Below are 54,282 nucleotides of genomic sequence, written 5' to 3' on the forward strand. Positions count from 1 at the left end.
CTCAACCTGACACTGGCACGGGCCTATGCCGCGCCGCGCGTCGCGCTGATCGGGGATGCCGCGCATGGGGTGCACCCGATCGCGGGCCAGGGGCTGAACCTCGGGCTACGTGATGTGGGGGCGCTTGCGCAGGTGCTGGTAGAGGCGATGCGGCGCGGCGAAGACATCGGCGCGCTCGACATCCTCGAACGCTATCAAAGCTGGCGGCGGTTCGATTCAACCTCGCTCGCGCTGGGAATGGATGCGGTGAACAAGCTGTTCTCGAACGACAATCCGGTGCTGCGCGCGGGGCGCGACCTTGGCATGGGGCTTGTCAATGCGATCCCGGGCCTGCGCCAGAATTTCATGCGTCAGGCGGCGGGCTTGTCGGGCGATGTGCCCCGGCTCTTGCAGGGGCGCGCGCTTTAATCGTCGAGCTTGCGCGCCTCGTCGACCAGCAGGATCGGGATGCCGCCGCGGATCGGGAAGGCGAGCTTGGCGGGCTTGGACACCAGCTCCTCGCGCTCGGCATCGTAGTGCAGCGTCGCATGGCTCAGCGGGCAGACCAGCGCCTCGAGCATGCGGCGATCGAACAGCGGCTTGGCGGGCTGGGTCTCGGCTTCGGTCATTGCATCTTCTCCTCTGATCCGCCGCAGAGGGCGTATTCCATCAAGGTCACCAATGTCTCGCGCCGCGTCGCAAGGCAAGGCGCCTCAAGCAGCGCCTGCTTGTCCTCGGCATCCAGCGGCAAGAGCATCGCCAGAGAATTCAGCAACAGCTCGTCATCGGCATCCTTGAGCATATCCCAGTCGGTCTCAAGGCCCTGCGCGGTGAAATAGCGGCAGAGAAGGTCAAAGAACCCCTTACGGTCAAAGCCCGGGTCTTGTTCGGCGGCGCCCATGTCGCGGGCGAAATCGGTCCAGGACACCTCGGCGCGGATATAGGGCGTGAAGCCTTCGACCTCGTGCAGAAAACGGAACCGCGACACGCCCGACAGCGTGATCATGTAGCGCCCGTCCTCAGTCTCGGAAAACCCGGTCAGGCGCCCCGCGCAACCGATCATGCTCAGCGTCTTGCAGCCGTCGCGGCCACGGCAGGGCTGGATCATGCCGATCAGCCGGTGCCGCGTCTTCATGCAGTCTTCGAGCATCTGCAGATAGCGCGGCTCGAAGATATGCAGCGGCAACCGCCCGCGCGGCAGGAGCAATGCCCCCGGCAACGGGAACAGCGGAATGATCGGAGGAAGGTCGCTGGCTTTGATCATGCGAGATCAGCTAGTGCGGGATCGCACTTAGGCAAATATCATCGACGAAAGACGGCGGCGGCCCTTTTGCGCGATCGGATCGTTGGGCTTGAGCGCCTCGAAGATCGTGAACAGCTGCGCCTTGGCGGCGCCGTCGTTCCACTCGCGGTCGCGGCGGAACAGTTCAAGCAATTGCTCGACCGCCTCTTCGACGCGGCCCTCGGCATGGAGCGCCTTGGCCAGATCGAAGCGCGCCTGATGATTGGCCGGGTCGGCCTCGACCTCGGCGGTCAGCTCGGCCACCGGGCCAGCTTCGGCGGCCTGACGCAAAAGATGCAGCTGCGCGCGGGCGGCCTCGATCGCGGCCGAGCCCTTGATCGCGGCGGGCGCGCCCTCGATCAGTGCCTCGGCCTCGTCCAGCTGGCCCAGCGCGATGCGCGCGCGGATCAAACCGCCCAGCGCTTCGGGCATCTCGGGCGCCTCTTCGAGGATCGCGGCAAAGGTTTCGGCGGCATCCTCGGCCGCGCCCTCGGCCAGCATTTCCTCGGCGGCGGTCACGGCATCCGCCAGACCGCCATCACCCGCCATCGCGGCGAGTTTCTCGACGAATTTCTTCAGCTCCGAGCCCGGCAGCGCGCCCTGAAACCCGTCAACGGGTTGCCCTTGCCAGAAGGCATAAACCGTCGGGATCGACTGCACCTGCATCTGCCCGGCCAGCATCTGGTTTTCATCGACATTGACCTTGGCCATCACGACCTTGCCCTTGGCGTCGTTCACCGCCGCCTCGAGCGCGGGGCCGAGCTGACGGCAAGGGCCGCACCAGGGCGCCCAGAAATCGACAATCACGGGAACTTCTTGCGATTTCTCGATTACCTCGACCATGAAATCGGCTTCGGTCACATCCTTGACGAAAGCGGCGGGGGCGGCGGGTTTCTCGGTTCCGAACATCTTGGTCTTCCTCTCGGGAATTGGCTTGGGCCCTATATGGCGGCGCGGCGGGCGCGCGCCAAGGGGCGGATCGTCTCAGAGATCGAATGTCGCGAAAACGGGCGCGTGATCCGAGGGCTGCTCCCAGCCGCGCGCGTCGCGCAACACGCGCGAGCCATGGGCGGCATTGGCGATGTCGGGCGTGGCCCAGACATGATCGAGCCGGCGCCCCTTATCGGCCGCATCCCAATCCTTGGCGCGGTAGCTCCACCACGAATAGAGAAGCCCCTCGGGGATATCCTTGCGCGTCACGTCGACCCAGTCGCCCCCCTCCATCACCTGCGCGAGGTGGTCCACCTCGATCGGCGTATGCGACACGATTTTCAGCAGTTGCTTGTGGTTCCAGACGTCATCTTCGCGCGGGGCGATGTTGAGGTCACCGACCAGGATCGACTTTTCCGGCGGCGCGGCGCGGAAATCGTCGCGCATATGGGTCAGGAAATCGAGCTTCTGGCCGAATTTCTCGTTCTGCTCGCGGTCGGGAATATCACCACCCGCGGGCACATAGAAATTGTGGATGGTCACGCCGTTCTCGAGCTGCCCGGCGATGTGGCGCGCGTGGCCCATCTGCGCCCAATCCTCGGCGCGCGCCTCTTGCATCGGCAGTTTCGAAAAGATCGCGACGCCGTTGTAGCCCTTCTGGCCACGCGCCACCATCCAGCGGTAGCCCAGCGCCTCGAAGGCCTCGCGCGGGATTTTCTCGACCGGGCTCTTGCATTCCTGCAGGCACAGGATGTCGGGCGCCTCTTCGCGCATCAGCTTTTCCACCAGCCCGGCGCGCAGGCGGACCGAGTTGATGTTCCAGGTGGCCAGCGTGAAGCTCATGTCCCTCTCCTTCTCGAAAGCGGGCGCGATACTCGCCGCTCAGGCGCGCAGGTGCAACCCGATTGCTGCGCGATCCGGGTGGCGGCGCAAAATACGAAGGGGGCGCGCGGCCCCCTCCGGTCGTTTCGCTGCGCAGCGAAGTTTACTCGGCCCAGCCCGAGATCGACTTGACGTCGCAGAATTCCTCAATGCCCCAATGGCCGCCTTCACGTGCCCGGCCCGAGGCACCGACGCCGCCGAAGGGCGCACCCGCGCCGCGGCTCTCACCGTTCATCTCGATCATCCCCGCACGCAGCTCGCGCGCCAGACGGTTGCGGCGCGCGCCATCGCCCGATTGCACGTAATTGGTCAGCCCGTAGGGCGTGTCATTGGCCAGTGCGACGGCCTCTTCCTCGCTGTCGAAGGGCATGATCGAGAGCACCGGGCCAAAGATTTCCTCGCGGATCACCGTCATGTCGGGGGTGCAATCGGCAAAGACCGTGGGGCGCACGTAATAGCCGCGATTGAGCCCCTCGGGGCGGCCAAGCCCGCCGGCCAGAAGCCGTGCGCCTTCCTTGATGCCCGTCTCGATCAAGCCCTGGATCTTTTCATACTGCGCCTTGTTCACGACCGGCCCGATATGCTTGCCCGGCTCGCGCGGATTGCCGACCTTGGTCTTTTCGGCCACCTCCTGCGCAATCTGCACGGCCCGGTCGTAATAGCTGCGCTCGACCAGCATCCGCGTCGGCGCGTTGCAGCTTTGCCCCGAGTTCTGGAAGCAATGCTGCACCCCGCGTTTGACCGCGTTTTCATCGGCATCGGCAAAGATCAGGTTCGCGCCCTTGCCGCCCAACTCAAGGCAGACGCGCTTCAGCGTCTCGGCGGCCGCGACCGAGATCGCCTTGCCCGCGCGGGTCGAGCCGGTGAACGAGATCATCTCGATATCGGGATGGGTCGAAAGCTGCGTGCCCACGCCAAGCCCGTCGCCATTCACGAGGTTGAACACCCCTGCCGGCACGCCCGCATCATGGATGAACTCGGCAAACAAGAGCGACGACAGCGGCGCCTCTTCCGAGGGTTTCAGCACCATCGTGCAGCCCGCGATCAGCGCCGGGATGACCTTGAGCGTGACCTGGTTCATCGGCCAGTTCCAGGGCGTGATCAGCCCGACAACGCCGACGGGCTCCAGCGCGATCATCGCGCCCTTCGTGCCGTCGCCCAACGGACGCACCCAGTCGATCTCTTTCGCGGCCTTGATGAAATTCGCGATGTGCCAGCTGCCCGCGCCAACCTGATTGTTGCGCGCAAGGTCGATCGGCGCGCCCATTTCAAGGCTCATCGCCTCGGCCATCTCCTCGGCGCGCGCCTGATAGATTTCAAGGATCTTTTCGACATAGGCGAGACGCTGGGCCGGCGGCGTCGCCTTCCAGCCGGGCAGCGCGCGCTTCGCGGCGGCCACAGCAGCATTGGTATCCGCCGCATCGCCGAGGCTGATCACCGCGCAGGCATCTTCAGTCGAGGGGTCGATCACGAGGCAGTCGCGCGGCACCGCCGGCGCCATCCACTTGCCGTCAATATAGAAGTCGCGTTTCTCGATCATGTCAGGCCCCCCAGGCTATTCCGGCGCGCAGCCTGACATTGCCGCGGTCGGTTCGCAAGCCGCTTCGCGAAGCTGTGACATGTTCGCCCAAACGTCTGGAAGACCCGGAAAAGACACCCTATATCGGTGTCGAAACCCGCCAAAGGAGGACCTGATGGGCCTGCGCATTAACGACATCGCCCCGAATTTCACCGCCGCCTCGACCGAAGGCGAGATCAATTTCCACGACTGGATCGGCGACGGCTACGCGATCCTGTTTTCGCACCCGAAAGACTTCACGCCCGTCTGCACCACCGAGTTCGGCGCCGTGGCGCAGCTGGCCGATGAATGGGCCGCGCGCAACACCAAGGTGATCGGCGTTTCGGTCGACTCGGTCGAAGAGCACGTGAAATGGAAAGCCGACATTTCCAGCTTCGCCGGCGCGCCCGCGAATTTCCCGATCATCGACGACACCTCGCTGACCGTCTCGAAGCTCTATGACATGCTGCCGGCCGACGCCTACATGCCCGATGGCCGCACCGCTGCCGACTCGGCCTCGGTTCGCACCGTGTTCATCGTCGGCCCCGACAAGAAAGTCCGCCTGACCATGTCCTACCCGATGTCGGTCGGCCGCAACTTCGCCGAGATCCTGCGCGCGCTTGACGCCGTGCGCGCGACCGATGGCGTTCCGATCGCCACCCCTGCGAACTGGGTGCCCGGCCAGGACGTGATCGTGGCGCTTTCGCTCTCGACCGAAGACGCGAAGGCCAAGTTCGGCGACGTCGACGTGAAGCTGCCCTACCTGCGCACGATCAAGGCGCCGAACTGATCCTTTTGCAGGATTGATCGCGGCCCGTCCCTGAAAAGGGGCGGGCTTTTTCGTCCCGGTCTGGACAAATCGCGCTAAAGTTGCATTCTGCCCGTCGCGTGGACCATGAAGATCGAAGCAGAATGAAACCGCAGAACCTTCTTGTGGTCGGGGCTGGCCTGTCGGGCGCGGTGATCGCGCATGAACTGGCCGTGGCCGGGCATCAGGTGACGGTTGCGGATGCGCGTAACCATATCGGCGGCAATTGCCATACCGAACGGTGCGCCGAGACCGGCGTGATGGTGCATGTCTACGGGCCGCATATCTTTCACACCGACGACGAAGAGATCTGGGCCTATGCGAACCGCTTCACCCGGTTCCGGCCCTATCGCCACCGGGTGCAGACGACGACGCAGGGCCGCGTCTATTCGATGCCGATCAACCTGCACACGATCAACCAGTTCTTCGGCGCCGCGATGCGCCCCGACGAGGCCCGCGCCTTTGTCGCGACGCGCGCCGATCGCAGCATCAGCGAGCCGCAAAGTTTCGAGGAGCAGGCGCTGCATCTGATCGGCCCCGAGATCTATGAGGCGTTTTTCAAGGGCTACACGCAAAAGCAATGGGGCTGCCATCCGCGCGAGCTGCCCGCTTCGGTGCTGCGCCGCTTGCCGCTGCGCTATAGTTACGACGATCTGTATTTCGCGCAGCGCTTTCAGGGCATGCCCGAAGAGGGCTATTCCGCGATGGTCGCGGCAATGCTCGATCATCCGCGGATCACGCTGCAACTTGGGTGCAAGATCACCCGCACCGAGGCGAAGGGCTTTGACCACGTGTTCAACTCGGGGCCGATCGACGGCTGGTTCGACCATGCGCTGGGGCGGCTCGGCTATCGAACGCTCGATTTCCGCCGCTTTACCCATCAGGGCGATTATCAGGGCTGCGCGGTGATGAATTACGGCGATGCCGAGGTGCCCTGGACCCGGATCACCGAGCACAAGCATTTCGCGCCCTGGGAGGAGCACGCGGGCTCGGTGCTCTATGAAGAGCGCGCGCGCGATTGCGGGCCCGAGGACATCCCCTATTACCCGATCCGGCTGGTGAACGAGAAACGTATGCTGGCCGATTATGTCGAGCTGGCCGAGGCCGAGCGCGGCGTGACCTTTGTCGGGCGGCTGGGCACCTATCGCTATCTCGACATGGATGTGTCGATCCGCGAGGCGCTCGACACGGCCCGCCTGTTCCAGATTTGCGGCTCCGGGCGGATGCCCGCCTTCGCGCAACATCCGCTGGGCTGAATGAAAAGCGCCCGAGGTTTCCCCCGGGCGCCAATCCTGTCGAAGCGGTCGGATTACTCCTCGGCGTCGTCTTTCTTCTTCTCGGGCGCGATTTCTTCGCCAGTCTCCTGGTCGACCATCTTCATGCCCAGACGCACCTTGCCGCGATCGTCGAAGCCGAGCAGCTTCACTTTCACTTCCTGGCCTTCCTTGAGCAGGTCGCTCGGGTGGTTCAGGCGCTTGTTGGCGATCTGGCTGACGTGCACGAGGCCGTCACGCTTGCCGAAGAAGTTCACGAAGGCGCCGAAATCGACGAGCTTCACGACCTTTCCGGTGTAGATCTTGCCTTCTTCGGGCTCAGCCACGATCGAATAGATCATGTCGTAGGCCTTCTTGATGGCGTCACCGTTCGGCGAGGCGATCTTGATGATGCCGTCGTCGTTGATGTCGACCTTGGCACCCGAAACCTCGACGATCTCGCGGATGACCTTACCGCCCGAGCCGATCACTTCGCGGATCTTGTCGGTCGGGATCTGCATGGTCTCGATGCGCGGCGCGTGGACGCTGAATTCCGCAGCGCCCGAGAGCGCCTTGTTCATCTCACCGAGGATGTGCAGACGGCCGGCCTTGGCCTGAGCCAGGGCTTTCTCCATGATTTCCGGGGTGATCCCGGCAACCTTGATGTCCATCTGCAGCGAGGTGATGCCCGCTTCGGTACCGGCCACCTTGAAGTCCATGTCGCCGAGGTGATCCTCGTCGCCAAGGATGTCGGTCAGCACGGCGTAGGAGCCGTCATCTTCCAGCACGAGGCCCATCGCGACGCCAGCCACCGCCGACTTCAGCGGTACGCCCGCATCCATCATCGCCAGCGAACCGCCGCAGACCGACGCCATCGAGGACGAGCCGTTCGACTCGGTGATCTCCGACACCACGCGGATCGTGTAGGGGAAGTCGGTCGGCGCCGGCAGCACCGCTTGCAGCGCGCGCCAGGCCAACTTGCCGTGACCGATTTCACGACGGCCCGGGCTGCCCACGCGGCCCACTTCACCGACCGAGTAGGGCGGGAAGTTGTAGTGCAGCAGGAAGTTCGAGCGGAAGTTGCCATGCAGCGCGTCGATGATCTGTTCGTCATCGCCGGTGCCCAGCGTGGTCACCACGAGGCCCTGCGTTTCACCGCGGGTGAACAGCGCCGAACCATGGGTGCGCGGCAGCAGGCCGGTTTCGGCCACGATCGGGCGAACCTGATCCAGCGCGCGACCGTCGATCCGCTTGCCTTCCTTCACGACCGAGCCACGCAGCACGGAGGATTCCAGCTTCTTGATCGCCGAACCGAGGTTGGCGTCCGCCAGTTGCTCTTCGGTCAGACCAGCCTTGATCTCTTCCTTGGCGGCGGCAACGGCGGCCACGCGCTCTTGCTTGTTGGTGATCGCGTAGGCGGCACGCATCTTGTCTTCGCCCGCCGCTTTCACCACGGCATACAGCTCGCTGTAATCGGGCGCGGTGAAGTTGAAGGGCTCTTTCGCGGCGGCTTCGGCCAGGTCGATGATCAGGTCGATCACCGGCTGGATCTGCTCATGCGCGAAGGTCACGGCGCCCAGCATCTCGGCCTCGGTCAGCTCGTAGGCTTCCGATTCCACCATCATCACGGCGTCCTTGGTGCCGGCGACGACGAGGTCCAGACGCTGCTCGGGGTTGTTGCGCAGGTTCTGCATGTCGTCGACGGTCGGGTTCAGCACGTAGTCGCCATCGACGAAGCCGACGCGGCAGCCCGCGATCGGGCCCATGAAGGGCACACCCGAGATGGTCAGCGCGGCCGAAGCGGCGATCATCGCGACGATATCGGGGTCGTTGACGAGGTCGTGGCTGAGCACGGTGCACATCACGAGCACTTCATGCTTGAAGCCGCTGACGAAGAGCGGGCGGATCGGACGGTCGATCAGACGCGCGGTCAGCGTCTCTTTCTCGGTCGGGCGCGCCTCGCGCTTGAAGAAGCCGCCCGGCACTTTACCGGCAGCGTAGTATTTTTCCTGGTAGTGAACCGTGAGCGGGAAGAAGTCCTGGCCCGGCTTCGGTTCCTTGGCGAAGGTCACGTTGGCCATGACCGAGGTCTCGCCCAGAGTGGCGATGACCGAGCCGTCAGCCTGACGGGCAACCTTGCCGGTTTCCAGCGTGAGCTCTTCTTCGCCCCACTGGATGGATTTTTTAACGATATTGAACATCTAGCGTATCCTATATGGGAGCGCTCCCGGCCCTCCGGGTCTCCCGTTTGATTGGCGGCCCCATTGCCGCCGCCCCCTATCCTTTGCATGTGCCCGGGGGCCTGGGCGTCACGTCGCAGATGGGGGGCGCAATACAGGAAAACAAGGCTGTTGGGAAGAACGGAGTTCCGCGGGGGCTTGTGCCCTCCCTTTTTTCCGCCGCACACTTGGAACGGCGCCGCCCGACCTGCGCCGAAGTATTATAAGAGGCAAATTAATGACCAAGCGCATTGCCGTGCTGATCGATGGGGAAAACCTGTCCGCTGATTTATCGGAAGCGATCCTACGGAGGGCAAAGGCCCTCGGGGACCCGTTCCTGCGCCGTGTCTACGGCAATGTCGCGTTGATGCCGGGGTGGTCGAAACAGGCGGAGTTCACGCTCGTCCATTCCGGTAGCGGCAAGAACTCGGCCGATGTTCTTCTGGCGATCGACGCGATGGAGCTTGCGGGCGGGCGACTCGTCGAGGGATTTGTGCTGGCGAGTTCAGACGGGGATTTCACCCACATCGCGACCCGGCTTCGTGAAAAGGGCTTGGATGTATTGGGGATGGGGGCCGCCAAGACCCCGCCCGCCTTTCGCCATGCATGTTCGGCGTTTTACGTGATGGAGTCCAAGGCCGCGCCGCCTCCGCCAAAACCCGCCCCCAAGCCCACCAGCACCGCTCCCGCGACCAAGGGGCCGGAAGAGCTTGACCTCCATATCCGTGCGCAGATTGCCGCTAACAGCAGACAGGGGCGCGGGATGAAAATCGTCGATCTGTCATTGGCGATGCGGACAAAGCACAATGTCACGATCAGCGCGCTGCCGGAGAAGCGCTGGCGGACTTATCTGGCGGCCCGCCCCGCGCTCTATGACCTTGATCCGAAAGGCCCCGATGCCTTTGTGCGCTTTCACCCCGCGGGTTTTGGCGCCTCCGCCAAGAATGGCGCGGCTCAGTAACGCAAAACGCCCGCCTCTTGCGAGGCGGGCGTTTCGTAATCCGAAGACCGGATCTTAGCGGCGGATGCCAAGGCGCTCGATGAGCGACTGGTAGCGCGCTTCGTCCTTGCCCTTCACGTAGTCGAGCAGCTTGCGGCGCTGCGCGACGAGCATCAGCAGACCACGACGCGAGTGGTTGTCTTTCTTGTGCTCTTTGAAGTGCTCGGTGAGGTTCGAGATGCGCTTGGTCAGGATCGCGACCTGAACTTCGGGCGAACCGGTGTCGCCTTCTTTGGTGGCGAATTCCTTGATCAGCGCGTTCTTGTCTTCAACGGTAATCGACATCGGGGTCTCCTGTAACAAAGGGTGGGGGCACAAGCCGGGATGTCGTCCAGCAGGGTCCATAAGCTCCGCCGGAAGGCGGATGCGCGCGTATAGGCGGATTCGGCTTAAAAGAAAAGACCAAATGGCCGGGGTGCAAAACCTAGGTCTGCGCGAAATCCGCCGCACTGATCAGCTGCACATCGGCCGCCGTCAGCTCGCCCGCGCCCCAGACCTCTGCGATGCGCGCGCCGTTCAGAACGATCCAGGCCGCATCGGGCGTGTCCTCTGACGGCTCGATCGTCAGTTCGGGCGCAGCGTCCCCCTCGGCATCGTAGATCACCGTCAAATGATCCTCGCCCGCAGTGTAATCAATGATCGTCGCCGGGTTGCCCGAGTCGATCCAGTCGCCGACAGCGAAGTCATCCGCCCCTTCGCCGCCATGTGCATAGTCGCCCGCGCCAAGCACCAGCAGATCATCGCCATCATTTCCGTTGAGAAGGTCCATCTCGGACTCGTCCACCTGACCGGACGGGTCAACACCGAACAACGTGTCATTGCCCGTTCCGCCAATCAGCTCATCCTTGCCAGCGCCACCGATCAGCAGGTCGTCGCCGTCATTCCCTTCCAGCGTATCGGCGCCCGCGCCACCATCCAACGCATCGTCATCGGCGCCGCCAATCAGGCTGTCTTCATCCGCGCCACCCAGAAGCGTGTCATTCCCGAAGCCCCCGATGAGCGTGTCCTGCCCCTCGTCGCCGAGCAGCACATCGGCGCCATCCTCGCCCTCCAGCCGGTCTTCGGCCAAGCCGCCGATCAGAATGTCGGCGCCCGTGTCGCCGGTCAGCGTATCCTCGCCCGCGCCGCCGACCAGCGTGTCATCCCCCTCGTAGCCATTGATCTGGTCATTCCCCGCCCCGCCCTCGATCAAGTCGCCAGCGGCATCGCCCCAGAGGATGTCGTCCTGCTCCGAGGCCTCGGGCGAGGGCCCGATCGACGGGGTCGGCACCCCCAAGGAGACCTCGGCAGGATCCGTGACAAGATCGAGCAACGACGCAGCACCCTCGGGCGCCGGCGTCTCCATATCGTCACCGGATTGGTCCGGCCCCTCTTCAAAATCCGTGTCGGACGCGTCGTCGATCAGGAAGCTCGAAGCCACACCCGCGGCCAGCAACCCCAGAATTCCCGTCAGCATCAACATGGCTCTGCCTCGATCGTTTCTTGCCCCGATCTAACGCAAGAACATTAGCCAATGGGAAATTTTCCCGCTGCTAAAAGATATTTCTTCATAAATGGTTAACGGATTACCAAGATTCCGGCCGATGGCTGTAGCTGATATAAAGCGGATGCTTGGGCGCGCCCGCTTTAGTCAGCCCGAGGTGATGCAACGGGCGCCCGGTTTCGCGCAAGAGCCGCTCGACCGCCGCGCCGCGATCAAGATGCGCACCATGCGCGCCCCAGGCACAGATGATCCGATCACCCGGCCCCGAGGCCCAGTCGACGCTCTCGCGAATGGCCGCATCATTGGCAGGCCCGACCGGGTCGGGCTGCGCGCGCATCACCTTGGGATCGGTCGCGCGATAGGCAAAGATGTTGGTCACCCGAAAGGCACCAAAACCCAGCGCGCGGGCACGCCGTTCGCAGCGTTCGACCGTCGGATCGTTCTGCACCTCGGTCGCGGTCGAGGGGTTGAGCATCACGAACAGCGCGCGCGGCCCGGTTTCGTCCCAAACCCGGGTCAGCAGGTAGCGATAGGCCTCGCAATCGGAATAGACCGCGATCGAGGGCGCATCGCCCTTGGTATGTTCGCGCGTGATCATGGCGCCTCCCTTTGCCTGCGGTTCTAGCGCCGCCGACCCGCGAAAGCGAGCCTTGGCTAGAGGTTGAAGACCCGCGAGGGGTGCAGCTCGCCCGATTTGTAGATGCCGACGGCGACAGGCTTGCCCTCAAAGCTCGCCCAGGCCTCCTCGCCCCAATCGGCATCGCCGGGCAGCACGAGCCCCGGATTGCCGTTGCGCAGGCGCACCGCGCCTTCGGGGGTGGCGCGCAGCTCGGGCAGATCGTCAAGCCCCAGCTCCAGCGGCAGGAGCCGCGCATCCAGCTCGGGCGTCTGCGCCAGCGCGTCGATCTCCTCAAGGCTCAGCCCGTCGGTGGCCTCGAACGGGCCCGACCATTCGCGCCGCAGCCAGAGCACATGGCCAAGGCAGCCCAGCGCCGCCCCCAGATCGCGCGCGATCGAGCGCACGTAACCGCCCTTGCCGCAGACCATCTCAAGCTCGACCGTATCGGCATCGGGGCGCGCCAGCATCACGAGGCTTTCGACGAACAGGGGCCGCGCGGCCAGATCCATCTCTTCGCCCGCCCGCGCCAGCGCATAGGCGCGCTCGCCATCGACCTTCACCGCGGAAAACTGCGGCGGCACCTGCATGATGTCGCCGACAAAGGCGCCCAGCGCGGCCTCGATCTCGGCGTCGGACGGGCGCGCCTCCGACGTGGCGATCACCTCGCCCTCGGCATCGTCGGTATTGGTGGCGGCGCCCAGCCGCACCTGGAACCGGTAGCATTTCATCGCGTCGGTGATGTAGGGCACGGTTTTCGTGGCCTCGCCCAGCGCCACAGCCAGAACCCCCGTCGCCGCCGGATCGAGCGTGCCCGCATGGCCCGCCTTTTTCGCCTGCAGCGCCCAGCGCACCTTGTTGACCACCGCCGTCGAGGTCACGCCCGCGGGCTTGTCCACGATCATCCAGCCGGAAATGTCGCGACCCTTCTTGCGTGCCATGGTGCCTCCAAAATACCTGAGCGCGCCTGCTAACGCGAAGCGCCTCTCCGGTCAATCATGCGCTCAGCGCGGCGCAACGACGCCGATGATCGGCCCCATCGGCAGACCGATATCCGCACGCCCCAGTTCGGGCGCGATCAGCCGCGAGATAGAGCCGTCGAGATAGAGCGCATTCGGCAGGCCCAGCGCATCGCGAAAAAGCCGCGCGAATTGGTGAAAGCTGACCGGCTCGTTGGAAATTGCGAACACCGCACGCTGGCCGTCGGCGCTCACTCCCACGCCATTGCGGATATTGAGCGAGTCGCTGCCGTCGATGAACTTGGGATGCAAGGCGCCGTCGATCACCAGCATCGGCCCCGATTGAGTCGCATAGCGGCAGCGCACCGGGGCTTTGGCGAAGGCACGGCTTTCGTAGATCGCGAGCGTTTCGCCCAGGCAAAACAGCCCGTTCGGAAGCATCCCGAAATTCCCCGGCCCCGCCGAGGTCACGATGACGCGCTTTTCCTGATAATCCTCGATATAGAGCCCGACCGGGCTGCGATCGGGGCTGTACATGCCCGCGTTCATCGCGAAAACCAGCTGCTCATCGGGGGCAAGTGCCTGCGCCAGCCGCTCGGGTGTGCCGATCAGCGCGCCGGCGTTGTCCCGCAGCCAAAGCCGGATATCATCGCCCAGCGCCGCCTCGCAGACCGTGAACGAGGTCTCTTCAAAGCTCAGGTCGCGACAGGCGGGCGGCTCCTGCGCAAGCGCGGGTGCCGCCAGAAGGCACAGCAAAAGCGCCTTAAAGATCGCCTTCATCGTCGTCTTCGTCGCGCCGCGCGATGTCGCGCTGCACGGTCTCGTCGGAAAACATCCGCCGCGTTTCATCGAGCCGGTCAAAGGTCTCGTCGATGCGGAACCGCAAATCGGGCGCGAATTTCAGGCTCATTTCCTTGGCGATCTGATGGCGCAGCTCACCACGGTTGCGCGCGAGGATCTTGATCAGCTCCTCTTCGCCCTGCCCGCCCAGCGGCGCGACATAGACCGTCGCCACCTTCAGGTCGGGCGAGGTGCGCACCTCACCCACGGTCACCGAGTACCGCGCGAGATCCGGGTCATGGATATCGCCGCGCACCAGCACGTCGGACAGGGTGCGACGGATCAGTTCGCCGACGCGAAGCTGACGCTGCGAGGGGCCTTCGCCCGAATGGAAACGGTTCTTTGCCATTGCGCTCACATAGTGCTTTCGCGCGCGCCTCGCAACGGGGCTTTGCCAAAGCGGCGGCGGGCGGCTAAACGGGGGCAAGGCAATGGAGGGTGTAACATGAGCGATCTGCCGGGGATTGTGGTCACGGGTGTGTCGGGCCGGATGGGCCAGATGCTGGCGCGCGAGATCGGCGCCTCGGACAGGGCGCGGCTTGTCGGCGCGGTCGAACGCGCGGGCCATGACTGGATCGGGCGCGATCTGGGTGCCTGCATGGGCAGCGCTCCGAACGGCGTGATCGTCACCGATGACCCGCTGACGGCCTTTGCCAAGGCGCAGGCGGTGATCGACTTCACCGCGCCCGTCGCCACCGTCGAATTCGCCGCCCTGGCCGCGCAGGCCCGCGCCGTGCATGTGATCGGCACCACCGGGTTCGAGCCGCATCACCTTGAAAAAATCGCTGCCGCCGCCCGCCATGCGGTGATCGTGCGCGCCGGCAACATGTCGCTTGGCGTGAACCTGCTGACGCTGCTGACGAAAAAGGTGGCCCAGGCGCTCGACGCGGATTGGGACATCGAGGTGATCGAGGCCCATCACAACAAGAAGGTCGACGCGCCCTCGGGCACCGCGCTGATGCTGGGTCAGGCCGCCGCCGATGGGCGCGGCATTTCGCTGGAGGATAACACGGAATCGGGCCGCGACGGCATCACCGGCGCGCGTAAGCACGGCGCGATCGGGTTTTCGGCCATTCGCGGCGGCGACATCGTGGGCGAGCATGACGTGCTCTTTGCCGGCGCAGGCGAGCGGATCGTGCTGCGCCATGTCGCCACCGACCGCGCGATCTTTGCCCGTGGCGCGCTCAAGGCCGCGCTTTGGGGGCAGGACCAGAAACCGGGCGAATACTCGATGCTCGACGTGCTGGGCCTCTGACCCTTTTCATCGAGCCCGAAATACTCCGGGGTGCGGGGCAGAGCCCCGCTCAGAAGTCGATGGCGATGCCCTTCTTCTCCCAGTCGCCATAGCGCACGGGCTCGGGGCCATCGCGGCCACCCAGCTCGGGCGGCAGCTCTTGCGCCTTGGCCTTGCGGCGGCGCTCCTCGGCCTCGGCCAGCGCACGCTGTGCGGCGGGGGGCAGGTCTTTCTGGGGCGCATCCGTCATCGCGGGCCTCCGTCTGGTCAGGCAACTTGCCTCGAACGAGGCCATGTTATAGGCCGCTCGGCATATCGGAACAAGAGACAGGGGGCCGCATCATGGCCGGACCCGATCTGGCGCGCCGCGCCGCACTGGGGCTATTGCATGGCGTCTTCGAAGAGCGGCTGACGCTGGCCGAGCAGATCGGCGCCGAGGCGCTCGACGGGCTGGGCCCGTCCGAGCGCGCCCGCGCGCAGCGCCTCGCGCTCGAGGTCCTGCGCCATCGCGACCGTGCCGATGCGATGCTCAAGCCCTTCCTGCGCAAACGCCCCTCGCCCGACGTGCTGGCGCTCTTGCGGCTGGCCACGGTCGAGCTTTGCCTCGACGAGGCGCCCGCGCATGGTGTGGTGAATGCCGCCGTGACGCTGGTGCGCTCGGGCGGGCGCAAGACCGAGAGCTTTGCCGGGCTGGTCAACGCGGTGCTGCGCAAGGTCTCCGAAGACCGCGCGCGCTGGGCCAGCCTGCCCGCGCCGGCTCTGCCCGGCTGGCTGCGCGGACGGCTGATGTCGGCCTATGGCAAATCCGCCGTGCAAAAGATGGAAGCCGCACATCTGGCCGGCGCGCCGCTCGATCTGACAGTGAAATCCGATGCCGCCGGCTGGGCCGAGAAACTTGGCGCCGAGCTGTTGCCGACCGGGTCGATGCGGCTTTCGGCGCGCACGCAGGTGACCGAGCTTGACGGCTATGCCTCGGGTGACTGGTGGGTGCAGGACGCGGGCGCGGCGCTGGCCGCGAAGCTGGTCGATCCCCGCCCCGGCGAGCGCGTGCTGGATCTTTGCGCCGCACCGGGCGGCAAGACGATGCAACTGGCCGCCGCGGGCGCCGAGGTCACCACGCTCGACATCTCCGAGGCGCGGATGGAGCGCGTGCGCGAAAACCTGCACCGCACCGGGCTTCAGGCCGACTGCGTCGTGGCCGATGCGCTTGAGTGGCAGCCCGAAGGCGGCTTTGACGCGATTCTCCTCGATGCGCCCTGCTCGGCCACCGGCACGATCCGCCGCCACCCCGACCTGCCCTTCGTCAAGGATGCGACCGGAATCAAGCCGCTCTTCGCCCTGCAAGAGGCGATGCTCGACCGTGCGCTCGGCTGGCTGAACCCGGGCGGGCGGCTGGTCTATTGCACCTGCTCGCTCTTGCCCGAAGAGGGCGAGGCGCAAGTCAAATCCGCGCTTGAACGCCACCCCGATCTGGTCGTGAAAGGGCCCGATTGCGCTGGAATAGAGCCTGATTGGGTCACGCCCGAGGGCGGCTTGCGGCTGCGCCCCGACCATTGGCCCGAGCGCGGCGGCATCGACGGGTTTTACCTCGCGCGGATCGAGCGCCGGGCCTGAGCCCCTCCGCCCCGCCCCGCTTTGAGCGGTGACAGCGCGCAAGCGGCCCAGTATGGTGCGCGCGAGCAAGCAAGGCGCCGGGCAACGGCGTGACGAGGCGAATGGCAAGCGGATGACCCGGCGGCAAGGCGGTTTTGGCGACGAACGGAAGGGCGGTCTCAGCGCCCGCGCCACGACGGCGCGCAACGCGCTGACGGCGCGGATGGCCGCACGCTCGCGCCCGCCCACCGGCTTCACCAGCCAGCCCGAGCCGCGCACGATCGGATCGTTTGCGCGCGGGCGGCAATTGCTGAACGGCAACTTCCTGTTCGCGGGCTTCCTGATCGAGGGCAAGGGGCTCTCGATCTGGGATCTGCCGATGCCCGACCCCGGTTTCGAAGAGGCGCTGCACGGCGCGGCCTGGCTCGACGATCTGGCCGCAGTGGGCGACCGCACGGCGCGGACGCGGGCGCAGGACTGGGTCTTTGACTGGATCGCGCGGTTCGGCGATGGCACCGGCCCCGGCTGGACGCCCGATCTGACGGGGCGGCGGCTCATTCGCTGGATCAACCACGCCTTCACGCTGCTGTCGGGCAAGGACCGCGCGCAGGCGCAGGCGTTTTTCCTGACGCTGGGCCAGCAGACGCTGTTTCTGGCGAAACGCTGGAAGGTCGCCTCGCCGGGGCTGCCGCGATTCGAGGCGCTGACCGGGCTGGTCGTCGCGGGGCTGGCGCTGACCGGGATGGAGCGCCACGTGCGCCCCGCGATCGCGGCGCTGGGTCGCGAATGCGCCCGCGAGATCGACGCCGAGGGCGGCATTCCCACCCGCAACCCCGAGGAATTGCTGGAGGTGCTGACGCTTCTGACATGGGCGCGGCAGGCGCTGGAAGAGGCCGGTCAGCGCCCCGACCCCGCGCATCTGGACGCGATCACGCGAATCGCCCCGACGCTGCGCGCGCTGCGCCATTCGGATGGCGGGCTGGCGCGGTTTCACGATGGCGGGCGCGGGCTGCCGGGGCGGCTGGATCAGGCGCTTGCGGCCTCGGGCACACGCGAGATGCGGGCCGGGCGCGCGATGGGATTCGCGCGGCTGCATGCGGGCCGGGCCAGCCTGATCGCCGATGCGGCCCCTCCGCCCAGCGGCTCGGCCTCGGCCAGCGCGCATGCCTCGACGCTCGCCTTCGAGATGACCTCGGGGCGGCATCCGCTGGTGGTGAATTGCGGCTCGGGCGCGGCCTATGGGCGCGAGTGGCAACGTGCCGGGCGCGCGACCGCCTCGCATTCGACGCTGGCGATCAATGGCTATTCCTCGTCGCGGCTGGGGCCCGAGCGCGCCTTTGGCAAGGGCGCGCGCGCCTATCTCGACGCAGTGCCGAAACAGGTCTGGGCCACGACTGAGACCACGCCCGAGGGGCTGCATCTGGCGATGGGCCATGACGGCTATCACGTCACCCATGGCATGACCCATCTGCGCGACCTCGTGCTGGCGCCCGACGGGCTGACGCTGAACGGGCGCGACACGCTGGGTGCGATGTCGGCCGAGGACCGGCGCAAGTTCGAAGAGGTCTTGCTGGCCGATCCGCTGCATGGCGTGCCCTTCGAGATCCGCTTTCACCTCCACCCCGAGGCCGATGCGCAGATCGACATGGGCGGGGCGGCGGTATCGGTCGCGCTGAAATCGGGCGAGCTCTGGCTGTTTCGCCATGACGGCGTGGGCGAGCTGAGCCTTGAACCCTCGGTCTATCTGGAGCGGGGCCGTTTGCGCCCGCGCGCGAGCCAGCAGATCGTTTTGCGGGCCGATGTGCTCGATTATGCATGCCAGATTGGCTGGACCTTGACGCATGCACAGGCTACCCCCTCGGCCAGACGCGCCAGCGACCAAACCGATTCCGATCCCGACCTCTGACAAAGGACCGCCCTCCGTGACCCGCAACGTTCCCCTGACCCGCGCCCTGATCTCCGTTTCCGACAAGACCGGGCTGATCGACTTCGCCCGCTCGCTCGCCGCCCGCGGCGTTGAGCTGCTCTCGACCGGCGGCACCGCCAAGGCGCTGCGTGAGGCTGGCCTGAGCGTGCGCGACGTGGCCGAGCTGACGGGCTTCCCGGAGATGATGGACGGCCGCGTGAAGACGCTGCACCCCAAGGTCCATGGCGGGCTGCTGGCGCTGCGCGACAACGAAGAACATGTCACCGCGATGGAAACTCACGGCATCGAGGCGATCGACCTGCTGGTGGTCAACCTCTACCCGTTCGAGGCGACCGTGGCGAAGGGCGCCGCCTATGACGAATGCATCGAGAATATCGACATCGGCGGCCCGGCGATGATCCGCGCGGCGGCGAAAAACCACGCCTTTGTCGCGACCGTGGTCGATGTCGAGGATTACGACGCGGTTCTGGCCGAGCTGGACGCGAATGACGGCGCGATCACCTATGCCTTCCGCCAGAAGCTGGCGCAGATCGCCTATGCCCGCACCGCCGCCTATGACGCGGCTGTGTCGAGCTGGATGGCGGGCGCCATCGCCGAGCCCACCCCGCGCCGCCGCGCCTTTGCCGGCAAGCTCGCGCAAACGCTCCGCTATGGCGAGAACCCGCATCAGTCGGCAGCCTTCTACCTTGACGGCACCGACCGCCCCGGCGTCGCGACCGCTGTGCAGCATCAGGGCAAGGAACTGTCCTACAACAACATCAACGACACCGACGCGGCCTTTGAACTGGTTGCCGAATTCGGCTCCGAGGCGCCCGCCTGCGCGATCATCAAGCATGCCAACCCCTGCGGCGTCGCCACCGGCGCCAGCCTGAAAGAGGCCTATGCGCGCGCCTTCGATTGCGACCGCACCTCGGCCTTCGGCGGCATCATCGCGCTGAACAAGGTGCTGGACGGCGAGACCGCCGAAGAGATCTGCAAGATCTTCACCGAGGTGGTCATCGCCCCCGAGGCCTCGGACGAGGCCCGCGCGATCTTTGCCGCGAAGAAGAACCTGCGGCTCCTGACCACCGGCGCGCTGCCCGACCCGAAAGCCGCGATCACCACCTTCCGCCAGGTCGCCGGCGGCTTCCTCGTGCAGGGCAAGGACAATGGCGCGATCACGCTGGACGACCTCAAGGTCGTGACCAAGCGCGCCCCGAGCGCGCAGGAACTGAAAGACCTGCTGTTCGCGTGGAAAGTCGCGAAACACGTGAAGTCGAACGCGATCATTTACGTGAAAGACGGCGCCACCGTGGGCGTGGGCGCGGGCCAGATGAGCCGCGTCGATTCGACCCGCATCGCGGCGCGCAAGGCGCAGGACATGGCCGAGGTGATGGGCCTGCCCGCGCCGCTGACGCAGGGCTCGGTTGTGGCCTCGGACGCGTTCTTCCCCTTTGCCGACGGTCTGATCACCGCCGCCGAAGCGGGCGCGACCGCGATCATCCAGCCCGGTGGCTCGATGCGCGATCAGGAAGTGATCGACGCCGCGAACGAGCGTGGCCTCGCCATGGTCTTTACCGGCATGCGCCACTTCCGCCACTAAGGCAAGGCCCGCGCCCGGCGCGGGCCTTGCCTCCGGCGGGCGTATTTGGGCCAAGAAGAAACGGGGAGCAGCATGCGTCTTGTGGCGAGCGTGGCGGCGGCGAGCCTGATCGCCGATCAGCTCTCGAAGCAGGTCGTGGTCGAGATGCTCGATCTGAAGCGGATCGGCAGCTATGACCTGCTGCCGCCGTGGCTGACTTTCCGCATGGCGTGGAATCAGGGCGTGAATTTCGGCCTGTTCTCGGGCGAGACCGAGGCGACGCGCTGGGGGCTGATCGTGGTGGCGCTGGCGATCACGGCCTGGGTCGCGCTGTGGATGCGCAAAGGGCCGTATTCGGCGCTGACGCGGATCTCGGCGGGGCTGTTGATCGGCGGCGCGCTGGGCAATGTGATCGACCGCATCCGCTATGGCGCGGTTGCCGATTTTCTCAACATGTCCTTGCCGGGATGGCAGAATCCCTATTCATTCAACATCGCGGATATCGCCATTTTTGCCGGCGCTTTCGGGCTTGTGCTGTTCAGCGGCAACAAGCCTGCGGCGGGTGCGCGCTAAGGGGCGCTTTCGCAGGTGACGGGCGCGGATCAATGCGCTAAGACTTGGGCGGTTACTCGAAAAGGGGGCGTAATGCTGTCGAAATCTGGCATGCTCGGGATCGGTCTGGCGGCGGCGCTGCTGGCTGCCTGCTCGTCGGACAAGGAACCGCGCCTGATGAAGCTCCGCTCGACCACGGCGGGGCCGGACGAGTTTTCCATCGTGCCCTCGAAACCGCTTGAGATGCCGCCGGATCTGTCCGCGCTGCCCGAGCCGGCGCCGGGTGGTGCGAACCTGACCGATCCGACGCCGATTGCCGATGCGGTCAGCGCCTTGGGCGGCAAGCCTGCCTATCTGAGCGCGACCGCGATTCCCGCGGGCGACGGCGGGCTGGTGAATTACGCCGCCCGCTTCGGCGTCGATCAGAACATCCGCGACACCCTGGCCGCGGCCGATCTCGAACATCGCCGCGAAAACGACGGGCGCCTGCTTGAAAAGCTGTTCAACCGGAGCGTCTATTTCAAGGCCTATCGCGACATGGCGCTGGATCAGGAAGCCGAGCTGGAACGCTGGCGCAAGCTGGGCGTGCGCACGCCCGCAGCCCCGCCCAGCGGCCACGCGCAAGACGCCTCGCGCTGATCACCGACGGATCAACTCCTCGTCAGGCGGGTTGCGTTACGGCAACCAGCAGGGCACTCCTTTGGAAAACACATAGAGGTGCCCATGTTGCGTGCGTTTTTTGTCGCCTTGATGGCGACGACGGCTTTTGCCCCGGCGCGGGCCGAAACCGTTTCGCATTTCACGCTTGAAAACGGGCTTGAGGCGGTGGTGATCGAGGATCATCGCGCCCCGGTCGTCGTGCATATGGTCTGGTACAAGGCGGGCGCGGCGGATGAGCGGCCCGGCAAATCGGGCATCGCGCATTACCTCGAGCATCTGATGTTCAAGGGCACCGACGATCTCGCGCCGGGCGAATTGTCGAAGACCGTGGCCGCGAATGGCGGCTCGGACAATGCCTTTACCAGCTATGATTACACCGCCTATTTCCAGCGCATCGCCGCCGACCGGCTGGAGCTGGTGATGAAGATGGAAGCCGACCGGATGCGCGATCTGATCCTGTCGGAGGATGACTGGAAGACCGAGCGCGACGTGATTTTGGAAGAGCGCGCCCAGCGCACCGACAGCGATCCGCGCGCGCTGTTTGGCGAACAGAAACAGGCGGCGCTTTACCTTAACCATCCCTATGGCACCCCGGTGATCGGCTGGCGCCACGAGATGGAGGCCCTGACCCGCGAAGACGCGCTGGAGTGGTATCGCAGCTTCTACGCCCCCAACAATGCCGTTCTGGTGGTGGCGGGCGACGTGACCCCGGACGCCGTGCGCGCGCTGGCCGAGACCTATTACGGCCCGCTCGCACCCAGCCCCGACCTGCCCGAGCGCGCCCGCGTGCAAGAGCCGCTCCAACTGGCCGAACGCCGTGTGATCTTTGAAGATCCGCGGGTGGCCCAGCCCTATGTCACCCGCAGCTATCTTGCGCCCGAGCGCGACCCCGGCGATCAGGCCGAAGCGGCGGCGCTGACAGTTCTGGCCGAGGTGCTCGGAGGAAATCAGGCCACTTCGGTGCTGGGGCGCAAGCTGGTGTTCGGCTCGGGCGAGGCGATCTATGCCTCGGCCTTCTATGACGGCATGTCGATCGACGACACACAGTTCACGCTGGCGGCGATGCCTGCCGCCGATGTCGGCCTGCCCGAGGTCGAGGCGGCACTCGACAAGGCGATTGCCGAGTTTCTGGCCGAGGGCGTCGACCCCGCGCAATTCGAACGGATCAAGACCCAGATCCGCGCTGGCGAGATCTATGGCCGTGACAATACCGAGGCGCTCGCGCGGCGCTACGGCGAGGCGCTGGCCAGCGGGTTCTCGGTGGCCGATGTGCAGGGCTGGCCCGAGGCGCTGATGGCAGTGACCGAAGACGACGTGATGGCCGCGGCGGCGAAGGTCTTTGATCGCAAACACGCGGTCACCGGCGTGCTCACGCGCCCTGAACCGACGGAGGTCGCGCAATGATCCGGATTCTCTTTGCCCTTCTGGCCGCTCTGCTGTTCAGCCTTCCGGCCCGCGCGCTGGAAATCCAGGAGGTGACCTCGCCGGGCGGGCTTCGGGCCTGGCTGGTGGAAACCCATGACATCCCCTTCACCGCGCTGGAAATCAGCTTTCGCGGCGGTGCAAGCCTCGATGCGCCGGGTAAGCGCGGCGCGATCAACCTGATGACCGCGACGCTGGAAGAAGGCGCGGGCACGATGGATGCGCAGGGCTTTGCCGAGGCGACCGAGGCGCTGGCCGCGCAGTTCCGCTTCAATGTGGGCGATGACACGCTCGATATTTCCGCTCGCTTCCTGACCGAGAACCGAGACGCCTCGGTGGCGCTGTTGCGCGAGGCGCTGGTCAATCCGCGCTTCGATCAGACCGCGATCGACCGGGTGCGGGCGCAGGTGCTCTCGATCATCGCCTCCGAGGCGCAGGACCCGAATGACATCGCCGGCGAGACCTTCGGCAAGATGGTCTATGGCGAGCATCCCTATGCCAGCTCGATCAACGGCACCGCCGAAAGCGTGCGCGCGCTGACCCGCGAGGACATGTTCGAGGCGAAATCGCGCGTGATGGCGCGCGACCGCGTGGTGATCTCGGCGGTGGGCGACATTTCCGCGGCCGAGTTGGGGCCGCTCCTCGACAGCCTTCTGGGCGAGCTGCCCGAAACCGGCGCGCCGATGCCCGAACATGTGACCCCGCGCCTCGATGGCCGGGTGAAGGTGGTCGAGTATGACAGCCCGCAATCGGTGGTGATGTTCGCGGGCCCCGGCCTGAAGATGGACGACCCGGATTTCTTCGCCGCCTATGTGCTGAATCAGATCCTTGGCGCGGGGGGCTTTTCGTCGCGGCTGATGGATGAGCTGCGCGAGAAACGCGGCCTGACCTATGGCGTCTATACCTACCTCGTGCCGAAGGATTACGCCGAGCTCTGGATGGGGTCGTTCTCGGCCTCGAACGAGAAGGTGCCCGAGGCGATCGCGCTGGTGAAAGCGGAATGGGCCAAGGCCGCGACCGGCGCCGTCACCGAGGCCGAATTGCGCGACGCGAAAACCTATCTGACCGGCGCCTATCCGCTGCGTTTTGACGGCAACGGCCAGATCGCGGGCATCCTGACCGGGATGCAGATGTCGGGCCTGCCGATCGACTACATCGAGAGCCGCAACGAGAAGGTCGAGGCAGTCAGCGCCGAGGATGTGGCCCGCGTGGCCAAGCGCCTGCTCTCCGCCGAGAGCCTGACTTTCACCGTCGTGGGCAAGCCCGAGGGGCTGGAATAACGCCTTTCCGAATCGTTGGAAGCCCCGGGGGCGCTGTGCTATCCCTTGTAGGATGAACGCCCCCGGCCCCAAAATAAGCGCCGAGCGCCCGGTGATCCGGCAGCTCGATGACGCCGCTGCGAACCGTATCGCGGCGGGCGAGGTGGTCGAGCGCCCTGCCTCGGCGGTCAAGGAACTGGTGGAAAACGCGCTCGATGCCGGCGCCCGGCGGATCGAGGTGGCCTATGCCGATGGCGGCAAGACCTTGATCCGTGTGCTCGACGATGGCTGCGGCATGACCCCCGAGGATCTGCCCCTGGCGCTGAGCCGCCACGCCACCTCGAAGATCGACGGCTCCGACCTGTTGAACATCCACACCTTCGGTTTTCGCGGCGAGGCCCTGCCTAGTTTGGGCGCGGTGGGGCGGCTGTCGATCACCTCGCGCGCCGAAGGCTTCGCCGCGGCGCAGATCACCGTCGCGGGCGGCGCGATGGCGGCGGTGAAACCCGCCGCGCTGAATCGGGGCACGCTGGTCGAGCTGCGCGACCTGTTCTACGCGACGCCCGCGCGGCTGAAATTCATGCGCACCGATCGCGCTGAGGCGCAGGCGATCGCCGATGTGATGAAGCGCCTCGCCATGGCCGAACCCTATGTCAGCTTCACGCTCTCGGATGTATCGGGCGGCGGCGAGGGCCGGGTGATCTTCCGCGCCGATGCCGAGCAGGGTGAGCTGTTCGATGCGCTCTCGGCGCGGCTCGGGCGGGTGCTGGGGCGCGCCTTCAGCGAGAATGCCGTGCCGATCGACGCCGAACGCGAGGGCATCCGCCTGACCGGCTATGCCGCGCTGCCCACCTATTCGCGCGGCGCCGCGGTCGAGCAGTTCCTGTTCGTGAACGGTCGCCCCGTGCGCGACAAGATGCTGATCGGGGCCTTGCGCGCGGCCTATATGGATTTCCTGTCGCGCGACCGGCATCCGGCGGCGGCGCTGTTCCTGACCTGCGACCCCGAGCGGGTCGATGTGAACGTGCATCCCGCCAAGGCCGAGGTGCGCTTTCGCGAGGCGGGCATTCCGCGCGGGCTGATCGTGACGGCCATTCGCCATGCGCTGGCCGAGGCCGGGCATCGGGCGTCGAGCACGGTGGCTACGGCGACGCTGGGCGCGATGCGCCCCGAGCCCGCGCCCGACACCCCGCGCATCTATCAGATGGATCGCCCCTCCTACGGCGCGATCCGGCAAAGCTATGCGGCCCAGGCGCCGCTGCCGCAGACCGGCTTCGCCGACCGCTCCGCGTTGTTCGAGCCCTTTGCCGCGCCCTCGGCCCGTGCCGAGCCGGTGACAGAAGAGCCCGAGCAGACGCAGAACCCCTTGGGGGCCGCGCGCGCGCAGATCCATGAAAACTACATAATCGCGCAGACCGAAACCGGGCTGGTGATCGTCGATCAGCATGCCGCGCATGAACGGCTGGTCTATGAACGGCTGAAGCGCCAAATGGCGGAAAATGGCGTTCCGGCGCAGGCGCTGCTGATCCCGGAAATCGTTGACCTGTCTTCGGGCGATGCGGCGCTCTTGCTGGAACATGCCGAAGAGCTCGCGCAGTTCGGGCTTGCGATCGAGCCTTTCGGCGGCGCCATCGCCGTGCGCGAGACCCCTGCCATTCTGGGCGAGATCAACGCGGGCGCCATGCTGCGCGATATCCTCGACGAACTGGCCGACCTTGGCGACAGCCAGAGCCTGCAATCGCGCGTCGAGGCGGTGCTGAGCCGCATGGCCTGCCACGGCTCGATCCGCTCTGGCCGCCGGATGCGCGCAGATGAGATGAACGCGCTCTTGCGCGAGATGGAGGCGACGCCGCATTCGGGCCAGTGCAACCACGGGCGGCCCACCTATGTCGAGCTGAAGCTGAGCGATATCGAAAGGCTGTTCGGGCGCACATGATCCAGATCGGAGCCACCCAGTTCGACCTGAACGACCCGCTGGTGCTGCTGGCACTGGGTGGCATCGGCTTTGCGGTGCTGATCCTCGTGATGATGCTCATCGTGCTGCGCCGCGCCGGGCAGCAGACGCGCGCGCTCGATCCGATGGCGCAGCATCTGCAATTCCTCGGCCAGCGCGTGCAAAACCTGTCCGACGGGCAGCAGCAACTGACCGGCGGGCTGCATCACGTCTCCGAAGCGCAGGCCGTCAGCCAGACCAAGGTGCTCGCGCTGATGGAGCAGCGGCTGGCCGATGTGAACCGCGCCCTGAACGAAAGCCTGCACGGCTCGGCCACGCGCACGGCGCGCTCGCTCGGCGATCTGCAGCAGCGGCTGGAGGCGATCGACAAGGCGCAGGCCAATATCGAGAAGCTTTCGGGCAATGTGCTGGGCCTGCAGGATATCCTGTCGAATAAGCAGACGCGCGGCGCCTTCGGCGAGATTCAGCTCCATGACATCGTGCAAAAGGCGCTGCCGTCGGATGCCTATGCAATGCAGGTGACGCTCTCGAACGGGAAGCGCGCCGATTGCCTCGTGCACCTGCCCAATCCGCCCGGGCCGATCGTAATCGACAGCAAATTCCCGCTTGAGGCCTACGAGGCGCTGCGCCGCGCCGCGACCCCGGCCGAACTGACCGAAGCGCAACGCTTCATGCGCGCCTCGGTGCGCACCCATATCAAGGCGATCTCCGAGAAATACATCCTCGAGGGCGAAACCGCCGATGGCGCGCTGATGTTCCTGCCCTCCGAGGCGGTCTATGCCGAGTTGCACGCGAATTTCCCCGAACTGGTGCGCGAAGGCTTCGAGGCCCGCGTCTGGATCGTTTCGCCCACCACCTGCATGGCCACGCTGAACACGATGCGCGCGGTGCTGAAAGACGCGCGCATGCGCGAGCAGGCCGGCGCGATCCGCAAGGAACTGGCTGCGCTTTACGCCGATGTCGACCGGCTCGGCACCCGCGTGGGCAATCTCGACCGCCATTTCACACAGGCTGCCAAGGACATCGAAGAGATCAAGATCTCCGCCGAGAAAGCGGGCAAACGTGCCCATCGGCTCGATAATTTCGATTTCGAAGAGCTCGCCCCCGAAACCGCCCCCACGCCGATCGTTCGGATCAAATCCTGATCTTTACCGCTTGCGAAGCGCCGAGAACGGGGCGAAACTCCGAAGGCAATGGAGGGAAACATGCTGCCCATCAGCCCGTCGAAAATCGCCCATATCATCATCCGCGCCCGCAAGTTCGATTCGGATTTCCCCGGCTCGGGTCAGGGCCGCGAGTTGCGGGCCTTTATTGCGGCGCTGAACGAGGATGAGCAGGCCGCGCTGACCGCCGTTATGTGGATCGGCCGCGAAACCTTCGACGCGAGCGAGTTTCAGGAAGCCTATGAGACCGCCAAGGCCGAGGCCACCGCGCCGACCGAAGATTACCTCCTCGGCATCCCGATGCTGGCCGATTACCTCGAAGACGGGCTGAACGCGCTTGGGGTCAGCCTCGAAGAGGCCGAAGAAGACATCTACCCGACGGTCTGATCCCCGCAGCAAAAAGGCGACCACAAAGGGCCGCCTCTTTCATCGAGCTTGAAATACTCCACGGGGGTCCGGGGGTGTGAACCCCCCGGCGCGCCTCAGGCCACGAGCCGATAGCCACCCGATTCCGTCACCAGAAGCCGCGCATTCGAGGGATCGGGCTCGATCTTCTGGCGCAGGCGGTAGATATGCGTCTCCAGCGTATGCGTGGTGACGCCCGCGTTATAGCCCCAGACCTCGTGCAAGAGCACATCGCGCGGCACCACGCCATCGGTCGCCCGATAGAGGAACTTGAGGATATTGGTTTCCTTCTCGGTCAGGCGGATCTTGCGCTCTTTCTCGTCGATCAGCATCTTCATCGCCGGCTTGAACGTATACGGGCCCAGCTGGAACACCGCGTCTTCGGACTGTTCATGCGTGCGCAGCTGCGCGCGGATCCGGGCCAGCAGCACCGGGAATTTGAACGGTTTGGTGATGTAGTCATTCGCGCCGGCATCGAGCCCGAGGATCGTATCGGCATCGGTATCATGGCCGGTCAGCATCATGATCGGGCATTTCACACCCTGCTTGCGCAGCTTCTTGCACAGCTCGCGCCCATCAGTATCGGGCAGGCCGACATCCAGGATCACTAGGTCGTACAGCGCCTCTTTCGCGCGCTCCACACCGGTCGCGCCCGAGCTCGCCTCGAACACGTCGAATTCGTCGGTTGCCACCAGTTGCTCGGCCAGCGCCTCGCGCAGGTCCTCGTCGTCATCGACCAGAAGGATTTTCTTCAGAGCTGCCATCTCTCGCTCTCCTCTCGTGTTTTCACAAAGCTGCGCGCGGGGCGGCCATTCGGCAAGGGGCGTGAAATCTTTCTCACGCGGAGGTGACGCGGCGACGGGATATGTTTCAATTTGTTTCATCCCTCGCTATCTCTGGGGCGATGATGACGCCGCTTTCCCTTGGGCCCTCGCCCGCCGAACGCCTGAACCGCGCCCGCGCCGACCTGCGCATGGGCCTGCCTGTCGTGCTGGGCGATGCCTGCCTTGCCGTCGCGGTCGAGACCCTCTCGCCCGAGCGCCTTGCGGCGATGGCCACGCTTGGGCCGCTCGCGCTGGTACTGACTGCGCGCCGGGCCGAGACGCTGAAGGCCCGCGTCTACGATGGCGATGTCGCGCGGATCGCCGTGCCGCCGGGCACCGATCTTGCCTGGCTGCGCGCGCTGGCCGACCCGGCGGATGACCTGCGCATGCCGATGAAAGGCCCGCTGCAGTCGATCCGCGATGGCGATGCCGGGCTGGCGCGGCTTGCCGTCAAGCTCGCGAAATCCGCGCAGCTCCTGCCGGCGGCGCTGCTGGTGCCGCTTTCGGGCGCCGCGCCCGAGGGACTCACGACGCTTGGCGCCGAGGCCGCCGAACATCTCGAGGCCGAGGCGCTGATGGCCCCCGTCGCCGCCGCGCGCGTGCCGATGCGCGCCGCCGAAAAGGGCCGGCTGCATATCTTTCGCCCCGATGACGGCGGCGAGGAACATTACGCCATCGAAATCGGTACGCCTGCGCGCGACAAGCCTGTGCTGGCGCGGCTGCACTCGGCCTGCTTCACCGGCGATGTGCTGGGCAGCCTGAAATGCGACTGCGGCCCCCAGCTTGACGCCGCCCTCACGCAGATGGGCCACGAAGGCGCGGGGATCCTGCTCTATCTCAACCAGGAGGGGCGCGGCATCGGGCTTGCCAACAAGATGCGCGCCTATTCGCTGCAGGATCAGGGCTTTGACACGGTCGAGGCCAACCATCGCCTCGGCTTCGAGGATGACGAGCGCGATTTCCGCATCGGCGCGGCGCTTCTGCGCAAGCTCGGCTTTTCACAGGTACGGCTCCTGACGAACAACCCCGCCAAGGTCGCGATGCTCGAAGCCAATGGCATCGCGGTGACCGAGCGCGTGCCGCTCAAAGTCGGGCTCAGCCGCCATAACGCGGCCTATCTTGCCACCAAAGCCGCGAAATCGGGGCATATCCTGTGATGCGGCTGACGCCCCGCGGGCTTTGGGCCTTCGGGCGCTGCTTGCCGGTGGAACTCGGCCGCGGCGGGCTTTCGGATGACAAGCGCGAGGGCGACGGCGCCACCCCTATCGGGCGCCACCGCATCCTTGGTATGCTCTATCGCGCCGACCGGCTGCCCGCGCCGCAACCCTGGGCCGAGCCGATCGGCCCGCAAGACCTGTGGTGCGACGCCTCGGGACACCCGGCCTATAACCTGCCCGTCAAGGCACCCTTCGCCGCCAGCCATGAAGCCCTGCACCGCTCAGATCCGCTCTACGACATCGTTCTGATCACCGACTGGAACTATCCGCAGGCCACGCCCGGCAAGGGCTCGGCGATCTTCCTGCATCAGCGCCGCCGCGCGGGCTACCCGACGGCGGGCTGCCTCGCCTTTCGGCGCGATCACCTGATCTGGCTGGCCAGCCGCATCACGCGCGGCCAAGAGTTTCTGATCCCCGACCTCGCCTGCTTTCATCGAGCGAAAAATACTCTGCGGGGGTCCGGGGGTGCAAAACCCCCGGCGCGCGACAAGGCCTAGCGCGCCGCGTAATCCCGCGCGCCGAAAATGGCCGATCCCACACGCACATGGGTCGCCCCCGCCGCGATCGCTGCCTCGAAATCCGAGGACATCCCCATCGACAGGCCCTGAAGCCCGTTGCGCGCGGCCATCCCGGCCAGCGCGGTGAAATGCGGGGCGGCATCTTCGTCCTCGGGCGGGATACACATGAGACCCACAAGCGGCAGGTCCATCGCCCGTGCCTCACCCACGAAGGCATCCAGATCCTCGGGCAGGACCCCCGCCTTTTGCGGCTCGCGCCCGGTGTTGACCTGCACGAACAGATCGGGCGAGGCGCCCCGCGCCTGCGCCAGACCCGCCAGCTTCTTCGCCAGCGAAGGCCGGTCGAGCGTGTGGATCGCCTCGAACAGCTCGACGGCCAGCTTGGCCTTGTTGGTCTGCAGGGGGCCGATCATGTGCACCTCGGTGCCCGGAAATTCCGCACGCCAAGCGGGCCATTTGCCCGCGGCCTCCTGCACGTAATTCTCGCCGAACAGACGGTGGCCTTCGCGCAGAACCGCCTCGACCCGCTCGGCTGGCTGCACCTTGGATACGGCGATCAGCTTTACCGACCCGGTCGCCCGCCCCGCCGCAGCCTCGGCCGCCCGAACGCGCGCCTCGATTTCCGCCAAACCCATCTCTGCCTCCTGTTTTCGCAGAGATTACACGCCGCAGCCCGAAAATGAAAAGAGCGGGCCAAAGCCCGCTCTTCCCATCAAACCAATCCGGAAGGATTAGAACGAGAACGACACGCCGAGGTCGGCGACAGTCATGTCGTCGACTTTGCCGACGCCGCCCGCGAGGGTCGCGCCGCCGAGGTCGTATTTCGCGCCGATGCCGTAAGCCGCATCAGCCGCACCGTCGTAGTCGCCGTAAGCGGCTTCGAGGGTCAGCGCGCCGGTGGTGTAGGCAGCGTAGACGCCCCACGACTGGTCGTAGTCGTCGCTGTCGGCGAAGAACAGCTGGCCTTCGATGCCCGACATTTCCGCGGTCAGCAGGATCGAGGCCGAGTCGTTTTCGTTGCCGGTGTCGTCGTTGAACTCGTCGTGGTCATAGGCCACGAGAACCGACGCCATGCCGAAGTCGTAGCCGACGCTCAGGCCGTAGTCTTCTTCGATGGTGTGCAGCGAGACGCCGAGGCTCAGGGCGCCGGTCGAGTAATCCCAGCGGGCGTCAGCCGAGCCGGTGTAGATCGAGTTGCCGGCGACGTCGTCGACGCCGATGCCGTCGAAGCCGATGTCCGAGATGCCCGAATCGTCAGCCATCGGGTCAACCGAACCGATGGTGAAGGTGCCGAAGGCGCCCGAAACGAACACGCTGCCGGTCAGGCCTTCGGTGCCATCAACGGCCGAAGCATAGTCGGAGTCGAGTTCGACGGTCGCACCGAAGGTGAGGCCCGAATCGGTCTCGGTGGTGCCGGTGACATCCATGTCGATTTCGTACCAGCCGGCAGCTTTCTTGCCAGCGTAGTCGAGGTCGCCCTCGTTGTATTTGAAGCCGGCGTTGGCCGAGCCCGAAACGGTGACTTCAGCGGCGGCGATGCCAGCCGAGAACACCAGAGCGGTCGTCGCGAAGAGAACCTTTTTCATATCTTACCTCATTGAGATCGGCAGACCGGGGAGAGTCTGCACCTGCCCCTTAAAGTTTCCAAATAACGGGCACGTCAACAATGGCGGAAAGAACGGCAGACGGCATTTTGCTGCAACTGCGACATGAATGTAACAGTGCCCCAAATGAAAAGAGCGGGCACAAGGCCCGCTCTTCCCATCAAACCAATCCGGAAGGATTAGAATTTGAACGCAACGCCGAGGTCGGCGACGGTGTCTTCGTAGACGTTCTGGCCGATACCACCGGCGAGGGTCGCACCACCGAGGTCGTACTTGGCGCCGATGCCGTAAGCATCCGCATCACCGTGGCCAGCGACGCTCATTTCGGCGTAAGCCGCTTCGAGGGTCAGGGCGCCCATGGTGTAGGCAGCGTAGATGCCATACGAGTCATCAACCACATCGCTCGAGGCGTAGAACAGTTCGCCTTTAACATCGCCGAACTTGCCGGTCAGCTTGATCGAGGCCGAGTCGTTCTCCATCGCCGGGATGGCATGGCCGAGACCATCAACCGAAACCGAGGTCAGCTCTTCGTCGTGGTCGAAGGCGACGAGCACGCCGAACTGACCGAAGTCGTAGCCGACTTTGATGCCGTAATCGTCTTTGATGGTGTTCAGCGACACGCCGAGGGTCAGAGCGCCAACCGAGTAGTCCCAGCGAGCGTCGGCCGAACCGGTGTACATGCCAGCTTCAGCAACGTTGTCGACGCCGATGCCGTCGAAGCCGATGTCGGTCAGACCCGAGTCGTCAGCCATCGGGAACAGGCCGGTGCCGACCGAGAAGGTGCCGAAGGCGCCCGAGATGAACACGTTGCCTTTCAGGCCTTCGGTGCCTTTCGAGGCCGACGAGTAGTCGGTGTCGAGCTGGATGCGAGCGCCGAAGGTCAGGCCCGAGTCGGTCTCGGTGGTGCCGATGACGTCCATGTCGATTTCGTACCAGCCGGTGGTTTTCTCACCCGAGAACGCGGTGATGCCGGTGGCGTTTTCCGAGTATTTGAAGCCGGCGTTGGCCGAGCCCGAGATGGTGACTTCGGCAGCGGCGATGCCAGCCGAGAAGACCAGAGCGGTCGTCGCGAAGAGAACCTTTTTCATGTTTTCCCTCATTGTCTCAAGAGTAACCCCCAAATTCGGGGAATCCGAACCGGGTATGGTGCTCTTTTCACTCTGGAAGCCCCTCATTGCAAACGAAACGGTCCGAGGCGGGTGAATGGGGGCGCGCATGGTGCAGTCTTGCCACAGTAGGTTCGCGCCATCCGTAAATCCGGCGCCAAGCCCCTGACGCGCGCGCGTTAAAAACCTTGTCGCTGCGGGGGGCATGAGCTAGGAACAGGGCAATTGGGACAACTGCATATCAGTGCCAGACGGGGGGCAGCCGGAATGAACATGCAAGCGATTCTGCGGACCGGAGCGGGATTTGCCCTTGTGCTGGCGGTCGCAGGCTGCGGCGGGATGTCGAGCGGCAACTTCTTTAGCTGGGGCGGGTTTTCCAACGCCAACGGCGACGAAGAGCAGGTTGCCGTCAAGAAAACCGAGGACGATCAGGACGCGATCTGGGATCTGTTTTCGAATGCCGATGACCCGAATATCCAGCTCGAGGTGAACCGCTACCTGTGGCAGGCCTCGCTGGAAGTTCTGAATTTCCTGCCGATCCAGTCGGTAGATCCGTTCTCGGGCGTGATCGTGACGGGTTATGGCACTCCGCCCGGCGGTGGTCGTGCCTATAAGGCCACGGTCTATATCACCGACCCGGCGCTCGATGCGCGCGCGCTCAAGGTGGCGCTGGAAAGCAAGGGCGGCCCGGTGCCGGCCGCAACCCAGCGCGCCGTGGAAGACGCGATCCTGACCCGCGCGCGCCAGCTGCGCGTGCGCGATTCGAAGCTGTAAGTACCGCGCTCCAGCGCAAAGACAGTCTGCATCCCCGCCCGAGCCTGCCTCCGGCGGGGATATTTATTGGCAAAGCGAAGGGGATGGTCTGGACCAGACAGGCGTTGCCAGTGTAGCAAGCGGGCGCAGTTTTTCCGCATGAGGGCAAAGATGTCGCGCTACGCTCCTTCCGAGACCGAACCGAAATGGCAGGCCGCCTGGGACGAGGCGGGGGTGTTCACCGCTAAGCGAGACCCCGCGCGTGAAAAATATTACGTGCTCGAGATGTTCCCCTATCCGTCGGGGCGCATCCACATGGGCCATGTGCGCAACTACACGATGGGCGACGTGGTCGCGCGCTACAAGATGAGCTGCGGGTTTTCGGTGCTGCATCCGATGGGTTGGGACGCCTTTGGCATGCCGGCGGAAAACGCGGCGATGGAAAAGGGCGGCCATCCGAAGGAATGGACCTACGGCAACATCGCCGACATGAAGGCGCAGATGCGGCCCTTGGGTTTCTCGCTGGACTGGACGCGCGAGTTCGCCACCTGCGACCCGGAATATTACGGCCAGCAACAAGCGATGTTCATCGACATGCTCGACGCCGGGCTGGTGTATCGCAAGAACGCGGTGGTGAACTGGGACCCGGTCGACATGACCGTGCTGGCAAACGAGCAGGTGATCGACGGGCGCGGCTGGCGCTCGGGCGCGCTGGTCGAGCGCAAGGAACTGACGCAGTGGTTCTTCAAGATCTCGGATTATGCCGGTGAGCTGCTGGAGGCGCTGGACGGCCTCAAGGACTGGCCCGAAAAGGTGCGGCTGATGCAGGCGAACTGGATCGGCCAGTCGCGCGGTCTGCAATTTGCCTTTGATCTGGTGGGTGCGCCCGAGGGCTTCGATACGCTCGAGGTCTACACCACCCGCCCCGACACGCTGATGGGCGCAAGTTTCGCCGGCATCTCGCCCGATCACCCGCTGGCCAAGGCGCTTGAGGCGGCGAACCCCGAGATTGCCGCGTTTGTCGCAGACTGCCGCAAGGGCGGCACCACCGAAGAGGCGATTGAAACCGCCGAGAAGCTGGGCCTCGATACCGGCATCCGCGTGAAGCATCCGCTCGACCCGAACTGGGAGTTGCCGGTCTATATCGCCAACTTCATCCTGATGGATTACGGCACCGGCGCGATTTTCGGCTGCCCGGCGCATGACGCGCGCGACTTCGAGTTCGCGACCAAATACGCGCTGCCGATTACCCCGGTCTTCGAGCCGCTCGAAGGCGACTATCCGGCCGCTGAATTCGTGCCGCTCAAGTCCGAGAAGGTGCGCTACGTCAAGGGCTTCGCCGGTGGCGAGGTGCAAACCGGCGAAGAGGGCGTGGCCGCGGCCATCACGGAGTGCGAATCGCGCGGCTTCGGCCAGGGCGTCACCAAATACCGCCTGCGCGACTGGGGGCTTTCGCGCCAGCGTTACTGGGGTTGCCCGATTCCGGTGGTGCATTGCGCGGCGTGCGGCGTGGTGCCCGAGCGCAAGGAAAACCTGCCCGTCCGCCTGCCCGATGACGTGAGCTTCGACAAGCCCGGCAACCCGCTGGACCGCCACCCCACTTGGCGCGACTGCACCTGCCCGAGCTGCGGCGCCCCCGCCAAGCGCGAAACCGACACGATGGACACCTTCGTGGACAGCTCGTGGTATTACGCGCGCTTCACCAGCCCGCGCGCCGAAACGCCGACCGTGGCCGAAGAGGTCGACTACTGGATGAATGTCGACCAGTATATCGGCGGCATCGAGCATGCGATTCTGCACCTGCTCTATTCGCGCTTCTTCGCGCGGGCGATGGCGAAAACCGGCCACCTGCCGCCGAAAGCCGTGGAGCCCTTCAACGCGCTGTTCACGCAGGGCATGGTGACGCATGAAATCTACATGACGCGCGATGCCAATGGCCGACCGGTCTATCACCTGCCCGAGGATATCGAGGACGGCAAGGTCAAGGCCACCGGCGAGACTGTCGAGATCATCCCCTCGGCCAAAATGTCGAAATCCAAGAAGAACGTCGTCGATCCGATGAATATCATCGCCGATTTCGGCGCCGATACCGCGCGCTGGTTCGTGATGTCCGACAGCCCGCCCGAGCGCGACGTGGAATGGACCGCCGCTGGCGCCGAGGCCGCGAACAAGCACCTCGCGCGGGTCTGGCGGATCGCCACCGAGATCGCCGAGGCCGATGCACCCGCCAATCCGGCCGAGGATGACGCGCTGATCAAGGCCGCGCACAAGGCGATCGACGAGGTGACGCGCTCGATCGACGGGTTCGCCTTCAACAAGGCGGTGGCGAAGCTCTACGAGCTGACCAACACGCTGTCGAAATCGAAGGCGGGCGCCGAGGCGAAGCGCGTGGCGATGAAGCTGATGGCGCAGCTGATGGGGCCGATGGTGCCGCACCTGGCCGAAGATGTCTGGCGGCTGCTGGGCGGCGAAGGGTTCGTCGTGCAGGCGCCCTGGCCCAAGGCCGATCCGGCGCTTTTGGTCGAAGATACGGTGATGCTGCCGATCCAGATCAACGGCAAGAAGCGCGGCGAAATCACCGTGCCGAAGGATATGCCCAAGGACGAGGTTGAAAAACTGGTTCTGGCAGACGAAGCTGTGGTCAAGGCGCTGGCCGGTGGCCAGCCCAAGAAGCTGATCGTCGTGCCGGGGCGGATCGTCAATGTGGTCATCTGATCGACGCCATTTCCTGAAACTCGCGGGCCTTGGCCTGCTGGCCGGCTGCGGGTTTCAGCCGGCCTACGGGCCGCAGGGCGGCGGCGCGGGCCTGTTGTCGGGCGTGCGCCCCGACGCGCCCGAATCGCGCGACGATTTCGCGCTGGTGCGCCGACTCTCGGAACGGCTCGGCCCGGCGGATGCGCCGCGCTACCGGCTCGCCTATGAGATCGAGACCGATGTGAACGGTCAGGCGATCACGCCCACCAACGCCACCACGCGCTATTCGCTGTCGGGCACGGCGCGCTACGTGCTGCATGATTTCGCGACCGACGCCGTGCTGACCACGGGCGAGGTACGCTCGTTCACCTCTTGGTCGGCGACCGGCTCGGTGGTATCGACGCAGGCCGCCGAAGAGGATGCCCATCGCCGCCTGATGCGCATCCTTGCCGACCAGATCGTGACCCGGTTGCTGGCGCAATCGGGCAGCCTGCCGCAATGAAGCTCGCGGGCGTCGCGGCAACACGCTATTTCGCCAAACCCGAACCCGACCGCACCGGGCTTCTGATCTTCGGGGCCGATGCGATGCGCGTGGCGCTGCGCCGCCAGGAGGTGATCGCCGCGCTGATCGGCACGCAGGGCGAGGAAGAGATGCGGCTCACGCGCATTCCGGCGGGCGATCTGCGCAAGGATGGCGCGGCTCTGCTGGATGCGGTCAAGGCGGTTGGGTTCTTTCCCGGCCCGCGCGTGGCCTTTGTCGAGGACGCGACCGACACGCTCGCCGATACCGTCTCCGCCGCGCTCTCGGACTGGCGCGAGGGCGATGCGCAGATCGTCGTCACTGCCGGGCAGCTCACCACGAAATCGAAACTGCGCAAGCTCTTCGAGGGGCATCGCAACGCCTATGCCATTGGTATCTACGACGATCCGCCCTCGCGCGAAGAGGTCGAGGACACGCTGCGCAAGGCCGGGCTGAAGGAAATCGCGCAGCCCGCGATGAACGACCTGATGAGCCTGTCGAAGGCGCTCGATCCCGGCGATTTCCGCCAGACGGTGGAAAAGATCTCGCTCTACAAGTTCGGCGACCCAACCCCGCTGATGCCCGAAGACGTGGCCGCCTGCGCGCCCTCGTCGATCGAGGCCGAGGTGGATGACGTGCTCAATATCGTGGCCGAGGGGCGCGCGGCCGAACTGGGCCCGATGATGCGCCGGATCGAGGGGCAGGGCGTGCAGCCCGTCGCGCTCTCGATCCAGGCGACCCGCCATTTCCGCACGCTGCACGCCGCCGCCTCGGACCCGGGCGGCCCGGGCGCTGGCATCGCACGCGTCCGCCCGCCCGTCTTCGGCCCGCGCCGTGACCGGATGCAGCGTCAGGCCAGCGGCTGGGGCATGTTCCGGCTCGAAGAGGCGCTGAAACTCCTGGTCGAAACCGACCTCGTGCTGCGCTCGTCAAGTCGCGCGCCGCAGATGGCGGTGATGGAGCGCGCGCTGATGCGGCTCGCGATGATGGCGCGGCGATGACCGAGGCGCTGGTGATCGGCGGCGGCCCCGCCGGGCTGATGGCTGCCGAAGAGCTTGCCCGCGCCGGTGCGAAGGTCGTTGTTGCCGAGGCAAAACCGACCCTTGCGCGCAAGTTCCTGATGGCCGGGAAATCGGGGTTGAACCTGACGCGCGCCGAGCCGCTTCCCGCCTTCCTCACCCATTACCACCCCGACTGGATTCGCCCGATCGTGGCGGAGTTCGGCCCCGACGCCGTGCAGGAGTTTGCCCAAGGCCTCGGGCAAGATCTCTTCACCGGCTCCACCGGACGCGTATTCCCGCGCGTGATGAAAGCCTCGCCGATGCTGCGGGCCTGGGGGGCGCGGCTCGCGGATCTTGGCGTCGAGATCCGCACGCGCTGGCGCTGGACCGGGTTCGAAGGCGACGCGCTACGCTTTGAGACGCCCGATGGCCCCCACCTCGAACGCCCGCGTGTGACCGTGCTGGCATTGGGCGGCGCCAGCTGGCCCCGGCTTGGGTCGGACGCGGCATGGGTGCCGTGGCTGGCTGCAAAGGGCGTCGGCATCGCCCCATTCAAACCTGCCAACATGGGGCTTCTGGTCGACTGGTCCGCGCATATGGCGCCGCAATTCGGACAGGCCATCAAAGGCGCGGCACTGATCACCGAAACCGGCCGCTCGCGCGGTGAATTCGTGATCTCGCGGCGTGGGCTCGAAGGCGGCGGCATCTACGCCATCGCCGCCGAGTTACGCGAAGGCAGCCCGCTGTCGCTCGATCTCTGCCCCGATCTCGACCTGTCCGAGGTAACCCACCGCCTCGCCCGCCAGCCCGCCAAAACCAGCCTGCCGAACCGGCTCAAACGCGCGCTGCGCCTCGACCCGGCCAAGATCGCGCTCCTGAACGAATGGGGCCGCCCACTGCCCGCAACGCCCGAGGCACTTGCCGCGCACCTCAAATCCCTGCCTGTGCGCCACGCAGGCCCCCGCCCCCTGACAGAGGCAATCTCCAGCGCGGGCGGCATCCGCGCCGAGGCGCTCCACGACACGCTCGAACTGCGTGCCCTGCCCGCCACCTTCGCCTGCGGCGAGATGCTGGACTGGGAGGCCCCGACCGGCGGCTACCTGCTCACGGCCTGTTTCGCCACCGGCCGCCACGCCGGTCGCGCCGCCGCGCGCGCCCTCTCCCTTCGCTGAGCCCGAAATACTCCGGGGGAGGCCGCGGCACGCGGACGGGGGCAGCGCCCCTCTTTGTCTCCAACACAACTTCGGAATGGACCGGGCCCGACCCCTGCGTCAGACTGTCCCACCTAGGGAGAGCCACATGCCGCAATCACGCCTGTTTACCCCCGTCCTGATCGGGGGTGCGATCATCCTGATGCTGAGCTTCGCCGTGCGCGCGAGCTTTGGCGTGTTCCAGATCCCGATCGCCGAGGAATTCGGCTGGCCCCGGGCGGAATTCTCGCTGGCCATCGCAATCCAGAACCTCGCCTGGGGCATCGGCCAGCCGATCTTCGGCGCGCTCGCCGAGCGTTTCGGAGACCGCCGCGCGATCATCGCGGGGGCCCTGATGTATGCGGCAGGTCTGGTGCTCTCGGCCTATTCGGTCTCGCCGCTCGCGCATCAATTTCTCGAAATTCTGGTGGGTTTCGGCATCGCGGGTACGGGTTTTGGCGTGATCCTCGCCGTCGTCGGCCGCGCCGCCTCGGATGAGAACCGCTCGCTCGCGCTTGGCATAGCCACGGCGGCGGGCTCGGCCGGGCAGGTCTTTGGCGCGCCGATGGCCGAGATCCTGCTGGGCTCCTTTCCGTGGCAGACGGTGTTCCTGATCTTTGCCGTGGTGATCCTCGCCAGCCTCTTCGCACTGCCGATGCTGCGCAGCGGAGCGCCGATGGCGAGCCGCGCCGAACTGGAAGAATCGATGGGCACGGTGCTGCGCCGCGCCTTCAAGGACCCGTCCTACACGCTGATTTTCCTCGGCTTCTTCAGCTGCGGCTATCAGCTCGCCTTCATCACCGCGCATTTCCCCGCGATGATTACCGAGATGTGCGGCGCGGTGCCGCCCGGCTCAATGCTGGCGGGGCTCGGGATCGAGACCACCTCGGCGCTTGGTGCGCTGTCGATCTCACTGATCGGGCTGGCGAATATCGTGGGCACGATCTACGCGGGCTGGGCGGGCAAGCGCTGGTCCAAGAAATACCTGCTCGCGGGCATCTACCTTGGCCGCACCATCGCAGCAGCGGTGTTCATCCTGATGCCGATCACGCCGGCCAGCGTGCTGGTGTTCTCGCTGGTGATGGGCGCGTTGTGGCTGGCGACAGTGCCGCTGACTTCGGGGCTCGTCGCCTATCTCTACGGGCTGCGCTACATGGGCACGCTGTATGGCTTCGTGTTCTTCAGCCACCAACTCGGCGCCTTCCTTGGCGTCTGGCTGGGCGGCAAGCTCTACGACATCTACGGCGATTACACGATCGTCTGGTGGGTCGGCGTGGGCGTCGGCGCGTTCTCGGCCATCGTGCACCTGCCGGTGCGCGAACGTCCTGCGCAGACCGCCGCCGCCTGATCAGCCATCCGTTTCAAGGATCGCCGCCAGCCCCGAGCGATAGTCGGGATAGAGCAGCGTCACGCCCAGTTCGTCCTTCAGCCGATCGTTCCGCACCCGCTTCGATTCGGCATAGAAGCTACGTGCCATCGGGGTGAAGCTGGCCTCGTCATAGGGGATATCGGGCGGCACCGGCAGGCCCAGCAGTTCAGCGGCATGGGCGATCACATCCTGCGGCGGCGCCGGGTCATTGTCGCAGACGTTATAGATCCGGCCCGGATTGGGCTGCGCGATCGAGGCGGCCAGCACCTGCGCGATATCCTCGACATGGATCCGCGAAAACACCTGACCTTCCTTGATGATCCGGCGCGCAGTGCCCTGACGCACCTTTTCAAACGGTCCGCGGCCGGGGCCATAGATACCGGCCAAGCGAAAGATATGCAGCGGCAGGCCTGCGGCGCGGCACAGATCGGTCCAGGCAGCCTCGGCCTCGACGCGGGCTCGACCGCGCTTGGTCGCGGGCGTCAGCGGCGTGTCTTCATCGACCCAGCCGCCCTGATGATCGCCGTAAACCCCAACGGTCGACAGGTAGCCCACCCATTCCAGATGTTTCGCCGCCGCGATCTGATCCCCCAGCGCGGCCAGCACCGGGTCGCCCGCCTCATTCGGCGCGACCGAGGTCAAGAGATGCGTCGCCTGATCGAAGGGCAGGTCTTCGCCCGGCCAGATCAGCGGCTCGACACCCTCGGCGCGGATCTCCTCGGCCTTGTCGGCGCTGCGCACCGTGCCGATCACGCGCCAGCCCTGCGGAATGAGAACCCGCGCAAGTGCGCGCGCCGAATAGCCGTGACCGATTGAAAGAAGGGTCTTCATTTTGCCTCGCGGTCGATGTGGCCAAGGTCGCGCCCCGGCTCGATGTGGTCCCGGATCCGGCGCTTGATCTCCTTCGGCTCGGGAAAGCCGCCGTCGCGCTTGCGCTCCCACAACAGCTCGCCATCCAGCCGGATTTCATAGATGCCGCCGTAACCGGGGATCAGCGCGACCTCGGAGAGGTCCTGCCCGAAGGTCTGCAGCAGCTCCTGCGCCATCCAGCCGGCCCGCAAGAGCCAGTTGCAGCCGGTGCAATAGGTGATCGTGATGCGCGGTTTTGCTGCGTCGGTCATGGGCCAGATGTAGCGCGCCCGGCGCTTCATCACAACGTCACTTGCACGCCGTGGAATCCGGGCGCACAGTTGGCCATGGACAATATGAATTCTGTGAAATCCTGGCCCGAGGCAGCGCCGCGCTTGATTGCCGTCGCCGCGGGCCGCGCGCCCGCCGATCTGGTCATTCGTGCCGGGAAATGGGTGAATGTGCATAGCCGCGAGGTGCTTGCGGGCCATGACATCGCCATCGCCGAGGGCCGCTTTGCCGCGATCGCGCCCGACCTGAGCGCGTCGATCGGCCCTGACACGCAGGTGATCGAGGCCAACGGGCGCTACATGGTACCGGGGCTTTGCGACGCGCATATGCATATCGAAAGCGGCATGCTGACGCCCGCCGAATTCGCCGCCGCCGTGATCCCGCATGGCACCACGACGATGTTCACCGACCCGCATGAAATTGCCAATGTGCTCGGCCTTGCGGGCGTGCGGATGATGCATGACGAGGCGCTGATGCAGCCCGTCAATATCTTTACCCAGATGCCGTCCTGCGCGCCCTCGGCGCCGGGGCTGGAGACCACGGGCTTTGAGATCGCCCCCGAGGATGTAGCCGAGGCAATGCATTGGCCGGGCATCATCGGGCTCGGAGAGATGATGAATTTCCCCGGCGTGATCCATGCCGATCCCAAGATGCTGGCCGAGATCGCCGCCGTGCAGAACGCGCATAAGACGGTCGGCGGGCATTATGCCTCGCCCGATCTGGGCGCGCCGTTCCGGGCCTATGCGGCGGGCGGGCCAGCGGACGACCACGAAGGCACCTGCGAGGCCGATGCGATCGCACGGGTGCGTCAGGGCATGCGCTCGATGATGCGGCTGGGGTCCGCGTGGTATGACGTGGAAACGCAGATCACGGCGGTCACCGAAAAGGGGCTCGATCCGCGCAACTTCATCCTGTGCACCGACGATTGCCACTCGGGCACGCTGGTGCATGACGGGCATATGAACCGCGTCTATCGCCACGCGGTCGCCTGCGGGACTGAACCCTTGGTGGCGCTGCAGATGTGCACGATCAACACCGCCACGCATTTCGGCCTTGAACGCGAGCTGGGCAGCATCACGCCCGGGCGCCGCGCCGATGTGATCCTGACCTCGGACCTCGCCGCGCTGCCAGTCGAGATGGTGATCGCGCGCGGGCGGGTGGTGGCCGAAAACGGCACGCTCTTGGTCGAATGCCCGCATTACGACTGGCCCGAAAGCGCCCGCGCCACCGTGCATCTGGGCAAGACGCTTGCGGCCCCCGACTTCGAGATCGCCGCGCCGAAGGGCGCCAATACCGTCACCGCCAAAGTGATCGGCGTGGTCGAGAACCAGGCGCCGACCAAGGCGCTCACCGCTGAATTGTCGGTCCAAAGCGGCATCGTCGAGCCCGACGAAGCCCGCGGCATCGCCCAGATCGCGCTGGTCGAGCGTCATCGCGGCACCGGCGGCGTGACCAACGGTTTCGTCAAGGGTTTTGGCTACAAGGGCCGGATGGCGATGGGTTCGACCGTTGCCCATGACAGCCACCACATGATAGTCGTCGGCACCGACCGCGAGATGATGGCCGCCTGCGCCAACCGGCTGGGCGAGATGGGGGGCGGCGTGTCGGTCTGGCAGGACGGGGCCGAGATCGCCTCGGTGCCGCTGCCGATCGCGGGGCTGATGTCGGACGCGCCCGCTGCCGAGGTCGCCGCCCGCGCTGCGCGCATGGTCGAGGCGATGGCGGAGTGCGGCTGCACGCTGAACAACGCCTATATGCAGCACTCGCTGCTGGCGCTGGTCGTGATCCCCGAGTTGCGGATCTCGGACCTCGGGCTGGTCGATGTGACGAAATTCGAACTGACGGACCTCTTTGAATGAACGAACCGCTTTCGCTCCTGCAGCCGGTCCATGAGGCACCGGTCGAATTTACCGATGCGGCGGCGGCGGTCGCCCATCTCGAAGCCATTTACGCCCGCGAGACCGGGTTTCTGCTCGAAGGCTTCAATCGCACCATCGAGGACGGCCGGGCGAGCGTCCGTTACCGCGCGCATTACCCCGAGGTTCGGATCTCGGTCGCCTCGCATCGCAAGGCCGACAGCCGACTGGCCTTTGGCCATGTGCCGCATCCGGGCACCTATTCGGCAACGGTCACACGCCCCGACCTGTTCCGCAACTACCTGACGCAGCAGCTTGAACACCTGATCCGTAACCACGGCGCACCGGTGCAGATCGGCACCTCGGGCACGCCGATCCCGGTGCATTTCGCGCTCGCCACCCATGCCCAGATCAACGTGCCGCAGGAAGGCGTGCTGGATTTCTCGCTGCGCGATGTGTTCGACGTGCCAGACCTTGCGAATATGAACGACGACATCGTCAACGGGATGGCGAGCGCCAACCCGGATGGTTCGTTGCACCTTGCGCCCTTTACGGCGCAGCGCGTGGATTACTCGCTCGCGCGGTTGCAGCATTACACCGCCACAGCCGCCGAGCATTTCCAGAACCACGTGCTGTTCACCAACTACCAGTTCTATGTGGACGAGTTCGAGGCCGTGGCACGCCGCGCGCTGGCCGATCCGGGCTCGGGCTATACCGGCTTTGTCAGCCCCGGCAATCACGAGATTACCGATCCGCAGGCGCAGATCCCGGTGCTGCCGAAACTGCCGCAGATGCCCGCCTATCACCTCAAGCGCGCGGATGGGAACGGGATCACGCTGGTGAATATCGGGGTCGGGCCGTCGAATGCGAAAACCGCAACCGACCATATCGCGGTGCTGCGCCCGCATGCCTGGCTGATGGTCGGCCATTGCGCGGGGCTGCGCAACACGCAGCAGCTGGGCGATTTCGTGCTGGCCCATGCCTATCTGCGCGAAGATCACGTGCTTGATGACGACTTGCCGATCTGGGTGCCGATCCCGGCGCTGGCCGAGATCCAGATCGCGCTGCAAGAGGCGGTGGCCGAGGTCACGCAGCTCGAAGGCTACGAGCTGAAGCGCATCATGCGCACCGGCACCGTCGCCACCATCGACAACCGCAACTGGGAGCTGCGCGACCAGTCCGGCCCGGTGCAGCGGCTCAGCCAGTCGCGCGCTGTGGCGCTCGATATGGAGAGCGCCACCATCGCCGCGAACGGGTTCCGATTCCGTGTTCCCTACGGGACCCTGCTTTGCGTTTCCGACAAACCTCTGCACGGCGAGCTAAAACTGCCCGGCATGGCGAGCGAGTTTTACCGCACGCAAGTCGCCAATCACCTGCAGATTGGCATCCGAGCGATGGAAAAACTGCGTGAAATGCCGCTGGAACGCATCCATTCCCGCAAATTGCGCAGCTTCGAAGAAACAGCTTTCCTCTGACGCGTCGGAATTGACCGACTGTGCAAAAAACTCTTGCGCATAAGGCCAAAACCGTGTGGAACGTCCGGGCCAATACGTGTTACGCGCACGACAGCGACCCCGGCCAGCGGGGCGATTAGAGAGGAAAACCGATGTCGAAACCGATGACCAAGACCCAGCTCGTTGCCGCGCTCGCCGAAGCGATGGGCTCCGACAAGAAATCCGCCGCTGCCGCGCTCGACGCGATCTCGGCTGTCGTGACCAACGAAGTCGCCGCCGGCGGTGCCGTGACCCTTCCGGGCGTCGGCAAGGTCTATTGCAAATCGCGCCCCGAGCGTCAGGTCCGCAACCCGGCCACCGGAGAGACCATGACCAAGCCGGCCGACAAGCAGGTGAAAGTCACCATCGCGAAAGCCCTGAAAGACGCCGTGAACGGCTGATCTTTCCGGCAGCAGAGTTTTCTGCAAGGGTCGCCCGCAGGGGCGGCCCTTTTTCATTCCGCCGCAAGGGACATAACATGGATTTTCGCGCAATTCTGATGGGGCTCGCCTTTGCCGCGCTCTGGTCTTCGGCCTTCACCTCGGCGCGGATGATCGTGGCCGAGGCGCCGCCGCTTGCCGCGCTGTCGCTGCGGTTCCTGATTTCGGGCGGCCTGGGCGTGGCGATCGCGCTGGCGCTCGGCCAGAGCTGGCGGCTGAACCGCGCGCAATGGCGCGCCACGCTGATCTTTGGCCTGTGCCAGAACGCGCTTTATCTGGGGCTGAATTTCGTCGCGATGCAGACGGTCGAGGCCTCGCTGGCCTCGATCATCGCCTCAAGCATGCCGCTGATGGTGGCGGGGCTCGGTTGGATCGTGTTTCGCGACCGCGTGCGCCCCTTGGGGCTGATCGGGTTGCTGGCAGGCGTGGCGGGGGTTGCGATCATCATGGGCGCGCGCCTGTCAGACGGGGTCGATGCCTTCGGCGTGACGCTTTGCCTGATCGGGGCGCTGGCGCTGACGATCGCGACGCTCTCGGTGCGGGGCGCCAGTTCGGGCGGGAATGTGATGATGATCGTGGGCTTGCAGATGTTCGTGGGCGCCGCCGTGCTGGCGGTCGCCTCGGCCGCGACCGAAGAAATCGTGGTGCATTGGTCGCCGCGCCTGATCGCGGCCTTTACCTACACGACGCTTGCGCCCGGTCTGCTGGCGACCTGGATCTGGTTCCGGCTGGTCGGGCGGATCGGCGCGATCAAGGCCGCGACCTTCCACTTCCTGAACCCGTTCTTTGGCGTCGCCATCGCCGCCGCCGTGCTGGGCGAACGGCTTGGCGCGCTGGATGTCGTGGGCGTGGTGGTGATCGCGGCCGGGATCCTTGCCGTGCAGATCTCGAAGCAGGCCTAGGCCGAGAACACCGCCGCGAAAGCCTCGGGCATCTTGAACTCGGCCAACGCGCGGGCGCGGGCCTCGGCCGACATCTTGCGCGCGGTCTTCTCGACGATGCGCAACAGGGCTTCGGGCTCTTGCGTGGTGGCGAAATCGCCGAGGTAATGGCGGATGAAGGTGAAGCAGATTACGTCTTCCAGCGCCTGCACCTGCGGATCGCGCTTGATGCCTTCCTTGCGCAGCATCCGGCCCACGACCTCGATCGCCTCGGGGCCATAGCCCGCCTCGGCCATCAGCTCGCCCACGCGCTCGGCATGACGGCGGCCCTGATCCCGGCGCCAGGTCAGGTAGCCCTCGCGCCCCGCCGGGTAATCGCTGCGCGGCAGGGTCCAGCGCTCGATATGCTGGCCGCGCGCGGCGATCTGCAACATGTCCGAAGCGTCCGGGATCAGATGCGCCAGCTCGGCGCTCATGCGCTGGCCATAAAGCAGCGCGGCGGGCTGGCCCGCCTCCAGCGTCGGATCAGCGGCATTGGCGGCGTCGATGGCGGCGAGGACAGTGTCGAGCGGCTGCGGCATGGGGTCTCCGGGATGATTTATCTCAAGTCCCTCCCTTCAAACCTCGCTATGGTGGCGAGCGCAAGGAGAGACCTATGGGCGGCTGGACGGAATTCGTATTTGCGGGCGTGGTGTTCATGGCATTGCACGCCGTTCCCTCACGCAAGCGGCTGAAACAGGCGATTATCGAAAAGATCGGCACCACCGGGTGGATCGTGGCCTTCAGCACGATTTCAACGGCCTTGCTGTTCTGGGTGATCTTTGCCGCCGGGCGCGCGCCTTACGTTGAACTCTGGCCGCAGCCGGGCTGGAGCCGCTGGCTGCTGAACCTTGTGATGCCCATCGTCGTGATGATGGGGGCGCTGGGGGTCGGCGCGCCCAACCCCTTTGCTTTTGAGGGCCGTGCCTCCGGGTTCGACCCTGCGCATCCGGGCTTTGCCGGGCTGGTGCGCCAGCCGCTCTTGTGGGCGCTGGCGCTGTGGTCCGGGGCGCATCTGATCGCGAATGGCGATCTGGCGCATGTGATCCTGTTCGGAGTGTTCCTGGTGTTTTCGCTCGCGGGCATGCGCGCGATGGAGGCCCGCAAGCGCCGCGACTGGGGGCCCGCCGAGTTCGACCGGCTGGCCGCGCGCACCAGCACCTGGCCGGGCCAAGCACTGATCTCCGGGCGCTGGCGGCCCTCGGGGCGGGTGCCGGTCTTGCGTATCGTGATCGGCGTCGTGGTCTGGGCGGGGCTTTGGCACCTGCATGCCCCGGTGATCGGCTTTTCGCCCCTGCCCTGAGCCTCAGCGCAGCCGTTTCAAAAGCTCCAGCGTCGGCCAGCCATCGGCGGTCAGGCCCTGGCTGCGCTGATAGGCGCCGACCGCCGCCATCGTCGCCGGGCCGACCACGCCATCGGTGCCACCCGTGTCATAGCCCAGCGCCGTCAGCCGCGTTTGCAGCTCGATCCGCTCGGCCTCGTTCAGCGCAGTCCCAGCACCCGGCCATGAGGCCTTGAACGGCCCCTTGCCCTTCAGCCGATCCGACAGATGCCCGACGCCGATCACATAGGCATCGGCATTGTTATAGCGCGAGATCGCGCGGAAATTGCCAAAGATCATCAGCGCCGGACCGCCCGCGCCCGCAGGCAGCAGGATCGAGGCCGCACCGTAATTCGGCACTTTCCCGCCCGAGGCCGCCCGCACGCCCAGCGCCGCCCATTGGTCGGGAGATTTGCGCGTGCCCTTGCCCGCAAGCCCCGCGTTGAAGCCCTTGGGCAGCGTGACCTCAACCGCCCAGGGCTGCCCCTTGGACCAGCCAGAGCGCGCCAGGTAGGCCGCGGTCGAGGCCAGCGCATCGGCCGGGTTATCCGACCAGATGTCGCGCTTGCCATCGCCGGTGAAATCCACCGCATAGGCGAGATACGAGGTCGGGATGAACTGCGTATGGCCCATCGCACCCGCCCACGATCCGGTCATATGCGAGGGATCAATATCGCCCGCCTGCAGGATCTTCAGCGCCGCGATCAGCTGCTTGCCGAAGAATTCGCCGCGCCGCCCGTCATAGGCCAGCGTCGCCAGCGCCGGCACGATCAGCACATTGCCGCGCTTGGCGCCGTAGTTCGATTCCATGCCCCAGATCGCGACAACGACCTCTTTTTCCACGCCATAGCGTTTCTCGATCGCATTCAGCACCGCAGCATTCTGCGCCAGCGCCGCGCGGCCTTCGCGGATGCGCCGGTCCGAGACCGCCCCTTCAAGATATTGCCAAAGCTTCTTGGTGAACTCGGCCTGATTGCGGTCGCTCTCCACAACGCGCGGGTTGTAGCGAATATCCGCCGTGGCCCGCGCCCAGGTGCGCTCCGAGATCCCGGCGGCAAGCGCGCGGGGGCGGAACCCATCGACCCAGGACAGGAAGCGCGCCTGCGTGGCGGCATCGACGGGGGGGATCGCCTCGGGCATGTTGGCACCTCGCGTCAGCGGGCTCGAAGAGGTTGGGCCGGGGCTGACACAGGCGGCCAGCGTCGACAGCCCCAGAATCGAGGCGAAAAAGATTTGGGATGCGCGTTTCATGACCTGCTCGTACCACTCACTGTTTTGCACGAGTGTAGCAAGCCGCCCGAAGCCCGGCAAACACAGCCTTGAGGCCCGGCGAAACCCCGCGCGTCAGTCCGCGCGCGAGCTGTTGTCGTAGAACGGCGTCATCTGCGCCACCACGACCGAGTTCTCGTCCAGCGCGCGCTGCATCAGGGCGCGTTCTTCCTCGTTGATCTCGTGGCCTTGCTTGATGCGCTCCTCGGCGGTGCCGTAGCCGGTCACATCGAGCGGCGCGAGGTCGGCCTGCTTGAGGATCGCAACGGTTTCGCGCACGGCCTCGGCCTCATCCACGCCCGAGGCATAGCACAGCAGACCCGCGCCGGTCGCGCCCTTGGGCAGACCGTCATTTTCATGCCGACCAACCTCGATCAGCAGGGTGAAAACCTGCTGAGGGCGTTTTTCCTTCTTGGGCTTCTCGGTCATGGCGGCCTCCGCGTTGCGCGCCCTTGGCGTCGCCCGCAATCGCGGTTGTGTCAAGGGCGGATCTTTGCAAGGGTCGCGCCGACCCGTTCAAGGAGTAACCCATGCGCCGTTTTGCCCCCCTCTTCGCCTGCCTCGCCCTCGGGGCCTGCATCGACGCCGATGTGACGCTGGATTTCTCGGATGGCGAGACCGTGCAGACCACGGCCGAACTGTCGCTGTCGCGCCAGCTTTACGACATGATGGGGAAAAAGGCGGAAAACGCCTGCCCGGGCGGCGAGTCGAGCCTCACCAAGTCGGCCTATCACTGCACGATGCACGATCAGCGCGAAATCGCGGTGGTGCTGGACGAGGGCGGTAAGGTCTCGGGCAAATCCGAGCTGGACCCAACCGAGGCCGCCAGCATCGAGCGCATCGACGACAACCACCTGCGCGTCAGCTTCGATTTCACCGAGATGCTCAAGTCCAACGGCCAGAAACCCGACGATCTGGGCGGCATGGAGGACATGGTGCGCGCCGCGATGGCGGGCCACTCGCTGAGCTTCAACGTCACCGGATACAAGATCACCTCGAGCACGGGCGTGATCTCGGAGGATGGCAAGACGGCAAGCCGGGTGATTCCGGTGATCGCGCTGCTCGATCAGGCGCCCGAGCTGGGCGAGCCCTTCGTCACCGAGGTGCAGCTTGCGCAAAGCTGCTTCCTTTGGGTGTTCTGCGACTGAATGCAAACGGCCCGCCAGATCGGCGGGCCGCTTTGATGTCCGGGGTTGCGCGGATCAGTCGCGCAGCAGCTCGTTGATGCCGGTCTTCGAGCGGGTCTGCGCATCGACGCGCTTCACGATCACCGCGCAATAGAGGTTGATGCCGTTCTTCGAAGGCATCGAGCCCGAAACGACGACCGAATAGGGCGGCACTTCGCCATACATCACTTCGCCGGTCTCGCGGTCGACGATCTTGGTCGATTTGCCGATGTAGACGCCCATGCCCAGCACCGAGCCTTCACGGATGATGCAGCCCTCGACCACCTCGGAGCGCGCGCCGATAAAGCAGTTATCCTCGATAATGGTCGGGCCCGCCTGCATCGGTTCCAGAACGCCGCCAATGCCGACGCCGCCCGAAAGGTGCACGTTCTTGCCGATCTGCGCGCAGGAGCCAACGGTCGCCCAGGTGTCGACCATCGTGCCTTCATCGACGAAGGCGCCGAGGTTCACGAAGGACGGCATCAGCACCACGCCCTTGGCGATATAGGCCGAGCGGCGCACGACGCAGTTCGGCACCGCGCGGAAGCCCGCGGCTTTCCACTCGGCTTCGGTCCAGCCCTTGAACTTGCTGTCGACCTTGTCCCACCAGCCGGAACCCTGCGGGCCGCCGTCCTGGATTTCCATGTCCTTGATGCGGAAGCCCAGAAGAACCGCCTTCTTGGCCCATTGGTTCACGTGCCAGTCGCCGTTCTCGCGACGCTCGGCGACGCGCAGCGCGCCCTTGTCCAGCGCCTCCAGCGTGGCCTCGATCGCATCGCGGGCTTCGCCACGCGTGCTCGGGGTGATCGTGTCGCGCGCCTCCCAGGCGGCTTCGATGGCGGCTTCCAGCGCGGCATTCGACATGGCGTTTCCTCTTTGCGGTGGTTTTCTTTCCTTGGCCCAAGCCTATAGTTGGAAGCAGGCTTTGGCGCAATGAGCAGGACGACGCATGAAAGACGATGGACGCAGCCACCCGTTCCGGGATTCGGTGACCGACGCAGAGGCGGCCGACCGCATTCCCGACACCCCACAGACGCGCGCGCCCGCCTATCGGCTCGCCTTCACCGATGTCGATTTCATGATGCGCGAAGAGTTGCGCCCGGTGCGGTTGCAGCTTGAGCTGCTGAAACCTCAGCTGATCATGGACGAGCGCGGCATCGAGAGCACGGTGGTGATGTTCGGCGGCGCGCGCATCCCCGAACCCGCAAAAAAGGACAGCGCGAAAACGACTTACCTCGCCGAACTGTCGCATTACTACGACGAGGCGCGCAAATTCGCCCGGATCATGACCGAGCATTCGATGAAAAGCTACGGGCGCGAATACGTGATCTGCACCGGCGGCGGCCCGGGCGTGATGGAGGCAGGCAACCGCGGCGCCCATGAGGCGGGCGGGCAGTCGATCGGGCTCAATATCGTGCTGCCGCATGAACAGGCGCCGAACCATTACGTAACGCCGGACCTGTCGTTCAACTTCCACTATTTCGCGATCCGCAAGATGCATTTCCTGATGCGCGCGAAGGCCGTGGCGATCTTTCCGGGCGGTTTCGGCACGCTCGACGAGATGTTCGAGAGCCTGACGCTGATTCAGACGCACCGGATGCGCAGCATTCCCTTCCTGCTCTTCGGCAAGGCCTTCTGGAACGAGATCATCAACTGGGAGCGGCTTGCCGAGGCGGGCACGATCTCGCCCGAGGATCTGGACCTGATCACCTTCGTGGAAACCGCCGAAGAAGCCGTGGCGATCATCGAGGCCTGGGATTACGGCTGCGCCTGACGGGCCCAGCCGCGCGTCTCCGACCCGGGCAGGATGCGTATTTCAGCCAAGAAGAAACCCAGCTTCTTCTTGGCCCCAAATACGCAAACCCGCATACCGCCGCGATGCGGCCGGGAAGCTCAGAGCCCGGTTTCCGCCTGGATCTCGGCGCGCGACTTGCGGGCGCGTTCGGTCGCGGATTTCAGCTGGCCACAAGCGGCCATGATGTCTTCGCCGCGCGGGGTGCGGATCGGGCTGGCGTAGCCGGCTTTGTAGATGATGTCGGCGAAGGCCTCGATCCGCTCCCAGTCCGAGCGTTCATAGGGCGCGCCAGGCCATTCGTTGAACGGGATCAGGTTGATCTTGGCCGGGATGCCGCGGATCAGCTTGACCAGCCGCTTGGCGTCCGCGTCGCTGTCGTTCACGCCCTTCAGCATCACGTATTCAAAGGTGATCCGCTCGGAGTTCGACAGCCGCGGGTAATCGCGCAGCGCATTCAGGAGCGTCTCGATGTTCCATTTCTTGTTCACCGGCACGAGGCGGTCGCGCACCTCGTCGGTGGTGGCGTGGAAGCTGATCGCCAGCAGGCAGCCGATCTCCTCGGCGGTCTTGGCAATCTCCGGCACGATACCTGAGGTCGACAGCGTGATACGGCGGCGCGAAAGGCTGATGCCCTCGCCATCCATCACCACTTTCATCGCGTCGCGGACATTGTCGAAATTGTAGAGCGGCTCGCCCATGCCCATCAGCACGACGTTCGAGACTAGCCGCGTCTCGTCCTTGGGCGCGCCCGGCACCGGCCATTCGTTCAGGTCGTCGCGCGCCACCATGACCTGCCCCACGATCTCGGCGGCGGTCAGGTTGCGCACCAGTTTCTGCGTCCCGGTATGGCAGAACGAACAGGTCAGCGTGCAGCCCACCTGCGAGGAAATGCACAGCGTGCCGCGGTTTTCCTCGGGGATATAAACGACCTCGACCTCGTGGCCGCCGGCGATGCGCAGAAGGTATTTGCGGGTCCCGTCCATCGAGACCTGCCGGGTGACGATCTCGGGGATCTCGATCACAAATTTCTCGGCTAGGAGGGTGCGATAGTCCTTGGCGAGATTGGTCATCTCGGCAAAGTCGCGCACACCCCAGTGATAGATCCACTGCCAGATCTGACCGACGCGCATCTTGGCCTGCTTCTCGGGCGTGCCCGCCGCGATCAGGGCATCGCGCAATTGCTCGCGGGTGAGGCCCACGAGGTTCATCTGGCCGCCCTCGGGCAGCTTGCGCGGGATCGTCAGCACGTCCTGCGTGATCGGTGCAGTTGCGTCAGTCATGGCGGCAATTCCTTGGAATGAGCCGCTCCTATAAGGGATTCGCGCGCGGCGGGGTAGAAAAAAGCGAAAAGGCCCCGGCGTCCGCGGGGCCCTTCGGGATCACGTTCTGCGGCGCAGTGTTACTGGCAGCGCTTGGCGGCCTGCTCGGTGGCGGCGGTGAAGCCGATCAGCGAGAACTGGTCTTCGGTCTTGGTGCCGCGCCCGGACTGGCCGAGAACGCGCACATCGGCACCGGCCTTCAGCGCCGCGATGATCTTGGCATCTTCGTCGCCCGAGCCCGCCCAGGCGCCCTCGCCATCGGTGAACAGCGCGAATTTGGTGTCGCCGACCATCAGGTCCACGGTGGAGTCCTTGGCGAAGGGATAGCCGCCGGCAAACGAGACCTCGCCGGCCGACTGGCCCTTGCGATAGGTCACGAACAGGCGGATGTCGCCACGGCGCACCTCGACGGGCTGACCGCCCTTGGTGTTGATCGTCTTCTTCGGCGCCGAGACCACCCAGCATTCCGGCGGGGTGCCGTCGACGAAGACGCTCCAGTCGGTTTCGGTGGCGATGCGGTTGGAGCTTTCCTGCGCGCTGGCGCCCGACGCCACTGCGCCCAGCATCACGCCCGCCATGGTAAGAGCCGCCACACCGTTCCGGGTGATTTTCTTCATGATCACAGCCTCCAGCTGCCAGATACCTCTGCCCCGCCTTGCGGGGTTGATGTCCCTTTTTTCCAATGGCGGATGCGATTTCAACTCGATATGTCGGTGATAACGCAAATGTGCCGGATTGGGAAAGCCCCTCCGGCGGAAATTCGCCACATCCCGAACAGGAGAACGCCCATGTCAGCAATGCCGATGATCGAGTTGTGGCGCGGCGGAATGCTGGAATCGGTCCATGCCGGGCATGCGGTGATCTGGGGGCCGGGCGGGATCGAGGCGGCCTGGGGCGACCCTGAGGCGGTGATCTTTCCGCGCTCGTCGTGCAAGATGATGCAGGCGCTGCCGCTGGTGGAAAGCGGCGCGGCCGCGGCGGCAGGGCTGAGCGACCGGCAACTGGCGCTGGCCTGCGCAAGCCATTCGGGCGGGGCCGCGCATGTCTCGGGCGTGGCTTCCTGGCTCTCGGATCTGGGGCTGGCCGAGGGTGACCTGCGCTGCGGCATCCACATGCCCTGGGACAAGGACGAGAACAAACGCCTGACCTGCTCCGAGGCGGCGCCCTGCCAGTTGCATAACAACTGCTCGGGCAAGCACGCGGGCTTCCTGACGCTGAACCGGCATAT

The 54,282-nt window shown here is 65.6% G+C and carries 56 protein-coding genes (2 of these 56 cut by a window edge); 31 read left to right on the forward strand and 25 right to left on the reverse strand.

Going from position 1 to position 54,282, the window contains the following annotated elements:
• A protein-coding gene (locus CLN94_RS09060; RefSeq protein ID WP_096433399.1) for an FAD-dependent monooxygenase crosses the window boundary here: on the forward strand, positions 1-408 show its end. 819 nt of this gene lie to the left of the window's left edge; the window shows 408 of its 1,227 coding nt (coding positions 820-1,227); its start codon lies beyond the left edge, outside the window; the stop codon is at positions 406-408.
• Here the strand turns inward: CLN94_RS09060 and CLN94_RS09065 are convergent.
• From CLN94_RS09065 to CLN94_RS09085, 5 genes are all read right to left on the reverse strand, one after another.
• Positions 405-608: a Trm112 family protein gene (locus CLN94_RS09065; RefSeq protein ID WP_096433401.1), complete on the reverse strand. Its 204-nt coding sequence runs from the start codon at positions 606-608 to the stop codon at positions 405-407. The genes CLN94_RS09060 and CLN94_RS09065 overlap by 4 nt on opposite strands.
• Positions 605-1,243 (reverse strand): LON peptidase substrate-binding domain-containing protein, encoded by a 639-nt coding sequence (locus tag CLN94_RS09070; protein ID WP_096433403.1) that lies wholly within the window; start codon positions 1,241-1,243, stop codon positions 605-607. The genes CLN94_RS09065 and CLN94_RS09070 overlap by 4 nt, the downstream gene beginning before the upstream one ends.
• 27 nt (positions 1,244-1,270) lie before the next feature.
• Positions 1,271-2,170, reverse strand: a complete 900-nt coding sequence (gene trxA, locus CLN94_RS09075; RefSeq protein WP_096433405.1) for a thioredoxin — start codon at positions 2,168-2,170, stop codon at positions 1,271-1,273.
• Between the two features lie 75 nt (positions 2,171-2,245).
• Positions 2,246-3,034: an exodeoxyribonuclease III gene (locus CLN94_RS09080; protein ID WP_096433407.1), complete on the reverse strand. Its 789-nt coding sequence runs from the start codon at positions 3,032-3,034 to the stop codon at positions 2,246-2,248.
• Between the two features lie 142 nt (positions 3,035-3,176).
• Positions 3,177-4,613 carry an aldehyde dehydrogenase family protein gene (locus CLN94_RS09085; protein WP_096433409.1) on the reverse strand — a complete coding sequence of 479 codons (1,437 nt, stop codon included), beginning with the start codon at positions 4,611-4,613 and terminating at the stop codon, positions 3,177-3,179.
• 154 nt (positions 4,614-4,767) lie between these two features.
• Between CLN94_RS09085 and CLN94_RS09090 the strand changes: the two genes are divergently transcribed.
• Positions 4,768-5,421 (forward strand): peroxiredoxin, encoded by a 654-nt coding sequence (locus tag CLN94_RS09090; RefSeq protein WP_096433411.1) that lies wholly within the window; start codon positions 4,768-4,770, stop codon positions 5,419-5,421.
• A 122-nt stretch (positions 5,422-5,543) separates the two neighbouring features.
• Positions 5,544-6,695: a UDP-galactopyranose/dTDP-fucopyranose mutase family protein gene (locus CLN94_RS09095; protein WP_096433413.1), complete on the forward strand. Its 1,152-nt coding sequence runs from the start codon at positions 5,544-5,546 to the stop codon at positions 6,693-6,695.
• A gap of 53 nt (positions 6,696-6,748) precedes the next feature.
• On the opposite strand, the gene pnp is transcribed toward CLN94_RS09095, so the two are convergent.
• Entirely contained in the window at positions 6,749-8,893 is a 2,145-nt protein-coding gene (pnp, locus tag CLN94_RS09100; RefSeq protein WP_096433415.1) for a polyribonucleotide nucleotidyltransferase, read from the reverse strand.
• Between the two features lie 256 nt (positions 8,894-9,149).
• Here pnp and CLN94_RS09105 point away from each other — a divergent pair, with 256 nt between their 5' ends.
• Positions 9,150-9,872, forward strand: a complete 723-nt coding sequence (locus CLN94_RS09105; RefSeq protein WP_096433417.1) for an NYN domain-containing protein — start codon at positions 9,150-9,152, stop codon at positions 9,870-9,872.
• 54 nt (positions 9,873-9,926) lie between these two features.
• On the opposite strand, the gene rpsO is transcribed toward CLN94_RS09105, so the two are convergent.
• The 6 genes from rpsO to rbfA all read right to left on the reverse strand — a co-directional run bounded on the left by rpsO (position 9,927) and on the right by rbfA (position 14,158).
• Complete coding sequence (gene rpsO / locus CLN94_RS09110; RefSeq protein ID WP_096433419.1) at positions 9,927-10,196, reverse strand: 30S ribosomal protein S15; 270 nt, start codon at positions 10,194-10,196, stop codon at positions 9,927-9,929.
• 139 nt (positions 10,197-10,335) lie between these two features.
• The gene (locus CLN94_RS09115; protein ID WP_096433421.1) at positions 10,336-11,373 is read right to left on the reverse strand and encodes a calcium-binding protein; all 1,038 of its coding nucleotides are present in this window, start codon (positions 11,371-11,373) and stop codon (positions 10,336-10,338) included.
• A gap of 103 nt (positions 11,374-11,476) precedes the next feature.
• Positions 11,477-11,992 (reverse strand): DUF1643 domain-containing protein, encoded by a 516-nt coding sequence (locus CLN94_RS09120; protein ID WP_096433423.1) that lies wholly within the window; start codon positions 11,990-11,992, stop codon positions 11,477-11,479.
• A gap of 56 nt (positions 11,993-12,048) precedes the next feature.
• Entirely contained in the window at positions 12,049-12,951 is a 903-nt protein-coding gene (gene truB / locus CLN94_RS09125; RefSeq protein ID WP_096433425.1) for a tRNA pseudouridine(55) synthase TruB, read from the reverse strand.
• A 63-nt stretch (positions 12,952-13,014) separates the two neighbouring features.
• Positions 13,015-13,749 carry a phosphodiester glycosidase family protein gene (locus tag CLN94_RS09130; protein WP_096433427.1) on the reverse strand — a complete coding sequence of 245 codons (735 nt, stop codon included), beginning with the start codon at positions 13,747-13,749 and terminating at the stop codon, positions 13,015-13,017.
• Positions 13,733-14,158, reverse strand: a complete 426-nt coding sequence (gene rbfA, locus CLN94_RS09135) for a 30S ribosome-binding factor RbfA (RefSeq protein WP_096433429.1) — start codon at positions 14,156-14,158, stop codon at positions 13,733-13,735. The genes CLN94_RS09130 and rbfA overlap by 17 nt, the downstream gene beginning before the upstream one ends.
• A 96-nt stretch (positions 14,159-14,254) precedes the next feature.
• Here rbfA and dapB point away from each other — a divergent pair, with 96 nt between their 5' ends.
• Entirely contained in the window at positions 14,255-15,064 is an 810-nt protein-coding gene (dapB, locus tag CLN94_RS09140; RefSeq protein WP_096433431.1) for a 4-hydroxy-tetrahydrodipicolinate reductase, read from the forward strand.
• Positions 15,065-15,113: 49 nt separating this feature from the next.
• Here dapB and CLN94_RS09145 read toward each other — a convergent pair whose 3' ends face one another.
• Positions 15,114-15,293, reverse strand: coding sequence for a DUF1674 domain-containing protein (locus CLN94_RS09145; protein ID WP_096433433.1), 180 nt, complete (start codon positions 15,291-15,293; stop codon positions 15,114-15,116).
• 92 nt (positions 15,294-15,385) lie between these two features.
• Here CLN94_RS09145 and CLN94_RS09150 point away from each other — a divergent pair, with 92 nt between their 5' ends.
• From CLN94_RS09150 to CLN94_RS09195, 10 genes are all read left to right on the forward strand, one after another.
• On the forward strand, positions 15,386-16,657 hold the full coding sequence (locus CLN94_RS09150; RefSeq protein WP_096433435.1) for an RsmB/NOP family class I SAM-dependent RNA methyltransferase: 1,272 nt from the start codon (positions 15,386-15,388) through the stop codon (positions 16,655-16,657).
• A 202-nt stretch (positions 16,658-16,859) separates the two neighbouring features.
• Positions 16,860-18,542, forward strand: coding sequence for a heparinase II/III family protein (locus CLN94_RS09155; protein WP_245845175.1), 1,683 nt, complete (start codon positions 16,860-16,862; stop codon positions 18,540-18,542).
• Positions 18,543-18,558: 16 nt separating this feature from the next.
• Positions 18,559-20,145 (forward strand): bifunctional phosphoribosylaminoimidazolecarboxamide formyltransferase/IMP cyclohydrolase, encoded by a 1,587-nt coding sequence (purH, locus tag CLN94_RS09160; RefSeq protein ID WP_096433437.1) that lies wholly within the window; start codon positions 18,559-18,561, stop codon positions 20,143-20,145.
• 72 nt (positions 20,146-20,217) lie between these two features.
• Positions 20,218-20,697, forward strand: a complete 480-nt coding sequence (gene lspA, locus CLN94_RS09165) for a signal peptidase II (protein ID WP_096433439.1) — start codon at positions 20,218-20,220, stop codon at positions 20,695-20,697.
• 72 nt (positions 20,698-20,769) lie between these two features.
• Complete coding sequence (locus tag CLN94_RS09170) at positions 20,770-21,315, forward strand: DUF3035 domain-containing protein (protein ID WP_096433441.1); 546 nt, start codon at positions 20,770-20,772, stop codon at positions 21,313-21,315.
• Positions 21,316-21,399: 84 nt separating this feature from the next.
• A complete protein-coding gene (locus CLN94_RS09175; RefSeq protein WP_096433443.1) occupies positions 21,400-22,740 on the forward strand; it encodes a M16 family metallopeptidase in 1,341 nt (446 codons plus the stop codon).
• Positions 22,737-24,038 carry a M16 family metallopeptidase gene (locus tag CLN94_RS09180; protein WP_179300277.1) on the forward strand — a complete coding sequence of 434 codons (1,302 nt, stop codon included), beginning with the start codon at positions 22,737-22,739 and terminating at the stop codon, positions 24,036-24,038. Before CLN94_RS09175 ends, CLN94_RS09180 begins: the two co-directional genes overlap by 4 nt.
• A gap of 52 nt (positions 24,039-24,090) precedes the next feature.
• Positions 24,091-25,953 (forward strand): DNA mismatch repair endonuclease MutL, encoded by a 1,863-nt coding sequence (mutL, locus tag CLN94_RS09185; protein ID WP_096433445.1) that lies wholly within the window; start codon positions 24,091-24,093, stop codon positions 25,951-25,953.
• On the forward strand, positions 25,950-27,116 hold the full coding sequence (locus CLN94_RS09190) for a DNA recombination protein RmuC (RefSeq protein WP_096433447.1): 1,167 nt from the start codon (positions 25,950-25,952) through the stop codon (positions 27,114-27,116). The genes mutL and CLN94_RS09190 overlap by 4 nt, the downstream gene beginning before the upstream one ends.
• A gap of 60 nt (positions 27,117-27,176) precedes the next feature.
• A complete protein-coding gene (locus CLN94_RS09195; protein ID WP_096433674.1) occupies positions 27,177-27,521 on the forward strand; it encodes a DUF3775 domain-containing protein in 345 nt (114 codons plus the stop codon).
• A 95-nt stretch (positions 27,522-27,616) separates the two neighbouring features.
• Here CLN94_RS09195 and CLN94_RS09200 read toward each other — a convergent pair whose 3' ends face one another.
• Positions 27,617-28,303, reverse strand: a complete 687-nt coding sequence (locus CLN94_RS09200; protein ID WP_096433449.1) for a response regulator transcription factor — start codon at positions 28,301-28,303, stop codon at positions 27,617-27,619.
• Between the two features lie 140 nt (positions 28,304-28,443).
• Between CLN94_RS09200 and ribA the strand changes: the two genes are divergently transcribed.
• Both ribA and CLN94_RS09210 read left to right on the forward strand, forming a co-directional pair.
• Positions 28,444-29,520 carry a GTP cyclohydrolase II gene (ribA, locus tag CLN94_RS09205; RefSeq protein WP_096433451.1) on the forward strand — a complete coding sequence of 359 codons (1,077 nt, stop codon included), beginning with the start codon at positions 28,444-28,446 and terminating at the stop codon, positions 29,518-29,520.
• The gene (locus tag CLN94_RS09210) at positions 29,520-30,077 is read left to right on the forward strand and encodes a L,D-transpeptidase family protein (RefSeq protein ID WP_096433453.1); all 558 of its coding nucleotides are present in this window, start codon (positions 29,520-29,522) and stop codon (positions 30,075-30,077) included. Before ribA ends, CLN94_RS09210 begins: the two co-directional genes overlap by 1 nt.
• On the opposite strand, the gene CLN94_RS09215 is transcribed toward CLN94_RS09210, so the two are convergent.
• From CLN94_RS09215 to CLN94_RS09225, 3 genes are all read right to left on the reverse strand, one after another.
• Positions 30,074-30,733, reverse strand: a complete 660-nt coding sequence (locus tag CLN94_RS09215) for a YggS family pyridoxal phosphate-dependent enzyme (protein ID WP_096433455.1) — start codon at positions 30,731-30,733, stop codon at positions 30,074-30,076. The two genes, CLN94_RS09210 and CLN94_RS09215, sit on opposite strands and share 4 nt — an antisense overlap.
• A gap of 96 nt (positions 30,734-30,829) precedes the next feature.
• Entirely contained in the window at positions 30,830-31,684 is an 855-nt protein-coding gene (locus tag CLN94_RS09220; RefSeq protein ID WP_096433457.1) for a porin, read from the reverse strand.
• A 197-nt stretch (positions 31,685-31,881) separates the two neighbouring features.
• On the reverse strand, positions 31,882-32,790 hold the full coding sequence (locus tag CLN94_RS09225) for a porin (RefSeq protein ID WP_179300278.1): 909 nt from the start codon (positions 32,788-32,790) through the stop codon (positions 31,882-31,884).
• Between the two features lie 285 nt (positions 32,791-33,075).
• Between CLN94_RS09225 and CLN94_RS09230 the strand changes: the two genes are divergently transcribed.
• The 6 genes from CLN94_RS09230 to CLN94_RS09255 all read left to right on the forward strand — a co-directional run bounded on the left by CLN94_RS09230 (position 33,076) and on the right by CLN94_RS09255 (position 40,314).
• The gene (locus CLN94_RS09230; RefSeq protein ID WP_096433461.1) at positions 33,076-33,582 is read left to right on the forward strand and encodes a DUF3576 domain-containing protein; all 507 of its coding nucleotides are present in this window, start codon (positions 33,076-33,078) and stop codon (positions 33,580-33,582) included.
• 150 nt (positions 33,583-33,732) lie between these two features.
• Positions 33,733-36,276 (forward strand): leucine--tRNA ligase, encoded by a 2,544-nt coding sequence (leuS, locus tag CLN94_RS09235; protein ID WP_096433463.1) that lies wholly within the window; start codon positions 33,733-33,735, stop codon positions 36,274-36,276.
• On the forward strand, positions 36,263-36,757 hold the full coding sequence (gene lptE, locus CLN94_RS09240) for an LPS assembly lipoprotein LptE (protein WP_096433465.1): 495 nt from the start codon (positions 36,263-36,265) through the stop codon (positions 36,755-36,757). The genes leuS and lptE overlap by 14 nt, the downstream gene beginning before the upstream one ends.
• Entirely contained in the window at positions 36,754-37,776 is a 1,023-nt protein-coding gene (holA, locus tag CLN94_RS09245; RefSeq protein WP_096433467.1) for a DNA polymerase III subunit delta, read from the forward strand. The genes lptE and holA overlap by 4 nt, the downstream gene beginning before the upstream one ends.
• Positions 37,773-38,948 carry a TIGR03862 family flavoprotein gene (locus tag CLN94_RS09250; protein ID WP_096433469.1) on the forward strand — a complete coding sequence of 392 codons (1,176 nt, stop codon included), beginning with the start codon at positions 37,773-37,775 and terminating at the stop codon, positions 38,946-38,948. The genes holA and CLN94_RS09250 overlap by 4 nt, the downstream gene beginning before the upstream one ends.
• Before the next feature lie 127 nt (positions 38,949-39,075).
• Positions 39,076-40,314 (forward strand): MFS transporter, encoded by a 1,239-nt coding sequence (locus CLN94_RS09255; RefSeq protein WP_096433471.1) that lies wholly within the window; start codon positions 39,076-39,078, stop codon positions 40,312-40,314.
• Here the strand turns inward: CLN94_RS09255 and CLN94_RS09260 are convergent, their stop codons facing one another.
• Positions 40,315-41,166, reverse strand: coding sequence for an SDR family oxidoreductase (locus CLN94_RS09260; RefSeq protein ID WP_096433473.1), 852 nt, complete (start codon positions 41,164-41,166; stop codon positions 40,315-40,317).
• The gene (locus CLN94_RS09265; protein ID WP_245845165.1) at positions 41,163-41,486 is read right to left on the reverse strand and encodes an Rdx family protein; all 324 of its coding nucleotides are present in this window, start codon (positions 41,484-41,486) and stop codon (positions 41,163-41,165) included. The genes CLN94_RS09260 and CLN94_RS09265 overlap by 4 nt, the downstream gene beginning before the upstream one ends.
• 45 nt (positions 41,487-41,531) lie before the next feature.
• Here CLN94_RS09265 and CLN94_RS09270 point away from each other — a divergent pair, with 45 nt between their 5' ends.
• From CLN94_RS09270 to CLN94_RS09285, 4 genes are all read left to right on the forward strand, one after another.
• Positions 41,532-43,334, forward strand: coding sequence for an adenine deaminase (locus tag CLN94_RS09270; protein ID WP_179300279.1), 1,803 nt, complete (start codon positions 41,532-41,534; stop codon positions 43,332-43,334).
• Positions 43,331-44,806: an AMP nucleosidase gene (locus CLN94_RS09275; RefSeq protein ID WP_096433475.1), complete on the forward strand. Its 1,476-nt coding sequence runs from the start codon at positions 43,331-43,333 to the stop codon at positions 44,804-44,806. The genes CLN94_RS09270 and CLN94_RS09275 overlap by 4 nt, the downstream gene beginning before the upstream one ends.
• A 131-nt stretch (positions 44,807-44,937) precedes the next feature.
• Positions 44,938-45,225, forward strand: coding sequence for an HU family DNA-binding protein (locus CLN94_RS09280; protein ID WP_096433477.1), 288 nt, complete (start codon positions 44,938-44,940; stop codon positions 45,223-45,225).
• A gap of 77 nt (positions 45,226-45,302) precedes the next feature.
• Entirely contained in the window at positions 45,303-46,166 is an 864-nt protein-coding gene (locus tag CLN94_RS09285) for a DMT family transporter (RefSeq protein ID WP_096433479.1), read from the forward strand.
• Here CLN94_RS09285 and CLN94_RS09290 read toward each other — a convergent pair.
• Positions 46,163-46,726: a DUF4202 domain-containing protein gene (locus CLN94_RS09290; RefSeq protein WP_096433481.1), complete on the reverse strand. Its 564-nt coding sequence runs from the start codon at positions 46,724-46,726 to the stop codon at positions 46,163-46,165. The genes CLN94_RS09285 and CLN94_RS09290 overlap by 4 nt on opposite strands.
• A gap of 74 nt (positions 46,727-46,800) precedes the next feature.
• On the opposite strand from CLN94_RS09290, the gene CLN94_RS09295 reads away from it, so the two are divergent.
• The gene (locus CLN94_RS09295) at positions 46,801-47,487 is read left to right on the forward strand and encodes an NnrU family protein (protein WP_096433483.1); all 687 of its coding nucleotides are present in this window, start codon (positions 46,801-46,803) and stop codon (positions 47,485-47,487) included.
• Between the two features lie 3 nt (positions 47,488-47,490).
• On the opposite strand, the gene CLN94_RS09300 is transcribed toward CLN94_RS09295, so the two are convergent.
• Together CLN94_RS09300 and CLN94_RS09305 are read right to left on the reverse strand one after the other, a co-directional pair.
• Positions 47,491-48,756 (reverse strand): lytic murein transglycosylase, encoded by a 1,266-nt coding sequence (locus CLN94_RS09300; protein WP_096433485.1) that lies wholly within the window; start codon positions 48,754-48,756, stop codon positions 47,491-47,493.
• Positions 48,757-48,849: 93 nt separating this feature from the next.
• Positions 48,850-49,203: a hypothetical protein gene (locus CLN94_RS09305; RefSeq protein ID WP_096433487.1), complete on the reverse strand. Its 354-nt coding sequence runs from the start codon at positions 49,201-49,203 to the stop codon at positions 48,850-48,852.
• Between the two features lie 101 nt (positions 49,204-49,304).
• Between CLN94_RS09305 and CLN94_RS09310 the strand changes: the two genes are divergently transcribed.
• Positions 49,305-49,922, forward strand: coding sequence for a hypothetical protein (locus CLN94_RS09310; RefSeq protein WP_096433489.1), 618 nt, complete (start codon positions 49,305-49,307; stop codon positions 49,920-49,922).
• A 54-nt stretch (positions 49,923-49,976) separates the two neighbouring features.
• On the opposite strand, the gene dapD is transcribed toward CLN94_RS09310, so the two are convergent.
• Entirely contained in the window at positions 49,977-50,804 is an 828-nt protein-coding gene (gene dapD, locus CLN94_RS09315; RefSeq protein ID WP_096433491.1) for a 2,3,4,5-tetrahydropyridine-2,6-dicarboxylate N-succinyltransferase, read from the reverse strand.
• A gap of 85 nt (positions 50,805-50,889) precedes the next feature.
• Here dapD and CLN94_RS09320 point away from each other — a divergent pair, with 85 nt between their 5' ends.
• Positions 50,890-51,714 carry an LOG family protein gene (locus tag CLN94_RS09320; RefSeq protein ID WP_096433493.1) on the forward strand — a complete coding sequence of 275 codons (825 nt, stop codon included), beginning with the start codon at positions 50,890-50,892 and terminating at the stop codon, positions 51,712-51,714.
• Positions 51,715-51,833: 119 nt separating this feature from the next.
• On the opposite strand, the gene rlmN is transcribed toward CLN94_RS09320, so the two are convergent.
• Both rlmN and CLN94_RS09330 read right to left on the reverse strand, forming a co-directional pair.
• Positions 51,834-53,015, reverse strand: a complete 1,182-nt coding sequence (rlmN, locus tag CLN94_RS09325) for a dual-specificity RNA methyltransferase RlmN (protein ID WP_096433495.1) — start codon at positions 53,013-53,015, stop codon at positions 51,834-51,836.
• A 119-nt stretch (positions 53,016-53,134) separates the two neighbouring features.
• The gene (locus CLN94_RS09330) at positions 53,135-53,671 is read right to left on the reverse strand and encodes an invasion associated locus B family protein (protein WP_096433497.1); all 537 of its coding nucleotides are present in this window, start codon (positions 53,669-53,671) and stop codon (positions 53,135-53,137) included.
• A 171-nt stretch (positions 53,672-53,842) separates the two neighbouring features.
• On the opposite strand from CLN94_RS09330, the gene CLN94_RS09335 reads away from it, so the two are divergent.
• On the forward strand, positions 53,843-54,282 hold the start of the coding sequence (locus tag CLN94_RS09335; RefSeq protein ID WP_096433499.1) for an asparaginase. The gene runs 550 nt beyond the window's last position; 440 of the gene's 990 nt are visible here — the first part of the coding sequence; it begins with the start codon at positions 53,843-53,845; its stop codon lies beyond the right edge, outside the window.

It is taken from the genome of Pseudothioclava arenosa (assembly GCF_002358085.1).
In the GTDB taxonomy this organism is placed as follows: Bacteria; Pseudomonadota; Alphaproteobacteria; order Rhodobacterales; family Rhodobacteraceae; genus Pseudothioclava; species Pseudothioclava arenosa.

What these genes read in the sequence shown, in the direction of transcription:
- CLN94_RS09200 (WP_096433449.1), bottom strand. Translation starts at nt 28,303, where the DNA reads ATGGCAGCTCTGAAGAAAATCCTTCTGGTCGATGACGACGAGGACCTG.
- CLN94_RS09265 (WP_245845165.1), bottom strand. Translation starts at nt 41,486, where the DNA reads ATGAAGCGCCGGGCGCGCTACATCTGGCCCATGACCGACGCAGCAAAA.
- CLN94_RS09215 (WP_096433455.1), bottom strand. Translation starts at nt 30,733, where the DNA reads ATGGGTTTGGCGGAAATCGAGGCGCGCGTTCGGGCGGCCGAGGCTGCG.
- lptE (WP_096433465.1), top strand. Translation starts at nt 36,263, where the DNA reads ATGTGGTCATCTGATCGACGCCATTTCCTGAAACTCGCGGGCCTTGGC.
- rbfA (WP_096433429.1), bottom strand. Translation starts at nt 14,158, where the DNA reads ATGGCAAAGAACCGTTTCCATTCGGGCGAAGGCCCCTCGCAGCGTCAG.
- CLN94_RS09085 (WP_096433409.1), bottom strand. Translation starts at nt 4,613, where the DNA reads ATGATCGAGAAACGCGACTTCTATATTGACGGCAAGTGGATGGCGCCG.
- CLN94_RS09120 (WP_096433423.1), bottom strand. Translation starts at nt 11,992, where the DNA reads ATGATCACGCGCGAACATACCAAGGGCGATGCGCCCTCGATCGCGGTC.
- CLN94_RS09225 (WP_179300278.1), bottom strand. Translation starts at nt 32,790, where the DNA reads ATGAAAAAGGTTCTCTTCGCGACGACCGCTCTGGTCTTCTCGGCTGGC.
- trxA (WP_096433405.1), bottom strand. Translation starts at nt 2,170, where the DNA reads ATGTTCGGAACCGAGAAACCCGCCGCCCCCGCCGCTTTCGTCAAGGAT.
- CLN94_RS09145 (WP_096433433.1), bottom strand. Translation starts at nt 15,293, where the DNA reads ATGACGGATGCGCCCCAGAAAGACCTGCCCCCCGCCGCACAGCGTGCG.
- CLN94_RS09250 (WP_096433469.1), top strand. Translation starts at nt 37,773, where the DNA reads ATGACCGAGGCGCTGGTGATCGGCGGCGGCCCCGCCGGGCTGATGGCT.
- CLN94_RS09310 (WP_096433489.1), top strand. Translation starts at nt 49,305, where the DNA reads ATGCGCCGTTTTGCCCCCCTCTTCGCCTGCCTCGCCCTCGGGGCCTGC.
- rlmN (WP_096433495.1), bottom strand. Translation starts at nt 53,015, where the DNA reads ATGACTGACGCAACTGCACCGATCACGCAGGACGTGCTGACGATCCCG.
- CLN94_RS09105 (WP_096433417.1), top strand. Translation starts at nt 9,150, where the DNA reads ATGACCAAGCGCATTGCCGTGCTGATCGATGGGGAAAACCTGTCCGCT.
- CLN94_RS09320 (WP_096433493.1), top strand. Translation starts at nt 50,890, where the DNA reads ATGAAAGACGATGGACGCAGCCACCCGTTCCGGGATTCGGTGACCGAC.
- CLN94_RS09155 (WP_245845175.1), top strand. Translation starts at nt 16,860, where the DNA reads ATGGCCGCACGCTCGCGCCCGCCCACCGGCTTCACCAGCCAGCCCGAG.
- rpsO (WP_096433419.1), bottom strand. Translation starts at nt 10,196, where the DNA reads ATGTCGATTACCGTTGAAGACAAGAACGCGCTGATCAAGGAATTCGCC.
- CLN94_RS09130 (WP_096433427.1), bottom strand. Translation starts at nt 13,749, where the DNA reads ATGAAGGCGATCTTTAAGGCGCTTTTGCTGTGCCTTCTGGCGGCACCC.
- CLN94_RS09290 (WP_096433481.1), bottom strand. Translation starts at nt 46,726, where the DNA reads ATGCCGCAGCCGCTCGACACTGTCCTCGCCGCCATCGACGCCGCCAAT.
- leuS (WP_096433463.1), top strand. Translation starts at nt 33,733, where the DNA reads ATGTCGCGCTACGCTCCTTCCGAGACCGAACCGAAATGGCAGGCCGCC.
- CLN94_RS09150 (WP_096433435.1), top strand. Translation starts at nt 15,386, where the DNA reads ATGGCCGGACCCGATCTGGCGCGCCGCGCCGCACTGGGGCTATTGCAT.
- dapD (WP_096433491.1), bottom strand. Translation starts at nt 50,804, where the DNA reads ATGTCGAATGCCGCGCTGGAAGCCGCCATCGAAGCCGCCTGGGAGGCG.
- CLN94_RS09330 (WP_096433497.1), bottom strand. Translation starts at nt 53,671, where the DNA reads ATGAAGAAAATCACCCGGAACGGTGTGGCGGCTCTTACCATGGCGGGC.
- CLN94_RS09260 (WP_096433473.1), bottom strand. Translation starts at nt 41,166, where the DNA reads ATGAAGACCCTTCTTTCAATCGGTCACGGCTATTCGGCGCGCGCACTT.
- CLN94_RS09195 (WP_096433674.1), top strand. Translation starts at nt 27,177, where the DNA reads ATGCTGCCCATCAGCCCGTCGAAAATCGCCCATATCATCATCCGCGCC.
- CLN94_RS09300 (WP_096433485.1), bottom strand. Translation starts at nt 48,756, where the DNA reads ATGAAACGCGCATCCCAAATCTTTTTCGCCTCGATTCTGGGGCTGTCG.
- lspA (WP_096433439.1), top strand. Translation starts at nt 20,218, where the DNA reads ATGCGTCTTGTGGCGAGCGTGGCGGCGGCGAGCCTGATCGCCGATCAG.
- CLN94_RS09115 (WP_096433421.1), bottom strand. Translation starts at nt 11,373, where the DNA reads ATGTTGATGCTGACGGGAATTCTGGGGTTGCTGGCCGCGGGTGTGGCT.
- CLN94_RS09305 (WP_096433487.1), bottom strand. Translation starts at nt 49,203, where the DNA reads ATGACCGAGAAGCCCAAGAAGGAAAAACGCCCTCAGCAGGTTTTCACC.
- CLN94_RS09275 (WP_096433475.1), top strand. Translation starts at nt 43,331, where the DNA reads ATGAACGAACCGCTTTCGCTCCTGCAGCCGGTCCATGAGGCACCGGTC.
- CLN94_RS09255 (WP_096433471.1), top strand. Translation starts at nt 39,076, where the DNA reads ATGCCGCAATCACGCCTGTTTACCCCCGTCCTGATCGGGGGTGCGATC.
- CLN94_RS09080 (WP_096433407.1), bottom strand. Translation starts at nt 3,034, where the DNA reads ATGAGCTTCACGCTGGCCACCTGGAACATCAACTCGGTCCGCCTGCGC.
- holA (WP_096433467.1), top strand. Translation starts at nt 36,754, where the DNA reads ATGAAGCTCGCGGGCGTCGCGGCAACACGCTATTTCGCCAAACCCGAA.
- CLN94_RS09095 (WP_096433413.1), top strand. Translation starts at nt 5,544, where the DNA reads ATGAAACCGCAGAACCTTCTTGTGGTCGGGGCTGGCCTGTCGGGCGCG.
- CLN94_RS09285 (WP_096433479.1), top strand. Translation starts at nt 45,303, where the DNA reads ATGGATTTTCGCGCAATTCTGATGGGGCTCGCCTTTGCCGCGCTCTGG.
- CLN94_RS09190 (WP_096433447.1), top strand. Translation starts at nt 25,950, where the DNA reads ATGATCCAGATCGGAGCCACCCAGTTCGACCTGAACGACCCGCTGGTG.
- CLN94_RS09280 (WP_096433477.1), top strand. Translation starts at nt 44,938, where the DNA reads ATGTCGAAACCGATGACCAAGACCCAGCTCGTTGCCGCGCTCGCCGAA.
- CLN94_RS09220 (WP_096433457.1), bottom strand. Translation starts at nt 31,684, where the DNA reads ATGAAAAAGGTTCTCTTCGCGACGACCGCTCTGGTGTTCTCGGCTGGC.
- truB (WP_096433425.1), bottom strand. Translation starts at nt 12,951, where the DNA reads ATGGCACGCAAGAAGGGTCGCGACATTTCCGGCTGGATGATCGTGGAC.
- dapB (WP_096433431.1), top strand. Translation starts at nt 14,255, where the DNA reads ATGAGCGATCTGCCGGGGATTGTGGTCACGGGTGTGTCGGGCCGGATG.
- CLN94_RS09270 (WP_179300279.1), top strand. Translation starts at nt 41,532, where the DNA reads ATGGACAATATGAATTCTGTGAAATCCTGGCCCGAGGCAGCGCCGCGC.
- ribA (WP_096433451.1), top strand. Translation starts at nt 28,444, where the DNA reads ATGATGACGCCGCTTTCCCTTGGGCCCTCGCCCGCCGAACGCCTGAAC.
- CLN94_RS09295 (WP_096433483.1), top strand. Translation starts at nt 46,801, where the DNA reads ATGGGCGGCTGGACGGAATTCGTATTTGCGGGCGTGGTGTTCATGGCA.
- CLN94_RS09210 (WP_096433453.1), top strand. Translation starts at nt 29,520, where the DNA reads ATGCGGCTGACGCCCCGCGGGCTTTGGGCCTTCGGGCGCTGCTTGCCG.
- CLN94_RS09090 (WP_096433411.1), top strand. Translation starts at nt 4,768, where the DNA reads ATGGGCCTGCGCATTAACGACATCGCCCCGAATTTCACCGCCGCCTCG.
- CLN94_RS09175 (WP_096433443.1), top strand. Translation starts at nt 21,400, where the DNA reads ATGTTGCGTGCGTTTTTTGTCGCCTTGATGGCGACGACGGCTTTTGCC.
- CLN94_RS09065 (WP_096433401.1), bottom strand. Translation starts at nt 608, where the DNA reads ATGACCGAAGCCGAGACCCAGCCCGCCAAGCCGCTGTTCGATCGCCGC.
- CLN94_RS09230 (WP_096433461.1), top strand. Translation starts at nt 33,076, where the DNA reads ATGAACATGCAAGCGATTCTGCGGACCGGAGCGGGATTTGCCCTTGTG.
- mutL (WP_096433445.1), top strand. Translation starts at nt 24,091, where the DNA reads ATGAACGCCCCCGGCCCCAAAATAAGCGCCGAGCGCCCGGTGATCCGG.
- CLN94_RS09070 (WP_096433403.1), bottom strand. Translation starts at nt 1,243, where the DNA reads ATGATCAAAGCCAGCGACCTTCCTCCGATCATTCCGCTGTTCCCGTTG.
- CLN94_RS09180 (WP_179300277.1), top strand. Translation starts at nt 22,737, where the DNA reads ATGATCCGGATTCTCTTTGCCCTTCTGGCCGCTCTGCTGTTCAGCCTT.
- pnp (WP_096433415.1), bottom strand. Translation starts at nt 8,893, where the DNA reads ATGTTCAATATCGTTAAAAAATCCATCCAGTGGGGCGAAGAAGAGCTC.
- CLN94_RS09170 (WP_096433441.1), top strand. Translation starts at nt 20,770, where the DNA reads ATGCTGTCGAAATCTGGCATGCTCGGGATCGGTCTGGCGGCGGCGCTG.